General features: G+C 69.4%; 42 protein-coding genes and 2 pseudogenes. 23 read left to right on the top strand and 21 right to left on the bottom strand.

Annotated features, from left to right (window positions below):
- A pseudogene (locus A5655_RS26890) lies at positions 1-413 on the top strand (NAD-binding protein); the annotation flags it as partial.
- Positions 414-463: 50 nt separating this feature from the next.
- Here the strand turns inward: A5655_RS26890 and A5655_RS04610 are convergent.
- The 5 genes and pseudogenes from A5655_RS04610 to A5655_RS04630 form a co-directional block, all read right to left on the bottom strand.
- Positions 464-793: pseudogene (locus A5655_RS04610) on the bottom strand (NAD(P)-binding domain-containing protein); the annotation flags it as partial.
- 12 nt (positions 794-805) lie between these two features.
- Entirely contained in the window at positions 806-1966 is a 1161-nt protein-coding gene (locus A5655_RS04615) for an isobutyryl-CoA dehydrogenase (RefSeq protein WP_067006030.1), read from the bottom strand.
- A gap of 7 nt (positions 1967-1973) precedes the next feature.
- Entirely contained in the window at positions 1974-3494 is a 1521-nt protein-coding gene (locus tag A5655_RS04620) for a CoA-acylating methylmalonate-semialdehyde dehydrogenase (RefSeq protein ID WP_067006032.1), read from the bottom strand.
- A gap of 73 nt (positions 3495-3567) precedes the next feature.
- A complete protein-coding gene (locus A5655_RS04625; RefSeq protein ID WP_067006034.1) occupies positions 3568-4059 on the bottom strand; it encodes a pyridoxamine 5'-phosphate oxidase family protein in 492 nt (163 codons plus the stop codon).
- Positions 4060-4075: 16 nt separating this feature from the next.
- Positions 4076-4954, bottom strand: coding sequence for an SDR family oxidoreductase (locus A5655_RS04630; protein WP_067006036.1), 879 nt, complete (start codon positions 4952-4954; stop codon positions 4076-4078).
- Positions 4955-5037: 83 nt separating this feature from the next.
- Here A5655_RS04630 and A5655_RS04635 point away from each other — a divergent pair, with 83 nt between their 5' ends.
- The 7 genes from A5655_RS04635 (at position 5038) to A5655_RS04665 (ending at position 10081) form a co-directional block, all read left to right on the top strand.
- Positions 5038-5610, top strand: a complete 573-nt coding sequence (locus A5655_RS04635; protein WP_067006038.1) for a TetR/AcrR family transcriptional regulator — start codon at positions 5038-5040, stop codon at positions 5608-5610.
- Between the two features lie 32 nt (positions 5611-5642).
- The gene (locus A5655_RS04640) at positions 5643-7067 is read left to right on the top strand and encodes an NAD(P)-binding protein (protein WP_067006041.1); all 1425 of its coding nucleotides are present in this window, start codon (positions 5643-5645) and stop codon (positions 7065-7067) included.
- Positions 7068-7084: 17 nt separating this feature from the next.
- Positions 7085-7633 (top strand): RNA polymerase sigma factor, encoded by a 549-nt coding sequence (locus A5655_RS04645; protein WP_067006043.1) that lies wholly within the window; start codon positions 7085-7087, stop codon positions 7631-7633.
- Positions 7630-8319, top strand: a complete 690-nt coding sequence (locus A5655_RS04650) for a Rieske (2Fe-2S) protein (protein WP_067006045.1) — start codon at positions 7630-7632, stop codon at positions 8317-8319. Before A5655_RS04645 ends, A5655_RS04650 begins: the two co-directional genes overlap by 4 nt.
- Positions 8320-8475: 156 nt before the next feature.
- Positions 8476-8769, top strand: a complete 294-nt coding sequence (locus A5655_RS04655) for a cupredoxin family copper-binding protein (RefSeq protein ID WP_156764699.1) — start codon at positions 8476-8478, stop codon at positions 8767-8769.
- The gene (locus A5655_RS04660; protein ID WP_067006049.1) at positions 8766-9698 is read left to right on the top strand and encodes a metallophosphoesterase; all 933 of its coding nucleotides are present in this window, start codon (positions 8766-8768) and stop codon (positions 9696-9698) included. The genes A5655_RS04655 and A5655_RS04660 overlap by 4 nt, the downstream gene beginning before the upstream one ends.
- The gene (locus A5655_RS04665) at positions 9695-10081 is read left to right on the top strand and encodes a hypothetical protein (protein ID WP_067006051.1); all 387 of its coding nucleotides are present in this window, start codon (positions 9695-9697) and stop codon (positions 10079-10081) included. Before A5655_RS04660 ends, A5655_RS04665 begins: the two co-directional genes overlap by 4 nt.
- On the opposite strand, the gene A5655_RS29180 is transcribed toward A5655_RS04665, so the two are convergent.
- Entirely contained in the window at positions 10078-11952 is a 1875-nt protein-coding gene (locus A5655_RS29180; protein WP_082978475.1) for a PecA family PE domain-processing aspartic protease, read from the bottom strand. The two genes, A5655_RS04665 and A5655_RS29180, sit on opposite strands and share 4 nt — an antisense overlap.
- 116 nt (positions 11953-12068) lie before the next feature.
- A complete protein-coding gene (locus A5655_RS04675; protein ID WP_231999066.1) occupies positions 12069-13457 on the bottom strand; it encodes a PecA family PE domain-processing aspartic protease in 1389 nt (462 codons plus the stop codon).
- Between A5655_RS04675 and A5655_RS28520 the strand changes: the two genes are divergently transcribed.
- Positions 13357-13707, top strand: coding sequence for a hypothetical protein (locus A5655_RS28520; protein WP_231999068.1), 351 nt, complete (start codon positions 13357-13359; stop codon positions 13705-13707). The genes A5655_RS04675 and A5655_RS28520 overlap by 101 nt on opposite strands.
- Here the strand turns inward: A5655_RS28520 and A5655_RS04680 are convergent.
- The 8 genes from A5655_RS04680 to A5655_RS04715 form a co-directional block, all read right to left on the bottom strand.
- Complete coding sequence (locus tag A5655_RS04680) at positions 13704-15146, bottom strand: PecA family PE domain-processing aspartic protease (protein ID WP_067006057.1); 1443 nt, start codon at positions 15144-15146, stop codon at positions 13704-13706. The two genes, A5655_RS28520 and A5655_RS04680, sit on opposite strands and share 4 nt — an antisense overlap.
- Before the next feature lie 122 nt (positions 15147-15268).
- The gene (locus tag A5655_RS04685) at positions 15269-15964 is read right to left on the bottom strand and encodes an SDR family oxidoreductase (protein WP_067006059.1); all 696 of its coding nucleotides are present in this window, start codon (positions 15962-15964) and stop codon (positions 15269-15271) included.
- Entirely contained in the window at positions 15961-16581 is a 621-nt protein-coding gene (rfbC, locus tag A5655_RS04690) for a dTDP-4-dehydrorhamnose 3,5-epimerase (RefSeq protein ID WP_067006061.1), read from the bottom strand. Before rfbC ends, A5655_RS04685 begins: the two co-directional genes overlap by 4 nt.
- A gap of 1 nt (position 16582) precedes the next feature.
- Positions 16583-17578, bottom strand: a complete 996-nt coding sequence (gene rfbB, locus A5655_RS04695; RefSeq protein ID WP_067006098.1) for a dTDP-glucose 4,6-dehydratase — start codon at positions 17576-17578, stop codon at positions 16583-16585.
- Between the two features lie 28 nt (positions 17579-17606).
- On the bottom strand, positions 17607-18473 hold the full coding sequence (locus tag A5655_RS04700) for an LLM class F420-dependent oxidoreductase (RefSeq protein WP_067006062.1): 867 nt from the start codon (positions 18471-18473) through the stop codon (positions 17607-17609).
- A gap of 20 nt (positions 18474-18493) precedes the next feature.
- The gene (locus A5655_RS04705) at positions 18494-19324 is read right to left on the bottom strand and encodes an LLM class F420-dependent oxidoreductase (RefSeq protein ID WP_067006064.1); all 831 of its coding nucleotides are present in this window, start codon (positions 19322-19324) and stop codon (positions 18494-18496) included.
- Between the two features lie 29 nt (positions 19325-19353).
- The gene (locus A5655_RS04710) at positions 19354-20829 is read right to left on the bottom strand and encodes an ATP-binding protein (RefSeq protein ID WP_067006066.1); all 1476 of its coding nucleotides are present in this window, start codon (positions 20827-20829) and stop codon (positions 19354-19356) included.
- Positions 20826-22502 (bottom strand): FAD-dependent oxidoreductase, encoded by a 1677-nt coding sequence (locus A5655_RS04715; protein ID WP_067006067.1) that lies wholly within the window; start codon positions 22500-22502, stop codon positions 20826-20828. The genes A5655_RS04710 and A5655_RS04715 overlap by 4 nt, the downstream gene beginning before the upstream one ends.
- Before the next feature lie 252 nt (positions 22503-22754).
- On the opposite strand from A5655_RS04715, the gene infA reads away from it, so the two are divergent.
- The 8 genes from infA (at position 22755) to truA (ending at position 27354) form a co-directional block, all read left to right on the top strand.
- Positions 22755-22976, top strand: coding sequence for a translation initiation factor IF-1 (gene infA / locus A5655_RS04720; RefSeq protein WP_003418601.1), 222 nt, complete (start codon positions 22755-22757; stop codon positions 22974-22976).
- 33 nt (positions 22977-23009) lie between these two features.
- Positions 23010-23123 (top strand): 50S ribosomal protein L36, encoded by a 114-nt coding sequence (rpmJ, locus tag A5655_RS26895; protein ID WP_003879483.1) that lies wholly within the window; start codon positions 23010-23012, stop codon positions 23121-23123.
- A 160-nt stretch (positions 23124-23283) separates the two neighbouring features.
- Positions 23284-23658: a 30S ribosomal protein S13 gene (rpsM, locus tag A5655_RS04725; protein WP_066907568.1), complete on the top strand. Its 375-nt coding sequence runs from the start codon at positions 23284-23286 to the stop codon at positions 23656-23658.
- 3 nt (positions 23659-23661) lie between these two features.
- Entirely contained in the window at positions 23662-24078 is a 417-nt protein-coding gene (rpsK, locus tag A5655_RS04730) for a 30S ribosomal protein S11 (protein ID WP_067006069.1), read from the top strand.
- 23 nt (positions 24079-24101) lie between these two features.
- Entirely contained in the window at positions 24102-24707 is a 606-nt protein-coding gene (gene rpsD / locus A5655_RS04735; protein WP_066933864.1) for a 30S ribosomal protein S4, read from the top strand.
- Positions 24708-24785: 78 nt separating this feature from the next.
- Positions 24786-25829: a DNA-directed RNA polymerase subunit alpha gene (locus A5655_RS04740; protein WP_067006072.1), complete on the top strand. Its 1044-nt coding sequence runs from the start codon at positions 24786-24788 to the stop codon at positions 25827-25829.
- 60 nt (positions 25830-25889) lie between these two features.
- Entirely contained in the window at positions 25890-26513 is a 624-nt protein-coding gene (rplQ, locus tag A5655_RS04745; RefSeq protein WP_067006074.1) for a 50S ribosomal protein L17, read from the top strand.
- 25 nt (positions 26514-26538) lie between these two features.
- Positions 26539-27354, top strand: a complete 816-nt coding sequence (gene truA / locus A5655_RS04750; protein ID WP_231999067.1) for a tRNA pseudouridine(38-40) synthase TruA — start codon at positions 26539-26541, stop codon at positions 27352-27354.
- Here the strand turns inward: truA and A5655_RS04755 are convergent.
- Entirely contained in the window at positions 27351-27971 is a 621-nt protein-coding gene (locus A5655_RS04755) for a cutinase family protein (protein ID WP_082978473.1), read from the bottom strand. The genes truA and A5655_RS04755 overlap by 4 nt on opposite strands.
- Positions 27972-28027: 56 nt before the next feature.
- Entirely contained in the window at positions 28028-28774 is a 747-nt protein-coding gene (locus A5655_RS04760) for a cutinase family protein (RefSeq protein WP_369807171.1), read from the bottom strand.
- Positions 28775-28974: 200 nt separating this feature from the next.
- Between A5655_RS04760 and eccB the strand changes: the two genes are divergently transcribed.
- On the top strand, positions 28975-30357 hold the full coding sequence (gene eccB / locus A5655_RS04765) for a type VII secretion protein EccB (protein WP_067006082.1): 1383 nt from the start codon (positions 28975-28977) through the stop codon (positions 30355-30357).
- On the opposite strand, the gene mycP is transcribed toward eccB, so the two are convergent.
- Both mycP and eccD read right to left on the bottom strand, forming a co-directional pair.
- Positions 30322-31593, bottom strand: coding sequence for a type VII secretion-associated serine protease mycosin (gene mycP, locus A5655_RS04770; protein WP_067006084.1), 1272 nt, complete (start codon positions 31591-31593; stop codon positions 30322-30324). The two genes, eccB and mycP, sit on opposite strands and share 36 nt — an antisense overlap.
- Positions 31590-32921: a type VII secretion integral membrane protein EccD gene (gene eccD, locus A5655_RS04775; RefSeq protein WP_304441644.1), complete on the bottom strand. Its 1332-nt coding sequence runs from the start codon at positions 32919-32921 to the stop codon at positions 31590-31592. Before eccD ends, mycP begins: the two co-directional genes overlap by 4 nt.
- 161 nt (positions 32922-33082) lie before the next feature.
- On the opposite strand from eccD, the gene eccCb reads away from it, so the two are divergent.
- From eccCb to A5655_RS04795, 4 genes are read left to right on the top strand one after another with little or no spacing between them, the layout of a single operon-like run.
- Positions 33083-36652, top strand: a complete 3570-nt coding sequence (eccCb, locus tag A5655_RS04780) for a type VII secretion protein EccCb (protein WP_067006088.1) — start codon at positions 33083-33085, stop codon at positions 36650-36652.
- The gene (locus A5655_RS04785) at positions 36649-37878 is read left to right on the top strand and encodes a type VII secretion-associated protein (RefSeq protein ID WP_067006090.1); all 1230 of its coding nucleotides are present in this window, start codon (positions 36649-36651) and stop codon (positions 37876-37878) included. Before eccCb ends, A5655_RS04785 begins: the two co-directional genes overlap by 4 nt.
- 38 nt (positions 37879-37916) lie before the next feature.
- Positions 37917-38228: a WXG100 family type VII secretion target gene (locus tag A5655_RS04790; protein WP_156764696.1), complete on the top strand. Its 312-nt coding sequence runs from the start codon at positions 37917-37919 to the stop codon at positions 38226-38228.
- Positions 38229-38236: 8 nt separating this feature from the next.
- Positions 38237-38539, top strand: coding sequence for a WXG100 family type VII secretion target (locus A5655_RS04795; RefSeq protein ID WP_156764697.1), 303 nt, complete (start codon positions 38237-38239; stop codon positions 38537-38539).
- 56 nt (positions 38540-38595) lie between these two features.
- Here the strand turns inward: A5655_RS04795 and A5655_RS04800 are convergent, their stop codons facing one another.
- Positions 38596-39720, bottom strand: coding sequence for an oxygenase MpaB family protein (locus tag A5655_RS04800; protein WP_067006094.1), 1125 nt, complete (start codon positions 39718-39720; stop codon positions 38596-38598).
- 293 nt (positions 39721-40013) lie between these two features.
- Between A5655_RS04800 and A5655_RS04805 the strand changes: the two genes are divergently transcribed.
- Positions 40014-40961, top strand: a complete 948-nt coding sequence (locus tag A5655_RS04805; RefSeq protein WP_067006096.1) for a hypothetical protein — start codon at positions 40014-40016, stop codon at positions 40959-40961.
- Between the two features lie 306 nt (positions 40962-41267).
- On the opposite strand, the gene A5655_RS04810 is transcribed toward A5655_RS04805, so the two are convergent.
- The coding region (locus A5655_RS04810) for a transposase (RefSeq protein ID WP_067005360.1) at positions 41268-41887 on the bottom strand (620 nt) is incomplete at its 5' end.

Genomic DNA, 41887 nt, shown 5'->3' on the forward strand with positions numbered 1-41887 from the left:
TGCACGCGCTGGCCGAAGGACACGGCATCGCGCAGCTGGACGCGCCGGTCTCCGGCGGGGTGAAGGGCGCGGTCGCGGGCACGCTGGCGTTCATGGTGGGCGGCGACGAGTCCGCGGTGCAGCGCGCCCGGCCCGTCCTGGAACCCATGGCGGGCAAGGTCATTCACTGCGGCGCGGCCGGTGCGGGCCAGGCCGCCAAGGTGTGCAACAACATGGTGCTCGCGGTGCAGCAGATCGCGGTCGGCGAGGCGTTCGTGCTGGCCGAGAAGCTGGGGCTGTCCGCCCAATCGCTGTTCGACGTCATCACCGGCGCGACGGGCAATTGCTGGGCGGTGCACACCAATTGCCCGGTGCCGGGCCCGGTTCCGACCTCGCCGGCCAACAACGACTTCAAGCCCGGCTTCGCGACCGCGCCCTTCACCCCGCCGGAGACCGGCGCGTCCAGCTGCGCGATGCCGTGTCCTTCGGCCAGCGCGTGCACCTCGCGGGCGTCGCTGACGGAAATCGTGGAGCTGTCGATGAACAGCGCGCCGGCCCGCGCCGCGGGCAGGATCTCGGTGTAGCAGCGTTTGACGATGTCGCCGTTGGGCAGCATGGTGATGACCACGTCGGCGCCGGACACCGCGTCGGCGGCGCTGTCGAACCCGGTGACGCCGGCCTCGACCGCCGCGGACAAGGCCGCCGGAACGGGGTCGAATCCGCGCACCGCATGTTTGGCCGCAACGAGATTCGTCGCCATGGGCCCGCCCATGTGGCCCAGGCCCAGGAAGGCCACCGTCAGGTGCTCGGTCATCTGCGGACCTTTCTATGCGGTTGCGCGAACCCGTGCGGCCTCGGCCCGGCCGATGACCACCCGCATGATCTCGTTGGTGCCTTCCAGGATTCGGTGCACCCGCAGGTCGCGGACGATCTTCTCCAGACCGTACTCGCGCAGATAGCCGTAGCCGCCGTGCAGTTGCAGGGCCTTGTCGGCGACCTCGAAGCAGGTGTCGGTGACGTAGCGCTTTGCCATCGCGCACAGCTCGACCTTGTCGGGGTCGTCGGCGTCCAGCGCGCTTGCGGCCCGCCACAACATAAGTCGGGAGGTCTCCACCGCGGTGGCCATGTCGGCCAGGGTGAACCGGACGGTCGGCTCGTCGAGCAGGGCGGAGCCGAACGCCTGGCGCTCCCGGACGTACGCGCCGGCCTTGTCGAAGGCGGCCTGTGCGCCGCCCAGCGAGCACGCCGCGATGTTGAGCCGGCCGCCGTTGAGGCCGTTCATGGCGATGCCGAACCCGGCGCCCTCGCCGTCGGCGCCGCCCAGCATCGCGTCGGCGGGCACCCGCACCCCGTCGAGGATCACCTGCGCGGTGGGCTGGGCGTGCCAGCCCATCTTCTCCTCGAGGGCGCCGAAACTCAGCCCGGGAGCGCCCTTTTCGACGATGAATGCGGAGATGCCGCGCGGGCCGTCACCCCCGGTGCGGGCCATCACCACGTAGACGTCCGAGGCACCCGCACCGGAGATGAACTGCTTGACGCCGTCGAGCACGTAGTCGCCCCCGTGTGCGACGGCGCGGGTGCTCAGCGCGCCGGCGTCGGACCCGGCGCCCGGCTCCGTGAGGCAGTAGCTCGCGATGACGTCCATCGAGGCCAACCGCGGCACCCAGGCCTTGCGTTGTTCCTCGGTGCCGAAGGTGTCGACCATCCACGCGCACATGTTGTGGATGGACAGGAACGCGGCGGTGACCGGGTCGGCGATCGCCAGCTGCTCGAAGATGCGCACCCCGTCGAGCCGGCGCAACCCGCTGCCCCCGACGTCGTCGCGGCAGTAGATGGCCGCCATGCCGAGCTCGGCGGCCTCGCGCAGCACGTCGGTCGGAAAGTGTTTGCCGGCATCCCATTCCAGGGCGTGCGGGGCGATGCGCTTGTCGGCGAAGGCGGCCGCCGTCTCGGTGATGACCCGCTCGTCGTCGTTCATGGTGAACATGAGGCGTCTAATTCATTGTCGGGATGACGAATTCGGCGCCATCCTTGATACCGGACGGCCACCGCGACGTCACGGTCTTGGTCTTGGTGTAGAAGACGATCGACGAGGGACCGTGCTGGTTGAGGTCGCCGAAGCCGGAGCGCTTCCAGCCGCCGAAGGTGTGATAGGCCACCGGGACCGGGATCGGCACGTTGACGCCGACCATGCCCACCTGAACCCGGGACACGAAGTCGCGAGCGGTGTCGCCGTCGCGGGTGAACACCGCCACGCCGTTGCCGTATTCGTGCTCCGAGGGCAGCCGCAGGGCCTCCTCGTAGTCATGCGCACGAACGATGCACAGCACCGGCCCGAAGATCTCGTCGGTGTAGATCGACATGTCGGGGGTGACGTGGTCGAACAGCGTTGGGCCGATGAAGAATCCGCCCTCCAGGTTGGCGTCCCCGAACGTCAGGTCGTCGCTGGCCCGCTCGCGTCCGTCGATCACCAGCTCGGCGCCCGCGTCCACGCCCTGGCCGATGTAGTCGCGCACCCGGGCCAGCGCCGCCTCGGTGACCAGCGGCCCGTAGTCGGCCTTGGGGTCCAGGCTGTGACCCACGCGCAGGTTGTTGATCCGCTCGATCAGCCTGGCGCGCAACCGATCCGCGGTCTGTTCGCCGACGGGAACGGCGACGCTGATGGCCATGCAGCGTTCGCCGGCGCTGCCGTACCCGGCGCCGATCAGCGCGTCGACGGCCTGGTCGAGGTCGGCGTCGGGCATCACGATCATGTGGTTCTTGGCGCCGCCGAAGCACTGCGACCGCTTGCCGGTGGCCGCGGCCGTGGAATAGATGTACTGGGCGATGTCCGAGCTGCCGACGAAACCGACCGCCTGGATGTCGGGGTGGTGCAGGATCGCGTCGACGGCCTCCTTGTCGCCGTGCACGACCTGGAAGACGCCCGGGGGCAGGCCGGCCTCGAGGAACAACTCGGCCAGCCGCACCGGGACCGACGGGTCGCGCTCACTGGGCTTGAGTACGAACGCGTTTCCGCACGCCAGCGCCGGACCGGCCTTCCACAGCGGGATCATCGCCGGGAAGTTGAACGGAGTGATGCCCGCGACCACGCCCAGGGGCTGGCGCAGCGAGTAGACGTCGATGCCCGGGCCCGCGCCCTCGCTGTACTCGCCCTTGAGCAGGTGCGGGATCCCGATGCAGAACTCGATGACCTCGATGCCGCGCTGGATGTCGCCCCTGGAGTCGGCCACCGTCTTGCCGTGCTCGAGGGACAGCAGCTCGGCGAGCTCGTCGCTGTTGGAGTTGACCAGCTCGATGAAGCGCATCATCACCCGGGCGCGCCGCTGCGGATTCCATGCCGCCCAACCCTTTTGGGCCTCGACGGCCGACGCCACCGCGGCGTCGACGTCGGCCTTGCCGGCCATCGGAAGTTTCGCCTGCACCTCACCGGTGCTGGGGTTCAGGACGTCGGCGGTCCGGGTGGACTGGCCGGCGGTGCGCTTCCCGTCGATGAAGTGCGGGATCTGTGTGGTCATGGTGCCCTCGAGTCGTCGTTACCCAGCGAATACTTGCATATCCTAGTAACTCGTCCCGGGCGTGGCAAGGCGTTCAGTGCTTGCGCACGACGCGCTCGGCTTCGCCGCGCCTCCAGATCGTGATGTCCAGGTGGCCGTCGGTGACCTCGACCGCAGACCCACCGGTCAAGTCGGCGCGATAGAAGTGATCGAATTCCTGTCCTCGGATGTCCAGGCCGGTCTCGTCGTAGAGCGCGTCGGCGAACCGCAGTTGCAACGCCCCGTCCCGGACGTCCTCGACGACGCCGAACAACTTCGCGTCGCCGTCTTTGACCTCGGTGTCGACGGTGGCGGTGTGCAGGCAGAAGCGTGGATCCCGAGACAGGTCACGGAATTTCGTCGTACCCGGCATGCCGACGATCCAGAGCCGGTCCTCGAAGACCCTGGGTTCAACCGGGCTGATCCGGGGAAATCCGTCGGAGCGAAGCGTGCCCAGCATGCACAGGTTGCCGGTGGCGGCGTGGCGGCGGAGGAATATGGTCGCGATTCGCGGAGCGGCTTGGGTGAACTCTGTCCAGCTGATCATGGTCGCGACCGTAGCCTCACCCGGGGTAGTTTCCGGCCTCCAGGTCCTCCAGCAGGCTCGGATGGGTGGGCTGCCAGCCGAATCGCTCGCGGGTCAGTTGGCTGGTGGCCGGCTGGTCGAGGGCGAAGATGGGGCCGAGGGGCCCGAAATGCTCGGCGGGGACCGACGCGGCGGGGAGATCGAGCCGGCGCCCGATGGCCTCGGCGAGCGCGCGCATCGGGTCGCCCTCGTCGCCGACGGCGTGCGCCACCGTCCCGGGCTCGGCCTGCTCGAGGACCAGGCGGAAGAGCAGGGCGGCGTCGAGGACGTGCACGGCCGGCCAGCGCTGGGTGCCGTCGCCGACGTACCCGGACACGCCGGTCCGGCGGGCGGCCTCGACGAGCAGGGAGGCGAACCCGCAGGGGCCGCCCGCCCGGTGCACCGACCGGGGGAGGCGGACCACCGCCGACCGGACGTCGCTGCCGGCCAGCTCCAGGGCCGCGTGGGCGTTGCGGCCGCGCCCGCCGATCGGTCCGTCGGCCGGCGCCGAGTCGCGCTCGGTGGCGACGAGTCCGGCGACGGGCGGCGTGCCCGAGGCCATGACGAACGGCTTGCCGCTCCCGGCGAGGGCGGCGCCGAAGGTCTCGACCGCGGCCGCCTCCTGGGCGACCGCCCTCTCGAAGTCGTCGAAGTGCAGGAAGGCGAGGTGGACGACCCCGTCGGACTCCTTGGCGCCGACGCGCAGGCTCTCGGGGTCGTCGAGGTCGCCGCGCACCACGTCGGCCCCCATGGCGGCGGCGGCCCGGGCCGACGCGTCGGAGCGGGCCAGCGCCAGGACCTCGTGGCCCGCGCCGATGAGCTCGGGGACGACGGCCGAGCCGACCCCGCCGGTGGCACCCGTGACGAAAACTCGCATGACACACTCCTCAAGTGATGGGACTGATGTCTCATCACGCTACCACGGTGATGGGACAAAAGTCTCATCGCTACGATGGCGCCATGCCCCGCTGGGAACCCGATGCGCGTGCGCGCCTGGTCGAGGCGGCGCTGCACCTTTTCTCCGAGCAGGGCTACGACCGAACCACCGTGGCCGAGATCGCCGATCGCGCCGGTCTGACGAAGAGCACCTTCTTCCGGTATTTCCCCGACAAGCGGGAGGTGCTAGCGGCCGGGCAGGAGGCGTTGTCGCAACTGCTGACCGAGGGCATCGCCTCGGCGCCCGCGGACGCCACCCCGCTCGCCGCGGTCGCCGCCGGGCTGGAGCGCGCTTCCGGGGCGATGACCCCGCTCAATCGCGAGCTTGCCCCCCGGGTGAAGGCCGTCATCGCCACCAGCGCCGAACTGCAGGAGCGCGATGCGCTCAAACAGGTCGGCCTCGCCGCGGCGATGGCGAACGCGCTGCGGGCGCGCGGCATACCGGATCGCACGGCCGCCCTGGCCGCCGAGCTGGGTGGGCTCGCCTTCAAAGAGGCGTTCGCCGAATGGATTTCGGCCGACGGCGACCGGAGCCTGGGCGAATTGGCCCGAGCGGCCCTGGACGACCTGCGCACCGCGGCGGCCGAAATCCGCTGAACCGACCCCGCGCGGATTAGCCTTTAGTCCGTATGCGCACCATCGAGGCCGACTACCTGGTAGTCGGCGCGGGCGCCATGGGGATGGCGTTCATCGACACGCTGGTCACCGAAACCGAGGCACGCGTGGTGCTGGTGGACCGCCACCATCAGCCCGGCGGGCACTGGACCATGGCCTACCCGTTCGTGCGGCTGCATCAGCCCTCGGCGTTCTACGGCGTCAACTCGCTGCCCCTGGGCAGCGACACGATCGACCAAGTCGGCTGGAACCAAGGGCTTTACGAGCTGGCGACCGCGGGCGAGGTGTGCGCCTACTACGACCACGTCATGCGCCAGCGGTTCCTGCCAACCGGGCGGGTCTCCTACTTCCCGATGAGCGAATACTCCGGTGATGGCCGCTTCACGACGCTGGCCGGCACCGAATACACCGTCAGCGTGACGCGCCGCATCGTCGACGCCACCTACATGCGGGTCGTGGTGCCCTCGATGCGCCCGCCGCCGTACCGGGTGGCCCCCGGGGTCGACTGCGTCGCGCCCAACGAGCTGCCCCGGCTGGCCGCGCGCCGGCGCTACGTCGTCGTCGGGGCCGGCAAGACCGGCATCGACGCGTGCCTGTGGCTGCTGGGCCAGGGCATCGCGCCGGAACGGCTGACGTGGATCATGCCGCGGGACTCGTGGCTGCTGGATCGCGCGACGCTGCAGCCGGGACCGTTGTTCGCCGACGGGATCAAGGCCACCCTCACCGCCCAGGTGCAGGCGGTTCGGGACGCGGTGTCGGTCGACGATCTGTTCGTCCGCCTCGAGGAAGCCGGGGCGCTGCTGCGGATCGACCCGGCGGTCCGGCCGGCCATGTACCGTTGCGCGACCGTCACCCACGCCGAATTGGCGCAGCTGCGCCGCGTCACCGACGTGGTGCGCGCGGGCCACCTGCTGCGCGCCGACGCCGGCGAGGCCGTCCTCGAGGGCGGCGCCGTGCCCGTGGACACCTCGGCGCTGTACGTCGACTGCACCGCCGACGGCGCCGAGAAGCGGCCCGCCACACCGATTTTCGATGGCGCCGGCATCACGCTGCAGAGCGTGCGCGGCTGCCAGCAGGTGTTCAGCGCCGCGCTGGTCGCCCACGTCGAGGCCGCCTACCCGGACGACGCCGTGAAGAACGAGCTGTGTGACCCGTTGCCGCATCCCGACACCGACCTCGATTGGCTGCGCATCACGCGGGCCTACTACCGCAACCAGCTGCGCTGGCTCGACGACCCGGATTTGACCGCCTGGCTCTCCGCGGCGCGCCTGGACGTCTTCGGCCGGCTGGTGGGCGACTCCCTGGCGCCGGCGTCGGCGAAGCCCAGGGTGCGGGAGCGGCTGCTGGGCATGGCCAAATCGGCGCTGTCGGCCACCGCCGCGAAACTGGACGAGCTGATGGCCTCGGAAGCCCAGGCGTGTAACCCGGTCCGATATTGAATCGGTGAAGGAGGACCGTGGCGGCGCAAAACGAACCCGTCGGGCCGCGCCCGCTGCGCGCGGTGCCCGACAGTGGCTATGAAAGCTATCCCGACTGGGAAGCGGTGTACTCCGACAACGCGTCCTGGGTGTACCGCACGCTGTTCGCGCGGGTGGGCAACCGCGCCGACGCCGAGGACCTCACCGCCGAGGTCTTCCTGGCGGCCCTGCGGCCGCTGCGCCTGACCGCCAGCGTCGGCGAGGTGCGCGCCTACCTGCGGGCCACGGCGCGGACCGTGCTGGCCGCGCATTGGCGCGAGGCCATGGGCCGGGAGATAACCTCGATCGACGACGTCGAACAGCCACCCGAGAGCGAGGAGGCGATCAGTACCGCGCCTCAACGCGTCGCCCGGGTCCTCGACAGTCTGCCGGACCGGTATCGCCAGATACTGGAAATCCGTTTCTTGCAAGGAAATTCGATCAAGGAGTCGGCCGCCGAACTTGGGATCAGCGTCGCCAACGCCAAGGTGCTGCAGCACCGCGCCCTGCGGCTGGCGGCACAGGTCAACGAGGGAGGGCAACGATGAACGCGCGAGGGTTGCGGCGGTATGTCGATGACCTGCTGCGGGGTCGCCGCCCGAAGCCGTTTGCGCCCGACGACTTCGAGGCGGCGCAGATCCGCACGGCGATCGAGCTGCGGGCTGCGGGGCAGGCGGACGCCGAACCGCGCCCGGAGTTCCTCACCGACCTGCACCGGCGTCTGGCGGAGCAGATGGACGGCGCGCCGGCGCCGGCGGCGCCCAGGCAGAGTACGACGCGCCGACAGGTCATCGTGGGCACGTCGGCCGCCGCGGCCGCCGCGGCCGCCGCGGTTTCCATCGATCGCGCCCTGATCGGCGGTCCCGCCCAGGGTCCCGCCGTCGCGGGCGAACTGACACCGAACGACGGGAGCTGGCAGCGCGTCGCGTCGAGCTCGGACGTGCCCGACGGCGTCATGCATCCGTTCGACCTCGGCTCGGTCACCGGGTTCATCCACCGCGTCGACGGCAAGCCCCAGGCCATCTCCGGCGTCTGCACCCATCAGGGCTGCCGGCTCTGGTTCGACGCACAAGACGACGCGCTGCACTGCCCGTGCCACACGACGTCGTTCTCGCCCAGCGGGCAGGTGCGCACCCATCAGTTGCCGATCGCGCCAAAGCCATTGCCCGCGCTGATGGTTCGCGAGGTCGACGGCGTGATCGAGGTGTTCGCCCCGGCGCGTCGGGACGTGTAACCCGCCGCCATATCTCTTGGCATGAACATTGCCAAGCTTCGAAAACATGCGGTCGTGGCGTCGGCGGTCGGTGTGCTGCTGGCGGGCTGCTCGTCGTCGCCGCCCGCCGCGCAGCCGTCGGTCACCTTCGGGTCGAATGCCAGCGGGACCGCCGGGATGCCGGGTCCGTCGCCGGGCGCAGGGTCGCCCGCCGCCGTCGCCGGCGATCAGGTCACCATCGACAACTTCGCCTTCGCGCCGGCCACGTTGACCGTCAAGGCCGGCAGCACCGTCACCTGGACCAACAAAGACGAGGAACCGCACACGGTGGCCGCCGCCGACGGATCGTTCAAGTCGCCCGGAATGGGCACCGGCGCAACGTTTTCGCACACCTTTCCCACGGCGGGCAAGTTCGACTATGTCTGCTCGATTCACCCGATGATGCACGGCACCGTGGTGGTGACGGGATGAGTACAAACGACCCGAACACCATGACGCGCCGGCAATTGATTCGGCACTCGGCGTGGTTCGGCGCGGCTGTCGGCTTCGCCGTCGTCGGCGGGGAGGTGATCTCGCACGTCGCCGGGACGGCGTCGGCCTCGCACACCGGCGCCCGGCCCACGCTGCGCTTCGCCCAGGTGAGCGACAGCCACATCGGCTTTTCCGGCCCGCCCAACCCGGACGTCGCCGGCACCTTCGGCCACGCGATCGATCAGATCAACGGCCTCGGCTACACACCGGATTTCGTCATCCACACCGGCGACCTCACCCACCTGTCGACCCCCGAGCAGTTCGACCAGGTCAAGCAGATGCTCACCAAGGTGCAATCGCCGCATGTGTTCACGGTGCCCGGCGAGCACGATTCGGTCGACGACGCGGGGCAGAAGTACCGCAGCGTGTTCGGCGCGGGGACCCGCGGCGACGGGTGGTACAGCTTCGACGTCGCGGGCGTGCACGTGATCGCGTTGGTGAACACCCTGAACCTGAAGAAGCTCGGGCACTTGGGTGTCGACCAGTTGGAGTTCGTCGAGAAGGACGTCGCCGGGTTGTCCAGCGACACGCCCGTCATCGTGTTCAGCCACATCCCGCTGTTCGCGATGTACCCGGACTGGGGCTGGGGCACCGACGACGCCACCCAGGCGTTGAGCTACCTGCGCCGGTTCTCGTCGGTGACGTGCCTCAACGGCCATGTGCACCAGCTGTTTTCCAAGACGGAAGGCAACGTGACGTTCTACAGCGGGACGACGACCGCCTACCCGCTGCCCCATCCCGGCGACGGGCCGGCGCCCAAGCCGGTCACGCTTCCGGCGGGCAAGCTGCGCGACGCCCTGGGGATTCGCGAGGTCAACTACACCAAGGGCCAGGCCGCCCTCGCATTGAAAGAGACCAAGCTGCAATGAAACTCTTCCTCCGGCTCGCGCTGGCCGCCTCCCTGGCCGTCACCGCCTTCAGCCACGCCTACCTGTATGTCCATGGCTACCAGCACATCCCGATGATCGGCACCAGCTTCCTGATCCAGGCCAGCGTGTCGTTCGCGCTGGCCCTGCTGGTGGCCGCGGGCGGCCCGTGGTGGGTCGAATGGTCGGCCGCCGCGTTGGCCGGCGGCTCCCTGGTGGCCTTCGTGCTGTCGAGAACCGTTGGGCTGTTCGGCTTTACCGAGCGCGGGTGGGACCCGGCGCCCCACGCGGCACTGTCCGTGGCCTCCGAGGTGCTGTGCGTGCTGCTGTGGGCGGCCGCCGTCGTCAGGCTGCCTCGGGCGAGGCGCGTCGCCGCCGTGTCTTAGGGCTGATCGAAATAAATGGTCCCTTGACCGGTGGGGTCGTAGGAGAAGTAGATCGGCATCTGCTTGAAGATGTAGTTTCCGGTATTGAAGGAGCCCGGGTCGGTGGGGGCGGTCTGGGACACGGTGACCTGCATGGCGTTGGCGCCCAGTGTCTCCGTGTACAGCGGTTGGCTGATGCCTTGGATGTTGACCTGAATCTTCGTTCCCTGCGCCAGGTAGTCGCCGGGGTTGTAGCCGGGGACGAGGTTTTGAGGGATGTTGCCGCCGTTGCCGCCGGTGTCGACAATCGCATTGATGAGTGTCTGGGGCGCCCCACCATTGACCGATATTTGCAAGGCGTTGGTGTACGGCGCCCCGGTCACGGAGGCGAACGGGGTGCCCGGGTTTGGACCGAACTGCACATAAGGCCGCGCCGCGCCCTCGTTGAACAGCACACCCTGATCGAGGGTGCCCGGCAAATGCTGCGTTGGGCTAGTGACGAAATCCGGGTCGTGCGGCGTATTCGCCCCAACACCGAGCACGGCCTCGTTCGGAATCTGGGCCACTCCGTTGTGGACCTCCGCGGTGATCACGCCGACGGTCATCGGCGCGGTGACCATCCCGTTGCCGAAATTCACCTGGGCCTGATAGGTGGTGTAGTAGTCGACGGTTCGGTCTTCGGGCGTGCCAAAGGTGTAGACACCTTTTGTGCCGGCGGGGCCGAGGGACGCCTGATTGACCATGCTTTGCGGGAAGAGGGTGGCGGTGGAGCCGCTGTCGATCAACGCTTGCACGGTCGGCCCGTCGTCAACGGAGACCGAGATGGTTGGACGACCGGCGTCAACCCCGTTCAGCTGGACGATGGCGGCGCCGCCGTTGGCGCCGGCGGTGCCGGCGTGGCCCCACAATCCGATGCTGGAGCCGCTGGGACCGCCGAGACCGGACAAGATGCCGCCGGTTCCACCGTCGCCGCCGTCACCGATCAAGTGGCCCCCGGTTCCGCCGGCGCCGCCGTTGGCGAAGGCCCCACCCATTCCGCCGTGGCCGCCGTTGCCGAGCCACTGCGCGTTGCCGCCGGCGCCGCCCGTGGCGTAGGGCCCGCCGACGCCGCCGGCCCCGCCGCCGCCCCACAGCAGGCCGCCGGTGCCCCCGGTCCCGCCGCTGCCGCCGATGGTGGTGACGCCGTTGCTGAACGTATAGGTCCCGCCCTGACCGCCCACGCCCCCGTTTCCGACGAACAGCGCGTTGCCGCCGGTACCGCCGATTCCATGCTCCCCGCCGAGACCGCCAACGCCACCGTTGCCCCAGAGCAGGCCGCCGGTGCCCCCGGCACCGCCGGACGCCCCGAATCCGCCCATTCCGCCGGTGCCGCCGGTGCCGATCAAACCGGCCGGGCCACCGGCTCCACCGGCTACGCCGGCGGCCGTGCTGGCGCCGCCGTGACCGCCCTCGCCCCACAGGATTCCGCCGGCGCCACCCGCCGTTCCCACACCCTCGGCGTTGGTGGTGCCTTCGGCGCCGTCGCCGATCAGCGGACGCCCCAGCGCCATGTCGGTGGGCGTATTGATCACCGCCAGAACGCCTTCCTGGAAGGCTTGCAGCTGGGCCAGGCTGTGGGCCTCGACGTCCAGGTAGGCCTGGGTGCCCGCGTTGAGGGTTTGCAGCAGCTGGGTGTGGAACGCCGCGGCCTGACCGCTTAGCGCCTGATATGCCGCGCCGTGCTGAGCGAAGAACGCCGCGATGGTCGCCGACACCTCATCGCCGGCGGCCGCCGCGATCCCGGTCGTGGGCATCGCCGCGGCCGCGTGCGCCGCGTTGATTGTCGAGCCCAGGCTCTCCAAACTTGTTGCCGCGTCGGACATTACTGCGGGCACAGCGAAGACAAACGACATCAAACCCTCCACCAGGGATGCACGGCATGAAGTGGTCGCGGCCCGTGTGCGACATGCGGATAGTAGCGACAGGCGGTCGCGAAATTACTTATTTTCGAAGCGAATTCAGAGGGAGTTCAGGTGTCGAAAATGGTTGTCCCGGTGCCGCTCGGGCTGTAGGACAGGTAGATCGGATTTTGCAGGAACGGCGCGATCCCGGTGTTGAAGGTGCCGCCCAGGAAACTCGACACGACGGCCGTCTGTTGCGCCCCGACCGTCGTTGTATACAGCAACGTCCCGCCGGTGGTGTAGACCGAGATGGTCGTCCCCGCCGGCAGGTACCCGCCGACATTGGGCGGGTTGAGGGCGGTGGGGACGTCCCCGCCCAACCCCCCGGAATCGATATACGCAAAGTTGGTCGTTTGGAGGGCCCCGTTGTTGATCCGCACCGCCAGAGTGGTGACCGGGGCACCGGTCACCGAGGCGTGGGCGGGCAGCGGGTTGGGCCCGAATTCCATTACGCCCGCGGGCTCGTCGATGAGGACACCCTGACCGAAGGCGCCCGGCAACGCCGTCACGGGGCTGGTGCTCAGCGGGCCGCCGGGGTTGACCCCGACGCCCAGGATGGCGGGCAGCTGCGCAGTCGAATACGCGACGCCATTCAAGGTCGCGGAGGTGACGACGGCGACGGTGGTCGGCGTGGTGACGATCCCGTTGCCGAAATTCACTGTCGTCGAATAGGTTTTGAAGTTCTCGATCAGCTGGTTGCCGGGTTCGCCGTAGGTGACGCTGCCCTGCCCGGTTACCGCGCCGAGGCTCTGCGTGTTCACGTCTTGCGGCGGCAGGATGAGGCCCCTGGACCCGGTGTCCAGGATTGCGGACACCGTCGGCCCGCCGCCCACCGACACGCTCGCGTAGAGGTCTTGCCCCTGCAACTGGATTGGGACCGTGGCGGGTCCCGGCGCGCCCGCGGCCCCGGCGGCACCCCACAACAGGCCGCCGCGGCCGCCGGCGCCGCCGAGCGCGGCGGGGCCACCGGTCCCGCCGGTCCCGCCGTTTCCCAGGAGCAGGCCCGCGGGCCCACCGGCGCCGCCGGGCGCTCCCGTGGCGGTGCTGTTGCCGCCGTTGCCGCCGTTGCCGACCAAGATTCCGCCCGGGCCACCGGGCGTGCCCACCCCCTGGGCCGTCGTTATCCCGTTGGCGCCGTTGCCGATCAGCGGGCGCCCGAGCAGCGTGTCGGTCGGTGCGTTGATCACCGCCAGCAGGTCTTGTTGGAGCGTCTCCAGCGGCGTGGCGTTGGCCGCCTCGGTGGCCGCGTAGCCGCCCGCGCCCGCGTTGAGGGCCTGCACGAACTGCGCGTGAAACGCCCCGGCTTGGGCGCTCAGCGCCTGATACGCCGAGGCGTATTGCGAAAACATCGCCGCGATGGCCGTCGAGACCTCGTCGCCGGCCGCCGCGAGCACACCCGTTGTGGGGGCCGCCGCCGCGGCCTGGGCCGCGCTGACCGTCGACCCGATGCTCGCCAAAGTTGTTGTCGCATCAGACATTACCTCGGGAACCGCCAACAAAAGCGACATCCGACCCCTCCAACAACGGCACGTGAAGCGGTCGCGGCCCGACTACAGCGACAAGCGAATGATAACGATTTCAGGCGGCGGAAGCGCGCGTTTTCACCCGGATCATAAACGACATCCGGCGGACGTCACCCAGTTCCGTCGCGAATGCGTCGATTTCAAGGGCAATTCAGCAGCGGGAAACGAACCGTTTGCGGTTTAGGTATCGAAGGTCATTGTTCCGAAACCGGTTGGGCTGTAGGACAGGTAGATCGGATGCTGGAGGAACGGCGCGATCCCGGTGTTGAAGAAACCCCCCAGTAAACTCGACGCGACGCTCGTCTGTTGCGCCCCGACCGTCGTGGTGTACAGCAGCGTCGTCCCGTCGGGGGCGTAGACGGAGACGGTGGTTCCCGCCGGAAGGTATCCACCCGAGTTGGGCGGCCCCAGGTTGTCGGGCACGGAGCCGCCCAGACCGCCGGAATCGATGTACGCGCCGGTGGTTTGTTGCAGGGCGCCGTTATTGATCCGGATGTCGAGGGTGGTGATCGGGGCCCCCGTCACCGACGCGTACGACGGTAGCGGGTTGGGACCAAAGTTAACGGTCCCCGCGGGCTCGTCGATGAGCAGACCCTGACCGAAGGCGCCCGGCAACGCCGTCACCGGGCTGGTGTTGGTCGGACCGTAGCCGTTGGCGCCGACGCCCAAGATGGCGGGCGCCTGCGATGCCGGATAGGAGAAGATGAAGTTCTGGGTTACGGAGGTGACGACGGCGACGGTCGTCGGTGCGGTCACGATTCCGTTCCCGAAATTCACCGTCGTCGTGTAGGTGTCGTAATTCTCGGTCAGGTAGTTGCCGAATCCGCCGTACGTGATGCTGCCGTGTCCCGTGGCGGTGCCGAGGCTGGCGATGTTGACATCCTGGGGCGGCAGGATGAGGCCCCTGGATCCGGTGTCGAGGATCACCGGGACACTCGGCCCCCCGGCGACCGAGATATTCACATACAGGTCTTGGCCTTGCAGCTGGAGCGGGATGGTGGCCAGGCCGGGGGCCCCGGTGGCCCCGGCGGCACCCCCCAAAAGGCCACCCGGGCCGCCGGCACCGCCGAGCGCGGCGGGCCCGCCCGAGCCGCCGCTGCCGCCGTTGCCGATCAAGCCGGCCGGACCGCCGGGACCGCCGGGCGCTCCGGCGGCGGTGCTGTTGCCGCCGTTGCCGCCGTTGCCCCACAGCAGGCCGCCGGCGCCGCCCGGGGTCCCCACCCCTTGGGCCGTCGTTATCCCGTTGGCGCCGTTGCCGATTAGCGGGCGCCCCAGCAGCGTGTTGGTCGGCGCATTGATCAGCCCCAACAGGTCTTGTTGGAGCGTCTCCAGCGGCGTGGCGTTGGCCGCCTCGGTGGCCGCGTAGGCGCCCGCGCCCGTGGTGAGGGTCTGTACCAGCTGCGCGTGAAACGTCCCGGCTTGGGCGCTCAGCGCCTGATACGCCGAGGCGTATTGCGAAAACATCGCCGCGATGGCCGTCGAGACCTCGTCGCCGGCCGCCGCGAGCACACCCGTTGTGGGGGCCGCCGCCGCGGCCTGGGCCGCGCTGACCGTCGACCCGATGCTCGCCAAACTTGTTGTCGCATCAGACATTACCTCGGGAACCGCCAACAAGAACGACATCCGACCCCTCCAACAACGGCACGTGAAGCGGTCGCGGCCCGACTACAGCGACAGGCGGATATTAACCCTTCTATCTGGCGAAAGCGGTTGTTTTCGGCGGGGATTCGGCCACGCGGCGACGGTCAGCGGGTTGTGTGCTGCATTGCGCGCAAGCGTTTCAACGAGAGTCGCGCGGCCTGCGCCGAGATGGCCGGCGAGAGGCGCTCCAAGTACCACAACGCCTTCCACCACCCCGGCACGATGATGATCGCGGCGTTGCGCGACACGGCCCGAAGGACGCGCTCGGCGAACTTCTCGGGTGGCAACGGCCGCATCGGCTCCCAAAACTTCAGCAGCGCCTCGTCGCTGGCGCCGGTGTAGCTCACGGCGCCCGGGGAGGCGAGCAGGCCGGCCATCGAGGCCGTGTTCACGATGTGACCCGAGCGCTGCCGGATCATGATCGGGTACACCGCCTGGATGCCGTGCACCACGCCGTGCAGGTTGACGTCGAGGACGTCGTTCCAGTCGTCGAGCGTGTACGAGTCGACCTCTCCGCCCACCCCGATGCCGGCGTTGTTGAACAGGTAGTCGATCTGCCCGGATTGGCGCACCGCCTCGCCGGCCGCGCGCTCGAACGCCGGGTAGTCGCGCACATCGAGCTCGATCGCGTGCGCCTTGCCGGCGCCGGTGGCCAGGCGCTGTGCCAGCGCCCGAGCCGCGTCGATTTGGCGATCGGCGATCCAGACGTCGGCGCCGCCGTCGACCAGCTTGGTGGCCAGCGCGGCGCCGATGCCGGACGCGCCGCCGGTGACGAATGCGACCCTCCCGGCGAAGCTCACGCTTCGCTGAGCTCCCCGCGCAGGCCGGCGGCGAAGCTTTGCGTCTCCTCCCAGGTGGGCAGGAGGCCGGCGGCGCGCACTTCCTCGAAGCTGGGCGCCACGGCGTCGCGGGCGGACAGCGTGGGGGAGGCGCCGTCGACCAGCGGCCAGTCGATCGCCAGCGCCGGGTCCGTCGCGCAGATGGTGTGCTCGCGTTGCGGGTTGTACTCCGACGAGCACAGGTACATGATCGTCGAATTGTCTTCCAGCGCAAGGAACCCGTGCCCGAGGCCCTCGGAGATGTAGATGCTCCGGTGGTCCTGGCCGTCGAGCAGGACCGAGTCCCACTGCCCGAAAGTCGGTGAGCCGACCCGGGTGTCGACGACGACGTCGAAGACCGAACCGGACAGGCAGGTCACGTACTTCGCCTGGCTCGGTGGCAGCTGGGCGAAATGCACGCCGCGCAGCACGCCGGCCGACGACACCGAGCAGTTGGCCTGCCGGACGTTGAGGCGGTGGCCGGCGAATGCGGTGAAGTCGCGGTCGGTGAGCCATTCGAAGAAGTAGCCGCGCGAGTCGCCGTGAATCGTGGGGGTGATTTCCCAGGCGCCGGGGACTTTCAGCTCGCGAACCTTCATGTCACTGACCTCGTTCTTCGTAGCGGCCCTCGGTGGCTTCCTTGAGGGGCCGCCACCACGACTCGTTCGCACGGTACCAGTCGATGGTGGCGCGCAGGCCCTCCTCAAAGTTGGCATGCTTTGGCGTCCAACCCAATTCGTCGTACAGCGTCGTCGGGTCGATCGCGTACCGCAGGTCGTGGCCGACGCGGTCGGTGACGTGGTCGAAGTCGTCGGGATCGCGGTCCAGCGCCTGCAGGATCGCGCGCATGACCGTCAGGTTGTCGCGCTCGCCCTCGGCGGCGATGAGGTAGGTCCGGCCGTTCTCACCCTTTTCCAGGATTCGCCGGACCGCGCTGTTGTGGTCCTCGACGTGGATCCAGTCCCGGACGTTGGCGCCCGCGCCGTACAGCTTGGGGCGGCGCCCGGTGAGCACGTTGGTGATCTGGCGCGGGATGAACTTTTCGACGTGCTGATACGGACCGTAGTTGTTCGAGCAATTCGAGATCGTCGCGCGCACGCCGTAGGACCGCACCCAGGCCCGGACCAGCAGGTCGCTGGCGGCCTTGGTGGCCGAGTACGGGCTCGACGGGTTGTAGGGCGTCGACTCGGTGAACCGGCTGGGCTCGTCGAGCTCCAGATCGCCGTAGACCTCGTCGGTGGAGACGTGGTGCAGCCGGACGTCATGCCGCCGCACCGCCTGCAGGATCGCGAAGGTCCCGACCACGTTGGTCTGCAGGGTCGTCCACGGGTCTTCCAGGGAGTTGTCGACGTGGGTCTCGGCGGCGAAGTGCACGACCGCGTCGGACTCGGCGACCAGCGCGGCGACCAGCGCGGCGTCGGCGATGTCGCCCTTCACCACCGTGATGGAGTCCTCGACGTCGGCCAGCGACTCGCGCCGGCCGGCATAGGTAAAGGCGTCGAGTACCGTCACGGAATCCTCGGGGTGCTCCCGCACCGTGCTGTGCACGAAATTCGCGCCGATGAATCCGGCGCCCCCGGTGACCAGCAATCGCATGGTCACACACCCTAACCGAGCCGGATGATCAGTTTGGGGGAGTTACCCCCAATGGCCCGGCCAGCTCCCTCAGCGCCGACACCAGCGCCTCGTCGCCGGCCGTCCCCAGCACCTGGATCGCGACGTGGTCCGCCCCGGCGTCGCAGTGTTCACCGAGCCGCCGCGCGATGGCCTCCGGGGTGCCGTGGGCAACCACCGCGTCGATCAGCTTGTCGCTGCCGGGGCTGCGGACGTCGTCCTGCGTGAACCCCAGCCGCTGCCAGTTGTTCACGTAGTTGCTCAGCTTGAGGTAGTGGTCGACGGTCTGGCGGCCGATCGCGCGGGCCTCGTTCGGGTCGGTGCTGAGCACCACTTTGTGCTCCGGCGCCAAAAACACCGAACCCCCGAGCTGTTCGCGCGCCTTCGCCGTGTGTTCGGGCGTGGTCAGGTAGGGGTGGGCGCCGGCGGCACGCTCGGCCGCCAGCCGCAACACCCGCGGCCCGAGCGCCGCGAGCACCCGCCGGCTGGTGGGCACCATCGCCGCGTCCAGCGCGTCGAGGTAGCCGACCAGCGCGTCGTAGGGCTTGACGTACTCCTCGGTGTGCTCGCGGTGGCCCGCCCCGATGCCGAGCAGGAACCTGCCCGGGTGGGTGGCTTCGATGCGCGCGAACGAGTCCGCGACCGCCGGCGCGGCAGCCGACCAGATGTTGACGATCCCGGTCGCCAGCTGCAGCGAGCGCGTCCGCGCCAGGGCCGGGTCGACCCACGCCAGGTCGGCGTCCGGCGAGCCGCCGACCCAGACGGCGCCGTAGCCCAGCGCCTCGATCCCGGCGGCCAGCTCGGGCGAGATCGAGCGGGTGGCCAGCCACACGCCGAACCGCCCCAGGTCGGGTTTCAGTGCAACTGCCTCGCTCATCGGTGTCCCCCTCGCGTCCGTCAGCTCAGTCCGAGCGGCCCCGCCAATTCGGCCAGCGCCGAGACCAGGTTTTCATCCGTGGTCAGCACCTGCACGGGCACGTGGTCGGCGCCCGCGTCGAGGTGCTGCTTGAGCCGCGCGGCGATCTGCTCCGGCGTGCCGTAGGCCACCACGGCGTCGATCAGGCGGTCGCTGCCCGGGCGGACGACCTCGTCCTCGGCGAAGCCCAGCCGCTTCCAGCTGTTGCGGTAATTGGCCAGGTTGAAATAGATGTCGAGCGCCTTGCGGCCAACGGCGCGGGCCTGCTCGGCGTCGGTGGTCAGCACCACCTTGTGTTCGGGCGCCAGGAACGCCCGCGGGCCGATGAGCTCGCGGGCGTGCGCGGTGTGCTCGGGCGTGGTCAGGTAGGGGTGGGCGCCTGCGGTGCGTTCGGCCGACAGCTTCAGCACCCGGGGGCCCAGGGCCGCCACCACGCGCCGGTCGGCCGGCACGCCGTACTCGTCGAGCTGCTCCAGGTAACTCACCAGGGCGTCGTAGGGCTTTTGGTACTCGCTGATGGCCTCGCGGTGCCCGACGCCGATGCCCAGCAGGAAGCGGCCGGGGTGGGCCGCCTCGATGCGGTGGAACGACTCGGCCACCGGCCCGGCGGCCGCCGTCCAGATGTTGACGATGCCGGTGGCCACCTGCAGGGTGTTCGTCGCCTCGAGGATCGGCTCGACCCAGGCCAGCTCGGCGGGCGGGGAACCGCCCACCCAGACGGCCCCGTAGCCGAGAGACTCGATTTCTTTGGCTTGCTGGGGCGTCACGCCGCGTCCGAACGATCCGAACCGGCCGAGGTTGGGCTTGGTCATGGTTGTTCCCAACCGGGCGGGTGATGCGGCTATTCCGCGGGCTCCGTGGTCGGCGGCGTGTCGAGCGGCAGCAGCACGATGAACCGCGTGTCGCCCGGCACGGATTCCACTCGCAGGTCGCCGCGGTGGTTCTTGACGACGATGTTGAACGCTAGGTCCAGCCCCAGGCCGGTGCCTTCCCCGAACGGTTTGGTGGTGAAGAACGGCTCGAAGATGCGCTCGCGCACGTCGTCGGGAACCCCCGGCCCGGTGTCGCAGATCTCGATCCGGGCCATGTTGCCCTGCCGGCCGGTGCGGATGGTCAGGGTGCCGCCCCCATCGCGCATCGCGGCGAGCGCGTTGTCGATGATGTTGGTCCATACCTGATTGAGATCGCCTGGGTAGCAAGGGATTTGGGGGAGTGATTTGTCGAATTCCTTGACCACCTGGACTTTGGCGTCGCCGCTCGAATGCGGGCCCAGCCGGTCGGCGAACATCGTGAGCGTGCTGTGCAGCAGTTCGTGGACGTCGGCCACCTGGAAGGGGGCGCGGTCCATCTGCGAATACTGCTTGGCGTCGGCGACCAGCGCCGAGATCCGTTTGCTCGCCTCCAGGATCTGGTTCAGCAGCAGCTCGCCCTCGACGGTGTAGGTCAGCCAGCGGATGGCCTTCTCCAGCGAGGTCGACGCGCCGAGCTCTTCGGTCGCCGCGGCGATGCGCTCCAGCCAATCGGTGTCGATGCCGCCCTCGACGAACGTCGGGGCGATGTCCCAACCGTCCTCGACGCCATGGTCTTCCAGCCATTCGCCGACGGCGTCCTCCAGGTCGGCCGTCTCGATCGCGGTCATGCTCACCGAGGCCGACTTGGTCACCTGGGCCGCGACCTCTTCCTGCAGCCGCACCAGCGCCCGCAGCGCCTCCGGGGTGACGGTGCCGTCGGCGAGCATCGCGAGCTTCTGGCGCATGCCGGCGACCCGCTGGCGCAACTCGGAGGCCGCGCGGACGGTGGCGGCGGCCGGGTTGTTCAGCTGATGTGTCAGCCCGGCGGACAACTGGCCGAGCGCGAGCAGTTTCTCCCGATTGTCGATGATGCGGCGGGTGCGCTCGTGGCCGACCGCCATCCCGTCGAGCAGGTGCACCGCCATCGGAAACTGGTCCTGCATGAAGTCGGCGAACGCGGGCGCGTCGAGAACGAAGAACCGGGACGGCCTGGTGACGTACACGCTCGCGTCGTAGCTCTGATCCTGCAGGTTGCCGGTGAAGGCGCGCCACGCGCCGCAATAGACCCCGCGCTGGGAGGTCCGGTTCGTCTCGATCTCCTGGCCGCCGGAGAGCTTCGACATCGCCAGCTCGCCCTCGATCAGGACGTACAGGCAGGTGGCCGGTTCGCCCTCGACGCAGATCGGGCCGGGTTGGTAGGTCTCGATGTGCCCGCTGGCGCACAACGCCTCGAGCTGCTCATCGGAGAGGGATTCGAAGAGGAACAGGCTGCGCAGCTCGCCGGGCGCGCACGGTGTCTCGGTCATGATTCGGCGAGGTAGCGATGCACCAGCATCACCGCCATCGATCCCTCGCCGACGGCGGCGGCGACGCGCTTGGCGGACTCGGCCCGGACGTCGCCGGTGGCGAACACGCCGGGGACGCTGGTCTCCAGGTGGTGCGGCGGGCGGTCCAGCGTCCAGCCGCACACGTTGCGCAGGTCCGGTCCGGTGAGGATGAAGCCGTGGTCGTCGCGGGCGAGCACCCCGTCCAGCCATTCGGTGCGCGGGGCGGCGCCGATGAAGATGAACATCCGCGCGCAGGTGACGTCCTCGGTGTCCCCGGTCCGGTTGTCGACCAGGGTCAGCCGCTGCAGGTGGTCGTCCCCGATGGCGCGGCGCACCTCGGTGCAGGTGCGCACGGTGATGTTGGGCCGCTGCTCGATCTGCTGGATCAGGTAGTACGACATCGAGGCCTCGAGCGAGGGGCCGCGCACCACGATGGTCACCGACTTGGCCTCGCGCGACAGGTACATCGCGGCCTGCCCGGCGGAGTTGGCCCCGCCGACGACGTAGACCTCCTCGCCCGAGCACTCGGACGCGACGGAGACGGCCGCGCCGTAGTAGACGCCGCGGCCGGTCAGTTCGCCGCAGCCCTCGGCGGGCAGCTGCCGGTAGGCGACGCCGGTGGCGAGGATGACCGCGTGCGCGTCGATGGAGCCGCCGTCGGCGAACCGCACGGTGCGCTTGGAACCGTTCACCTCCAGCGCCGTCGCGGTGCGGGCGGTGATGAGTTCCGCGCCGAATTTCTCGGCCTGCCGGCGCGCGCGCTCGGCCAGCTGGCCCCCCGACACGCCGTCGGGAAAGCCGAGGTAGTTCTCGATGCGGGAGCTCTGGCCGGCCTGGCCGCCCGTTGCGGTGCGTTCGATCAGGACCGTGCGCAGCCCCTCCGACGCGCCGTAGACGGCGGCGGCCAGGCCCGCGGGCCCGCCGCCGATGACGATCAGGTCGTAGAACTCCTGCGACGGCGTCGTGGTCAGCCCCAGGGTGTCGGCCAGCTGCGCGTCGGTCGGTTCGACGAGGGTGTCGCCGCGCTCGGTGACGACGACCGGAAGCCGCAGGCAGTCCGCGCCGGCGGCCTTGAGCAGCCGCTCCCCGTCGGGGTCGTCGGCCATGAACCACGAGTAGTGCAGCCCGTTGCGGGCCAAAAAGTCGCGCACCTGCCAGGACCGTTCCGACCAGCGGTGCCCGATCACCTTGGTGTGTGGGATGGCGTGTTCCGGGGCCGCCCGCCAGGCGTCCAGCAGCCCGTCGACGACGGGGTAGAACTTCTCCTGCGGCGGGTCCCACGGCTTGAGCAGGTAGTGGTCGAGGTCGACGACGTTGATCGCGTCGATGGCGGCGTGGGTGTCGGCGTAGGCGGTCAGCAGCACCCGCCGCGCCGCCGGGTACAGGTCCATCGCCTGCTCGAGGAATTCGATGCCGCTCATCTGCGGCATCCGGTAGTCGGCGATGAGCACCGCGACCGTCTCGCCCCGCAGCTTGAGCTCCTTGAGCGTCTCCAGGGCGTCCGGGCCCGATTCGGCCCGCACGATGCGGTGCCGGTCGCCGTAGTGGCGACGCAAATCGCGGGCGACCGCGCGGGAGACCGAGGGATCGTCGTCGACGGTCAGCAGGACGGGTTTGCGGGGCTGCGCGGCGGTATCTGTGGGACTGCTCATCGGCGTCAAGTATGCCCTCGTCAGGCCCGGTTCGGCAGGTCGTGCGGGCGGGCCGGATTTCTCTGGCAGCGATTTTGGGTCGGGGCCATTACCAGGTATCGTTGATCAACGGTGCGGTTTCCGCGCCGACTTTTTGTGTGCCCAGTTCCTAGGAATTTCCTGTCACCGGCTCACGTTCGAAGTCGGTGTATATCTCGCGCCGACGCGGGCGCTAACGCGAACGAAAACGAATGACGAGGATTTCTGACAAGTATGGCCAAGAAGGACGGCGCCATCGAGGTCGAGGGCCGCGTGGTCGAGCCCCTGCCCAATGCGATGTTCCGCATTGAGCTGGAGAACGGTCACAAGGTGCTCGCCCACATCAGCGGCAAGATGCGGCAGCACTACATCCGCATCCTGCCCGAGGACCGGGTGGTGGTGGAGTTGTCTCCCTACGACCTGTCCCGGGGCCGCATCGTGTACCGGTACAAGTAACCAACGAACAGACGAGAACAGGATCGAAAAGCCGTGAAGGTCAACCCCAGCGTGAAGCCGATTTGCGACAAGTGCAGGGTGATCCGTCGGCATGGGCGGGTCATGGTGATCTGCTCGGATCCGCGCCACAAGCAGCGCCAGGGTTAGTCCCGACGCAGCCCCACACAACTGAATGCAGACCTCCCAGCACCACTGAGCGAATACGTCGCTCATCCACGCCCGGACGGAGGCCGGGCCCCGCCTCAAGCTTTGATGCGGGAACGGGCTGGGATCAGACCTCCGCCTAGAAAAAGAGGAAACGCCACCTATGGCTCGACTAGTAGGCGTCGATCTCCCGCGCGACAAGCGGATGGAGATCGCGCTGACGTACATCTTCGGCGTCGGCCGCACCCGCGCCAACGAAATCCTGGCCGCCACCGGCATCGACAAGGACCTGCGCACGCGGGACCTCACCGATGACCAGGTGACCCACCTGCGTGACTACATCGAGGCCAATCTCAAGGTGGAGGGCGACCTGCGCCGCGAGGTGCAGGCGGACATCCGCCGCAAGATCGAGATCGGCTGCTACCAGGGCCTGCGGCACCGCCGCGGCCTGCCGGTGCGCGGCCAGCGCACCAAGACCAATGCGCGGACCCGCAAGGGCCCCAAGCGCACCATCGCGGGCAAGAAGAAGGCCAGGTAACCCATGCCACCGAAGAAGGCAAGCGGCTCGGCCCCCAAGAAGGGGCAGAAGACCCGTCGCCGGGAAAAGAAGAACATCCCGCACGGCGCCGCGCACATCAAGAGCACGTTCAACAACACGATCGTGACGATCACCGACCCGCAGGGCAACGTCATCGCCTGGGCGTCGTCGGGTCACGTCGGCTTCAAGGGCTCGCGCAAGTCGACCCCGTTCGCGGCTCAGCTGGCCGCCGAGAACGCGGCGCGCAAGGCGCAGGAGCACGGCGTGCGCAAGGTCGACGTGTTCGTGAAGGGCCCGGGCTCGGGCCGCGAGACCGCGATCCGGTCGCTGCAGGCCGCCGGCCTGGAGGTCGGCGCGATCTCCGACGTCACGCCGCAGCCGCACAACGGATGCCGTCCGCCGAAGCGACGTCGGGTCTAGCAGGGTCTAGGAGGAGAATATTCATGGCTCGTTACACCGGACCCATCACCCGCAAGTCGCGCCGGCTGCGCACCGACCTCGTCGGTGGCGACCAGGCCTTCGAGAAGCGTCCCTACCCGCCCGGCCAGCACGGCCGCGCGCGGATCAAGGAGAGCGAGTACCTGCTGCAGCTGCAGGAGAAGCAGAAGGCCCGCTTCACCTACGGCGTGATGGAAAAGCAGTTCCGCCGCTACTACGAAGAGGCCGTGCGCCAACCCGGCAAGACCGGTGAGGAACTGCTGCGCATCCTCGAGAGCCGGCTGGACAACGTCGTCTACCGCGCCGGGCTGGCGCGCACCCGACGGATGGCCCGCCAGCTCGTCAGCCACGGCCACTTCTCGGTGAACGGCGTGAAGGTCGACGTTCCCAGCTACCGGGTGTCGCAGTACGACATCATCGAGGTGCGGGACGGCTCGCTGAACACGGTGCCGTTCCAGATCGCGCGGGAGACGGCGGGCGACCGCCCGATCCCGAGCTGGCTGCAGGTCGTGGGGGAGCGCCAGCGCATCCTCATCCACCAGCTGCCCGAGCGCGCGCAGATCGACGTGCCGCTGACCGAGCAGCTGATCGTCGAGTACTACTCGAAGTAACGGACTTTCGGGCCGGCCGGCCCGAAAACCTTAGGCGGCATCAAATAGCGGGTGCCGAGAAGGAGAAGAAGAAACACCATGCTGATCTCACAGCGACCCACCCTGTCCGAGGAAGTCGTCACTGACACCCGGTCCCAGTTCGTCATCGAGCCGCTGGAGCCCGGATTCGGTTACACCCTGGGCAATTCGCTGCGGCGCACGCTGCTGTCGTCGATTCCCGGCGCGGCCGTCACCAGCATTCGCATCGACGGCGTGCTGCACGAGTTCACCACCGTGCCGGGCGTCAAGGAAGACGTCACCGACATCATCCTGAACCTCAAGGGCCTGGTCGTGTCCTCCGAGGAGGACGAGCCGGTCACCATGTACCTGCGCAAGCAGGGCCCGGGCGAGGTCACCGCGGGTGACATCGTCCCGCCCGCCGGCGTGACCGTGCACAACCCGGCCATGCACATCGCGACGCTGAACGACAAGGGCAAGCTCGAGGTCGAGCTCGTCGTCGAGCGCGGCCGCGGCTACGTGCCGGCCGTGCAGAACCGCGCGTCGGGCGCCGAAATCGGCCGCATCCCGGTCGATTCCATCTACTCGCCGGTGCTCAAGGTCACCTACAAGGTGGATGCGACCCGTGTCGAGCAGCGCACCGACTTCGACAAGCTGATCCTGGACGTGGAGACCAAGAGCTCGATCACGCCCCGCGACGCGCTGGCGTCGGCCGGCAAGACGCTGGTCGAATTGTTCGGACTGGCACGCGAACTCAACGTCGAGGCCGAGGGCATCGAGATCGGGCCGTCGCCGGCCGAGGCCGACCACATCGCGTCGTTCGCGCTGCCGATCGACGACCTGGACCTGACCGTGCGGTCCTACAACTGCCTTAAGCGCGAGGGTGTGCACACCGTCGGCGAGCTGGTCAGCCGCACCGAGTCCGACCTGCTCGACATCCGCAACTTCGGGCAGAAGTCCATCGACGAGGTGAAGGTCAAGCTGCACCAGCTGGGCCTGTCGCTCAAGGACAGCCCGGCCACCTTCGACCCCTCGGAGGTCGCGGGCTACGACGTCGCCACCGGCACCTGGTCCACCGAGGCCGCCTACGACGACCAGGACTACGCGGAAACCGAACAGCTCTAACCAGAAGTCCGTCCCGGCCCTACCTGATACGGGGGTCGGCCCCACTTAGGAGATAGTGCAATGCCCAAGCCCACCAAGGGCCCTCGCCTCGGCGGGTCGTCTTCGCACCAGAAGGCCCTGTTGGCCAACCTGGCCACGTCGCTGTTCGAGCACGGCCGGATCAAGACGACCGAGCCCAAGGCGCGCGCGCTGCGGCCGTACGCGGAGAAGCTGATCACGCACGCGAAGAAGGGCACGCTGCACAACCGTCGTGAGGTGATGAAGAAGATCCGCGACAAGGACGTGGTGCACGCCCTGTTCGCGGAGATCGGCCCCTTCTTCGCCGATCGCAATGGCGGCTACACCCGCATCATCAAGGTCGAGGCGCGCAAGGGCGACAACGCCCCGATGGCCGTGATCGAGCTGGTGCAGGAAAAGACCGTCACCTCTGAGGCCGACCGCGCGCGCCGGGTGAAGTCTTCGAAGAAGGCGGCACCCGTGGCCGCGGCGGCGGCGCCGCAGGCCGCCGTCGAGCCCGAGGCGGCGGAGGGCCCGACGGCCGACGATGTCGTCGAGCCGACCGAGTCCGAGGCCGGCGAGGCCACGGAGGCCGAGGCCAAGGCCGAGGAGAAGCACGACGAAGCCGTGGCCGCGCGGGCCGAGGCCGAGGCCGCCGAGGCGAACGACGAGGCTGACGAGAGTTAGCACGGACGTCCGTCTGCGGCTTGACATCGCCTACGACGGAACGGAATTCGCCGGCTGGGCCACCCAGGCCGGGCAGCGGACCGTCGCCGGCGTCCTCGACGAGGCGCTGACGACGGTCTTCCGCACTCCAGTGCGGCTGCGCGCCGCCGGGCGCACCGACACGGGGGTCCATGCCACCGGGCAGGTCGCGCACGTCGACGTGCCCGCCGACGCGTTGCCCAACGCCTACCCACGCTCGCCGCGCCCCGGTGAACCCGAGTTCCTGCCGCTGCTGCGCCGGCTCGGCCGGTTCCTGCCCACCGACGTCCGGGTGCTCGAAATCGCCCGAGCGCCGGAGGGTTTCGACGCCCGGTTCTCGGCGCTGCGCCGCCACTATGAGTACCGGCTGTCGACCGCGCCCTACGGGGTGGAGCCGCAGCTGGCGCGCTATGTCACCGCCTGGCCGCGCGACCTGGACGTCGACGCGATGGCCGTGGCATCCCGAGACCTGTTGGGGCTGCACGACTTTGCCGCGTTCTGTCGGCAACGCGAGGGGGCGACCACCATCCGCGACCTGCAGCGGCTCGACTGGTCGCGCGACGGCGACCGGATCACCGCGCACGTCAGCGCCGACGCGTTCTGCTGGTCGATGGTGCGCTCGCTGATCGGGGCGCTGCTGGCCGTCGGCGAGCACCGCCGCCCGACCTCCTGGTGCCGCGAACTGCTGTCGGCCACCGACCGGTCCAGCGACTTCGCCGCCGCGCCGGCGCACGGGTTGACGCTGATCGGCGTCGACTACCCGCCGGACGACCAACTGGCCGCGCGGATTCTGATCACGCGGGACTTGCGCACGCCCGGCTAAACGCGGCCGGCGACGAAACTTGCGGCCTGGTTGGTCAATCCGGGCACGTAGCTCAGGTGCGCGCTCCACTTGTTGCCGTTGGAACAGATCGGGTCGCCGGTGTTGCACAGGTCGATGGTCTTGGCGTCGAAATTCGGCGTCAGCGCGCTCATCAGCCCGCCCGCCCGTGCCGACGGATTCCCGAACAAGGCGACGGCGGCGACGTGATTGGCGGCGTTGGCGGGCAACGGCTCACGGAAGCCGAAGCCGGCAAGCGGTGCGGCGGTGACGATGTCGATGACGGCCGCGCCCTGCGAGTACCCGCCCAGCACGATCTTGGTGTTGGGGCAGTTGTTGGCCATCTGCTGGATGTGGTTGCTGGCGTCGTTGGCGCCGTCCGCGGCGGCCAGGAAGTCCTTGTTGGCCGGGTAGTTAACCGCATACGAGCCAACGCTTTTGCGGGTGTTCTGGCGCAGCGAGGACACGAAGGCCTGGCCCACCTTCCCGACGCCCGGCGGCTCGTCGGTGCCGCGGGCGAACACCACCTCGACGTCCGGGCACGCCGCCGAGGCCAGCGGCAACAGCTTAGGGACGACGAAAACCGCGACCGCCGCAAGGAATACGACGGTCAGCCCCAAGCGGATAAGCCTCACACGACGAGGCTACGGGCCCAAAATCAAGCCCCGATAACGATTTAGACAAGCGGCGCTTGAGGATTCGGCGTGTCCGGGGTGTTAGGCGTAACGGGCGCGTTCGGCGACGGCACGGTTCCGGGCACCGCCGGGCTCGGCGGCACGTAACCAGGGGTCTGCGGCCCGTAACCCGGCGTCTGCGGGTAGGACCCGGCCATCAGCTTTGACGCGACGAAAGAGGCGGCCTGTGTGGTGTACAGGGGGACGTAGCCCTCGGTGTGACCGCTCCACTCGTTGCCCTGGCCGGCGTGGCAGATCGGGTCCTGCGGGTTGCACAGGTCGATCGCCTTGGACCCGAGCATCGCGCTCTGGGCCGGCAGGGTTCCGCCGGCGCGGTCGGCCACGTCGCCGAAGGTGGCGACGGCCGCGATGTTCTTGGCGTACTCCGGCGGCAGCGAGTTGCCCCAGTTGATGCCCCCGATCGGGACGCCGGCGACGATGTCCATCACCGACGCGCCCTGCGAGTAGCCGCCCAGCACGATCTGGACGTTCGGGCACTTCGCCACGGCCGCCTTGACGCGGTTGATCGTGTCGTTGGCGCCGTCGCCCCCGTGCAGCTGCAGCTTGCTGGCCGCGTAGTTCACCCCGTAGGTGTCGTACGTCAGGCCGGGGGTGTCCTGTTTCAGCGAGTCGACGAACGCGTCGCCGACGCGGCCCAGGCCGGGTGGCTCGTTGGTGCCGCGGGCGAAGATGACCTCGACGTTCGGGCAGTCATTGGCCGACGCGACCGGAATAGCGGGTGGGGACATGAGCAGGCCGGCGGTGGTGAGCACTGCGGAAACCCCCGGGCCTACCCAGCGAATTAACCGGTGGGAAGACACGCCGAAATATTACCCGCAACCAGCGAACGCCGAAAATTCGCCAGCCTGTGGATAACCGGCGGCACCGCCGCCTACCTGCGGCTTAACTGGAGCGGGGAGACGGATTCCACAAATTTGCCGAGGGTATTTTGGACCGTTCACAACGGCGCCAGCCGACAACTTGGCTGCAAATCAACGCTCACCGATTTCTGCTGCGCCGCCTCGAGTCGGCATTGCTGGGCCGCGATATACACACCGCGAACGGCCCGGCGCGGACGGCGTCGCTGGCGGCCGGGTGCGCGGTGGCGGCCGGCGGGCTGCTGGGCTGCGCGTTGCCGGGCTTGCTCGGGCCGCACGCCGATCTCGATCGGGCGCACATCGTGATGGGCCAACGTTCCGGGGCGCTGTATGTGCGGGTGGGCGATACCTGGCACCCGGTGCTGAACCTGGCCTCCGCGCGGTTGATCGCGGCGACGCCCGAAAACCCGCAGCCGGTGCGCGAATCCGATCTGGCCCGCACCAAACGCGGCCCGCTGCTTGGCATTCCGGGTGCACCGCAACTGCTCGGTGAGCCGCTGTCGGCGGACGAATCGGCCTGGACGATCTGCGACGCGGAGGAGACGGGCGCGTCGACGGTCGTCGTCGGGCCCACCGGCCCCACGGTCCGCCCCCTGGCCCCCGGGCATGCGCTCCTGGTGGCGCCCCCCGCGGGCTCGCCGGCCTACCTGCTCTACGACGGGCGGCGAGCCGTGGTCGACCTCGGCGACACCGCGGTCGTGCGCGCGCTGCGGCTGGAGGGCCGCGCGCCCAGGCTTGTGTCGCAAACGGTGTTGAACGCCGTGCCTGAGGCGCCGCCGATCAGCGCACCACGGGTTCGCGATGCCGGACGGGCCGCGGCCGGGATGCCCGGCATTCCGGTCGGCAGTGTGCTGCGCATCGCGCGCGGCGACGGCGACGAGTACTACGTCGTGTTGCCCGGCGGGGTCCAGCGCATCGGCCGGGTGGCCGCCGATCTCCTGCGTTTCAGCGATTCGCGCGGCACCGCCAACGCCATCCCGGTGGCCCCCGACGCGATCCGCGCCGCGGGAATCGTGAACACGCTGCCGCTGGCCGGCTTCCCGGACCTGGCGCCGGCGTTGGCCGGTGGCAGCACCGTGTGCGCCACGTCGAGGCGCGAGCCATCCGGGGGCTACGACGTCGTTTTCCTGGCGGGGAGCGGCCAGCCGCTGCCCGCCGGTCGGGCTCCCGTGCCCTTGTCCCAAGCCGACGGCCGCGGCCCCGCGCTGGACGCGGCCTATCTCCCACCCGGACGAAGCGCCCACGTCCGGGGCGACAACCGAAGCGGCACGCGATATCTCGTCACCGACACCGGGGTGCGGTTCGCGATCCACGACGACGACGCGGCACACGATCTCGGTCTGCCGGCACCCATTCCGGCGCCGTGGCCGATGCTGTCGGCCCTACCGTCCGGGCCCGAATTGAGCAGGCGGAACGCCTCAGTCGCACGGGACACGGTTGCGGGAAGCCCATAGCCGGGCGGCGGCGAGGGTTCCCCCCAGCGCGACAAGGCAAATGGCCGCTCCGCGCAGCGCGGTATCTCGGGCGTGCGCATCCGGCCGCCGCGGTGGTGGCGGCGGTGGGGCGAGGGGCACGGGCGCCGGTGTCGGCTTGGAGGTCGTGGTCGGCGGACCGGCGTCGGTGCTTACCGCGGCCGGCGCGTCGACGGTGCCGTTTCCGACGAGCGGATCCCATCCGGCGGGCGGGTGATGCGCGGTCGACTTGATCCGCCCCATCACCTCCTGTGCGGTCAATGCGGGGAACCGGGCGCGGATCAGCGCCGCCAGCCCACTGACCACAGGCGCGGCGTAACTGGTGCCCGAAACCGGTTCCGAACCGAGCGCGGCCACGTCCTCACCGGTCGCCGCGACGTCCAGCCAGGGCCCCGCGAGCGTGAACGGCGACGGCGTCCCCTTGGCGTCGACCGAACCAACGGCGAGCACGTATTCGTCGTACCAGGCTGGACTGGCGATGACCGTGGCCGTCTGCCACGTTGCGTCGGGTGGCTGCGGCGGGCACGGGCCCGCGCCGCCGGTGTTGCCCGCCGCGGCGACCACGACCGCGTTCTTGACGTCGACCGCGTACGCGAGGGCCGCGCCCACCGCTCGGTCGTCGGGTGGCGAGGCGACCGGAACGCATGCGACGGAGGAAATGTTGATCACCGATGCGCCCAGATCCGCCGCCGTCCGGATGGCTTTCGCCATGGTGTCGACGTCGCCCACCCCGCCGCGGGAATGGTCACCGCTGGGAGCGAACTTCGCGCTGGACTGGCGAATGCCGATCAGCGTCGCCTCCGGCGCCACCCGGCTGAGGATTCCGGCAACCAGGGTGCCGTGCGCGTCGCAATCCTGGGTGCCGTCACCGGTGAACACGTAATCGCCGCCGGGCACCACATCGGGCAGCCGCGGATGCCGCGAGACGCCGGTGTCGATGACCGCGACCCGTTGTCCCGCGCCGCGGGTGAGCTGCCAGACCCTGGGCAGGTCGATGACATCCGGTAGCGGGTCGGCGCGTGATGTCGAATCGGGTGTCATCGCCGCGCAGACCTCGCGTTGGACGGTCGGCGAGGGCGGCGCGGGCAGTGCCGGCTTGGGCAGCCACTTGTCGTCGACTTCAGGCGGCGAAACCGCTTGTGCCGACGGCACTCCGAGCTGGTACACGGACGCAAGCGCCGATACGGCCAGGAGGCGCGCGACGCGTGAAGCACTCACCGCAGGTTCAATCCGCGAACGGCGGTGAAAAGCCCACACACCCAGGAGGTGATGGGCACCAGCACGACCAGCGCCAGGCACTCCAGCCCCTCGACGCCGCGGCGCAACAAGGGGGACAGCGATATCGTGGGAGCGACGAAGCCCAGGTAGATCGCTGCCGCGGCCAACGTCGCCGTCATCGCGGCCACCCATGAACCGCTCCTCAGCATGCTCAGCGCCACCACGGCGAAAGTCGCTGCCACGACGGCGATTCCGCAAGTGAGAAACACAAGCGTCCTCCTCCCGTCATCCGAACGTGCGCGCAACATCAGCAATGCGCCGGTGAGCGCGCCGAAGGCGATGCAGCACAACCGCGGGGCGCCGGTGAGCACCGTGACGATGGCGCCCACGGCGGCCGCGGTCAGCAAGGCGGCGAGCAAGCCGGCCAACCAGTCGTCCGCGCGGACCGCCCTGATGTCCACGTCCGGTGCGGGTGGTCGCTGGGGCGACAGGCCGGCCAGCGTGAGCGACACCCGCGGCGCCACGCCCAGCAGGCCCAGGGAGGCCAGCGCGGATGCCGAGCCAACCGCGCGCAGCGGTGCGCCGGTGATCACGCCCGCCAGGGCGGCCAGGGCGACGATCGTCGCGACGCAGGAGACCGCGGTCAATGGGACGGCACCGCAACCGGATACGCGCAACGCCAGCACCGAGGTCGCCGCCGTCGCCGTGGCGGCCAGCACGACGTTCGGCAGGCCGGGGCCCCCCGGCACCGCCAGAAAGCCGGCGACCGCGGCGAATACGGCGGCGATCACGTTCAGCGCGAGCCCGGCGAGCGCGTCCCCGTACGCGCGGTGCGCGACCGCCGCGACGAGCAGGGCCAGCAGGCCGGTCAACGCCGGCACGCCGACGGTGGCGCCGCTGACGTTGGGGCTGAACGCGTTTCGGACGAGCGCCAGCGCGCCGATGCCGGCCAAACAGGCCGCCGCGACGGCGCCGGCGAGCCGCGCCGCCTTCCGGCGCCGGACCGGGGACCCCGTCCGGTCCGCGGCGTCCAGGGTCGCCGACACGGCCTCCGCCACGTCTTGGTAGTGGGGAGGCGGCGCCGGGGTGGACGATTCGGTCAGAACCAGGACCGCGCCGTCTCGGATCCCGTTCTGGGCCAACGTCGCCGACGTGATCAAAGGCGCCGCACCAGGACACGACAGCTGGTAGCGCCGCGCCTCCGGCTCGCCGTAGGCGTCGACGCCGTGCCCGTCCAGGATGTCGACGATCGAGGGAATCAGGACGGCGACGGGCACCCCAGCGGGCAGGGACAGGTCCGTCGCGGCGGTGCCGGCATGTATTGACACGCGGCGCAGTCCCGGGTCGGATCCAGGCAAAGGTGCCCCCCTCTCAGTCGGATACCGGCACCGTAGCCAGCATTCGATCCGTCGATATGCGGCTATCCACAGGTTTGACTTGCAGCGGATTTCGGTGCTGCTTACCGTCGCAAGCCGGTAGGAGGGCCGAGATGACACAGTGCTTCGTGCCCGCGGTTCGCCGGCCGGCGCCCGCGGTCGCGGCTGCGGACATCGCCGTTGACGCGCCGCCGGGCCTGCCTCCCGCGGGATCACCCAGGTTGCTCCCGGTCATGCTGTCGCTCGCGACGCTCGGGGTCATGGCCGCGGTGTTCCTCTCGGGATCGGCGGCCGCGTGCAATCCGATGTTTGTCGCGTTCCCCGCGATGACGCTGCTGTCGCTGGCGGTGACGGCGACCGCCGGGCGCGGGCAGCGGCGGGGCCGGCGCCTCGACGCCGACCGGGTCAACTACCTCGCGTACCTGAGCGGGTTGCGCGCGACGGTAACCGAAATAGCGACGGCGCAGCGGGTTTCGCTCACCTGGAGCCAGCCGGACCCCGATACGCTGTGGACGCTGATCGGCGGGCCACGGATGTGGGAGCGCCGGGCGTCCGACCCCGACTTCTGCCTCGTCCGCGTCGGAGTCGGCACCCGGCCGCTTGCGGCACGCCTGGTGGCGCCGGAGTCGTCGCCCCGCGAGCCGACCGATCCCGTGACGGCGGCGGCCTTGCGCCGCTTCCTGAGCGCGCATTCCCTCGTCGGGGACGTGCCCATCGCGGTCGACCTGGGCGCCGCCGGTGCGGTGATGATAGGCGGCGACCCGGACGCGGTGCGCGGGCTGCTGCGCGCGATGATCTGTCAACTGGCCGTGCTGCACGGTCCGGACCAGTTGCTGGTCGCCGCGGTGGCCGGCGATGGCAACCTTGCCCACTGGGATTGGCTGAAATGGCTGCCGCACAACCAACATCCGAGCGCCGCCGACGCGGCGGGGTCCGCGCGCTTGGTGTACCAAAGCATGGCGGAGGCTCGGCAAGCACTCACCGGTGCGGCGGGGCCGCACGTGATCGTGGTCGCCGACCCGGGGGAGCCCGCCACGGCCGGCGCGCCCAGCGGCGCCACCATCCTGGAGGTCGGTGCCTGCACGGAAGGCGCGCCGGTGACGATTGGGGGGCCGGACGCGCCTGAACCGTTGGCGTGCCACGACCGAATGGATTTGGTGGACGCGCTGACATGTGTGCGCCGGCTGGCGATGTACCGGGCGGGGCCGGCCGGCGCCGACCCGATCATGTTGTCGCGCAGCCAGGACCGTCGCGATCGGTTGCGCGTGCAGATCGGGGCCGCGGTCGACGGCGCGCCGCTCCAACTGGACATCAAAGAGGCCGCGGAAGGCGGCGTCGGCCCGCACGGGCTGTGCGTGGGCGCCACCGGGTCGGGCAAGTCGGAGTTGCTGCGCACCATCGCGCTGGGGATGGTGGCGCAAAACTCTCCTGAGGTGCTGAATCTGCTGCTCATCGACTTCAAAGGGGGCGCAACGTTTCTCGACTTCGCGCGGGCGCCCCACGTGGCCGCCGTCGTCACCAACCTCGCCGACGAGGCGCCGCTGGTCGCGCGCATGCGCGACGCACTGGCCGGCGAGATGGACCGTCGGCAACGGCTGCTGCGAACGGCGCGCTGTGCCGGCGTCGCGGCCTACGAGCACGCGCGCCAAGCGGGCGGGCAATTGGTTCCCCTGCCGACGCTGGTGATCATCGTCGACGAGTTCTCCGAAATGCTCAGCCGGCATCCCGAGTTCGCCGACATGTTCGTCGCGATCGGGCGGCTCGGGCGGTCGCTGGGCATGCACCTGTTGCTCGCCAGTCAGCGGCTCGAGGAGGGCCGGCTGCGAGGACTGGAAGCCCACTTGTCCTACCGGATCTGCCTGAAGACCCTGTCCGCCGCGGAATCGCGGGCGGCTCTGGGCACGATCGACGCGTACGAACTGCCGAACACCCCCGGCGCGGGCTACCTCCGCGCCGGCAGTGGCGAGCCGATCCGCTTTCAGGCCGGATTCGTCTCGGGACCGCTGCGGGCGGACCCGCCGGCCGGGCAGCCGGCTGCGGCCGTGCGGATCTTCAGCGCACGTCCGGCCGAACCGATTGGCGCTGAGGGCGCCTCGCCGACCCGGACCGTCCTGCAAGCGGTCCTCGACGGGCTCGCCGGACAGGGACCGCCCGCGCACCAAGTCTGGCTGCCTCCGCTGGAAGCGGCGCCTCCTCTGGACACGTTGCTCCGCGACGCGGTGCCGGCGCCGGGAGCGCTGGGCGTGCCCATCGGCATCGTCGACCGCCCATTCGAGCAACGCCGCGCGCCGCTGATGGTCGAATTGTCGGGATCGGCCGGAAATGTGGCGGTCGTCGGCGCGCCCCGATCGGGCAAATCGACCGCGCTGCGCACCCTCGTCACGGCCCTGGCGGCGGCCTACGAACCGGCGCGGGCACGGTTCTACTGCCTGGATTTCGGCGGTGGAGCGCTCGGGGCGCTGCGCGCCTTGCCGCATGTGGGTGCCGTCGCCGGCCGGACCGAGCCGGATCTGGTGCGGCGCATGATCGCCGAGATGGAGTCCACGGTCCGGTCCCGGGAGGAGCAGCGCGCCGGTTCATTCGGGGACGTGTTCCTCGTTATCGACGGGTGGGCGAGCCTGCGCCACGAGTTCGAGGAACTCGAGGCATCGGTCACCGCACTGGCGGCGCAAGGACTTTCGTTCGGCGTGCACGTGGTGTTGTCGGCGTCGCGCTGGGCCGAGATCAGGCCGGCGCTCAAGGACCAGATCGGGACCCGCATCGAGTTGCGGCTCGGCGACCCCGCGGATTCCGAGATCGACCGCAAACGGGCGCACGAGGTGCCGCACGACCGGCCGGGTCGCGGCCTTTCCCGCGACGGGCTGCACATGCTCGTCGCGCTGCCCACCGACCGCGTCCGTCAGGGCGAATCGGTCGCACCGCCGATACCGTTGCTTCCGGCGCACGTCGACCACGGGGCCGTCGTGAACCGGGCGGATGCTCGGCTGGGGGCGCGGGTTCTGCTCGGCCTGGGGGAGCGCCGACTGCAGCCGGTCCCAATCGATTTCGGGCGGCACCCGCACCTGCTGGTCCTCGGGGACAACGAGTGTGGCAAGACCGCCACGCTGCGGACCCTGTGCCGCGAGATCATTCGTACGCATTCCGCCGCCGAAGCCCAGCTGCTGATCGTGGACTTTCGGCGCTCGCTGTTGGGCGTCGTCGAGTCGGAACACCTAGGCGGCTACGCCGTCTCGGCGTCCGCGCTGGGCGGGTTGCTGCCCGATCTGCTCGACGCCGTGGCCAGGCGGATGCCGTCCTGCGACGTGAGCCAGGCGCAGCTGCGGGCCCGGTCGTGGTGGTCCGGGCCGGACGTCTACGTCGTGGTCGACGATTACGACCTGGTCGCCAACGCGGGCGGTAACCCACTCGATGCGGTCGTCGAATACTTGCCGTACGCAATGGATCTGGGGCTGCACCTGGTCGTGGCCCGGCGCAGCGGCGGCGCCGAGCGCGCGCTGTTCGAGCCGCTGCTGGCGGGCCTGCGTGACTTCGGGTGCATGACATTGATGATGAGCAGGCGCCCGGACGAGGGCGCGCCGTGGGGTTCCGGCCGCCCGGTGCGCTTGCCCCCCGGCCGTGGCGTCCTGATCACCCGTCCAGGTGACGAACAGCTCGTTCAGGTGGCCTGGAGCCCGCCCCCGTGAATCGGCACCGGGCGCTCATCGAGACCGGGCCCGGCACGATTCGCCGGTTATGTTGTGGCACAAGCGGAGCCACCGACGACGGCATGTCCGAGATCATCAGCGAAGCGCTGGGCGCCATCGACGATCGGGTGGCGCTGGTCGGCGGGCGGCCCGTCACAGTCGATTCGCTCTGGCGGGCGGCGCTGCGGTCGGTCAAGTGTGAGAACTCCGACGGCCTGGTCCTTCTGCATCCGTCCTGGTGGGCGTCGACGCGTGTCGCCGTGGTGACGGCGGCCGCCGGCACCCTGGCCGACGACGTGCTGACGCGCCGCCGGTCATCGCTGTTGGCAGGGGCGTCCGACCGCGAGTCGGTGGTGGTCGAGATCGCCGAGCGGCTGGTGGTGATCACCGGTCCCGAGGTCGTCGCGATACCCCGTGGGGCGGAACCGCATTCCGTCGCCGAGGAGGCCGCGTCCGTCATCGCGGCGATGACGGAACCGGTCGTCCTGATCGACGCGCCCGGCGCGGTTACCGGCGCGCCCGCCCTCGCGGAGTTGATCGCGGGCGCGGTGCGCCGGCGCGGTCGGGCTGCCGTTGAAATCGGTGATGCCAGGCTGCTCGGGCTGGCCCGGTCGACGGAGCGCGACCCCGTCGGGCGGGGTGTCACGGCCAAGGGCCGTCGGCCCCGACCCCGGGCGCGGCTGATAGGTGCGCTGGCCGGGGCCACCGTCGCGCTGGCGGCGTTGCCGCTGGCGATCACGGCCACGGCCCCCGCGGCCCGCCGGGGCGTGTCCCCTCCGATCGCGGTGCCGACGGCGCCGACAACATTCTTGGTCGAGGGCCGCGTGGCGCTGACGGTGCCGGCGAACTGGTCCGCGCAGCGGGTGGTCACCGGGCCCGGGTCCGCGCGGGTGCAGGTGACCTCGCCGTCGGATCCGGAAGTGGCGCTGCACGTCACGCAGTCACCGGTGGTGGGCGAGACGCTGAGTGGCGCCGCCGAGCGGTTGAAACGCGCGATCGACGCGGAGCCGGCCGGGGTCTTCGTCGACTTCAATCCTGGCGGGACAAGCGGCGGCCGGCCCGCGGTGACCTACCGTGAAGTGCGCCCGGCCCACCACGTGCGGTGGGCGGTCCTGCTGGACGGGCCGGTCCGGATCAGCGTCGGCTGCCAGAGCCGCCCCGGCGGCGAGGAGGCGGTGCGCGAGGCCTGCGAGCAGGCGGTGCGATCCGCCCACGCGATCGAATGAGACGGAACCAAACCGACGCCGCCGCGGTCCTATTTGATATGGCGAACACACTGAGCACCGACTTCGATCTCATGCGCTCGGCCGCGGCGGCGACGGACGCCCGCAACGAGGAGATCCGGGCGATGCTGCAGGCGTTCATCGGGCGCATGGGCAGCGTGCCGCCCGCGGTGTGGGGCGGGCCCGCGGCCGTGCGATTCAAAGACGTGCTGGATCGCTGGAACGCCGAGTCGACCCGGCTCTACCACGCCTTGCGCACGATCGCCGACACCATTCGGCACAACGAGGCCGCGCTGCGGGAGGCCGGGGAGATTCACGCCCATCACATCGCCGCCGCCGGCGGATACCTGTGAGCGCGGGAGTGCCCGTGGACCCCGTGCTGTCCTACAACTTCGGTGAGATCGAATACGCGGTGCGCCAAGAGATCCACACCACGGCGGCCCGTTTCAATGCGGCGCTCGACGAGCTGAGATCGCAGATCGCCCCGCTGCAGGAACTGTGGACCCGCGAAGCGGCGGCCGCGTACCGGGTCGAGCAACTGAAGTGGCACCAGGCCGCCACCGCACTCAACGAGATACTGGTCGGCCTGGGAAACGCGGTGCGCGACGGCGCGATTGAGGTGGCCGATGCCGACCGCCGGGCCGCGGGCGTGTGGACGCGGTAGCTCGAATGGCCCCTGTGTGGTCCCGGCGGAGGAGAGCCGCCGGGACCACACAGTGTTTAGGGGCGCGAAGGCTTCGAAATCTTCCAGCTGCGGGCGAGGTGATCGGGCATGTCGAACGACGCACGCACACCACCCCGCTCTAACTCGAACGCACTCTCCAACAGTTCGCGCCCGAAATCCGCAGCTATATCCGAGACGAAGCGGTAGCGCGGCGTGGCGCGGCCGATCAGAGTCAGGACGTTGGTGGAGAACCAGTCGGCGATGCGCGCGAGCTGTTCGAGTTCACGGCGGTGATGCAAAGGCGGTACGAGCAGCAGGTCGGCGGTCTTGTCGCCGATCAGGTGGCGGATCAGTGGCGGGATCGTCTTATCGAACGTCTGGGTGGGCGTGAGTTGGTCGAGTAGCGCGAGGAGCGCGCGGGTCATGTGCTGGCCCTCGGTTGACGCCGCGAAGCGCCGTCGCTTGATGGCGTCGAGCAGCGCGTTGGCGTCGGTGACGTTGTGCGGACGCATCTCGTCGAGCACGCCCATCAGGTGGCCGATGACGTTCCAGAGATGGAGGTACGCGTCGATCTCGTCGCTTTTCAGGTTCACACCGAGACCACGCATCGGGTCTTTGACGACATACCAGAACGAGAGGATGGTCGCGGCCATGTCCTCCTGATTGATCGGTACGCCCCAACTGCTGTAATTCCACATGCCGGGGTGCTTACGGGCGCGGTCCTTGATCAGGTGACGCACCGCGGCGTGCATCAGGCGGACGTGCTGGATGGCGCGCAGCCCCTTGCCGTTTGGATCGAGGCCGCCGCTGGTGCACACGTCGATCAGGAACTGGCCGGTCTCCATCACCCGCCGCCGTGCATCCGTGTCGAGCTGGGCGGTCAGGTACAGCACCTTCACGGCGTCGCTGTCCGCGTATGCCGACGGCAGCGACGCGCAGAACAGGCACAGCGTGATGAGCAGGCCGTTCTTCTCGAACACCTGCTGCCCCAATTGGATCTTGCCCATGTCGGCCCACTTGGGCAGGGATAGCGAAGTGGTCAGGTAGCCCCGGAGCTCTTTGGGCAGATCCTTCGGCACCGGCTGGTCGTTGCGGACGAGCGTGCGCATCAATCGATTGACCTCGTTGACGTCCCGATTGAACACTTTCTCGACCACGTCGTCGGCCCGCTTATCACCCACATGTCGCATGCGATCGAGGTGCCCGTTTGTCCATCTCGCGCTTCCATTTGCGGCCGCCATTTGCACAGCATCGCAGATTTCGCGCCGTTGGCGAAGGGTCAATCTGCGCTCAAGAATTGTTAGAGAAGCGATACGATGCGGGCCAAAGGCGGTGCGCCGCACCAAGACGTTACTGGCCAGCGCCGTGACTGTAACGCAGTGATGTGCATAGTTTTCACGTAGTCTTTCTAGATTCTTGTCGCCACCAAATTTTTGTCCCGAGTCATTTGCTCCGAGTTGTGAGGACGCACGCGATGGTCGACGTCGATGACGAATTCCTGCACGAGCCCGGGCCGCACCCGGATTGGCAGGAAAGCTTCTTTTTCAGTTGGTTCGACGCGGAGTCGGACGCGGTCGGATTGGCCCGGATCGGATACCGGCCCAGCAACCACACCGCCGACGCGATCCTGTACACGATGCGCGACGGCCGTGTGGAGGGCGGCTACGCCAGGCTGCACGCCCGCTACACCGGCACCCCGGACCCCGGCCACCTGAAGGTGGGGGCCCTGGAGTTTCAGATGATCGAACCGATGTCGAAGTGGCGGCTATCGCTGGAGGGCCGCCAGGAGGTGGACCTGACGTGGACGGCGCTGCACGCGCCGTTCGACTATCACGCCGAGGCGCCGCCCGGGGCGTACCTGCCGTCGGGCATCGCCGATACCCACATGGAGCAGTCCGGCTGGGTCACGGGCCGGGTGACGATCAACGGGGCCTCCTACCCGATCGACGGCCTCGGTCAGCGCGACAAGTCCTGGGGCATCCGCCGGTGGGGCCGCATCGAGCGCTGGGACTGGAACACGGTGCTGCTGAGCCCCGACTTCACCATGAACTGCACCCATCTGTTCGAGGGCGGGCGGGCCTATCCGACCGGCTACGTCTTCCACGACGGCGCATGCCACGCGGTGGAGCAGTTGACCGTGGACCACCAGTGGGCCGGTCACCAGGTTCCCAGCGCCTCGCGGATGGTGGTCAGCGACGTCAGCGGTTTGCGGCTGGAGATCCACGGCCGCGTCATCGCCCAATCCTGTTTGTGGAAAAGGGGTTTGGTGATTCAGGAGTCGGCGACACGATTCGAAACGATCGTCGATGGCCGGACTTTCACCGGTCTTGGGATCACCGAGCACGCCTGGCATGCCGGGCTGGTGGGCTCGCTGCGGGTGCTGCCGCGGATGGGGCCGGCGGCGCGGATGATCATGCCCTGAGCTGATATGTAAGCGGTTCTGTCAAGTGGGCAGGGAAAAGCGGCGGTCGCGGTGTGTTGCGGCCGCCGCTTTTCGTTGGCCGGATGAGGTCGTTGTCGAGGTCGAGCGTGTCTTTCGACGCGTGTCAGTCTGATATGCGCGGGTTGGTTACCGCAGGACGGGAGTTTCGAGTTGGAGCGGCTTGCTGTGTCTAGGAGCGAGCGTAATCGCCTGTGTTGCAAGCAGATTGCTCATAGCTCAGTCGCGGGTCACTCCAAGGCGCTTGCCGGCCTGTTCATCGACCTCATCCGGGGCCTGTGGGGCGATCTATCCGTCGAGTACGGCCAGTGACCAGCACCATCCGGCCAGCTCGCGGGCGATCGCGGTGTTGGCGACCACGGCGCGTTTCTTGCGTGCATCGAACGAGCGCCACCGAGTATGCAGGCGTTGGTTGGCCAGCTGGGCGCGCGCACGGGCCGCGGGATCAGCAGCAGCCCAGCGCCGCTGCAGCTTGGCGCTCACACGGTAGCGGGGCCGGTGATGCCAGGCTGCTTCGATCAGCAGTCGTCGGGCATGACTGTTGCCGGTCTTGGTGACCCCGCCCTGAATCCGGCTGGGCCCCGAGGAATACTCGCTGGGCACCAGCCCGAGATAGGCGCCGATCGCGCGGCCGGTCAGCCGATGCCAGTCGCCGATCTCGACGGCCAACCCGAACGCGGTCAACGTCGCGATTCCGCGCAGGCAGCACAGCCTGCTCACCACCGGGGTGAACTCAGAATCAGCAGCCATCTGTTCGATAGCGCGATCGAGGCGCTCGCGGCGATTGAGGGTGACCAGCATCGCCTCAAAGCTACTGTCGTAGGCCAACTGCAGGGCGGGATTGTCGAACCGCTGAGCGCGCAGCCACAGCTCATGTTTGCCGGTCCAGGCTCTGCCACCGCTGTAGA

Source organism: Mycobacterium sp. 1081908.1, assembly GCF_001673535.1.
In the GTDB taxonomy this organism is placed as follows: domain Bacteria; phylum Actinomycetota; class Actinomycetes; order Mycobacteriales; family Mycobacteriaceae; genus Mycobacterium.

Excerpts from the sequence above, each read along its gene's own strand:
- A5655_RS04615 (WP_067006030.1), bottom strand. The coding sequence starts at position 1,966 with ATGTTCACCATGAACGACGACGAGCGGGTCATCACCGAGACGGCGGCC.
- A5655_RS04620 (WP_067006032.1), bottom strand. The coding sequence starts at position 3,494 with ATGACCACACAGATCCCGCACTTCATCGACGGGAAGCGCACCGCCGGC.
- A5655_RS04625 (WP_067006034.1), bottom strand. The coding sequence starts at position 4,059 with ATGATCAGCTGGACAGAGTTCACCCAAGCCGCTCCGCGAATCGCGACC.
- A5655_RS04630 (WP_067006036.1), bottom strand. The coding sequence starts at position 4,954 with ATGCGAGTTTTCGTCACGGGTGCCACCGGCGGGGTCGGCTCGGCCGTC.
- A5655_RS04635 (WP_067006038.1), top strand. The coding sequence starts at position 5,038 with ATGCCCCGCTGGGAACCCGATGCGCGTGCGCGCCTGGTCGAGGCGGCG.
- A5655_RS04640 (WP_067006041.1), top strand. The coding sequence starts at position 5,643 with ATGCGCACCATCGAGGCCGACTACCTGGTAGTCGGCGCGGGCGCCATG.
- A5655_RS04650 (WP_067006045.1), top strand. The coding sequence starts at position 7,630 with ATGAACGCGCGAGGGTTGCGGCGGTATGTCGATGACCTGCTGCGGGGT.
- A5655_RS04655 (WP_156764699.1), top strand. The coding sequence starts at position 8,476 with ATGCCGGGTCCGTCGCCGGGCGCAGGGTCGCCCGCCGCCGTCGCCGGC.
- A5655_RS04660 (WP_067006049.1), top strand. The coding sequence starts at position 8,766 with ATGAGTACAAACGACCCGAACACCATGACGCGCCGGCAATTGATTCGG.
- A5655_RS04665 (WP_067006051.1), top strand. The coding sequence starts at position 9,695 with ATGAAACTCTTCCTCCGGCTCGCGCTGGCCGCCTCCCTGGCCGTCACC.
- A5655_RS29180 (WP_082978475.1), bottom strand. The coding sequence starts at position 11,952 with ATGTCGTTTGTCTTCGCTGTGCCCGCAGTAATGTCCGACGCGGCAACA.
- A5655_RS28520 (WP_231999068.1), top strand. The coding sequence starts at position 13,357 with ATGGCCGTCGAGACCTCGTCGCCGGCCGCCGCGAGCACACCCGTTGTG.
- A5655_RS04680 (WP_067006057.1), bottom strand. The coding sequence starts at position 15,146 with ATGTCGTTCTTGTTGGCGGTTCCCGAGGTAATGTCTGATGCGACAACA.
- rfbC (WP_067006061.1), bottom strand. The coding sequence starts at position 16,581 with ATGAAGGTTCGCGAGCTGAAAGTCCCCGGCGCCTGGGAAATCACCCCC.
- rfbB (WP_067006098.1), bottom strand. The coding sequence starts at position 17,578 with ATGCGATTGCTGGTCACCGGGGGCGCCGGATTCATCGGCGCGAATTTC.
- A5655_RS04700 (WP_067006062.1), bottom strand. The coding sequence starts at position 18,473 with ATGAGCGAGGCAGTTGCACTGAAACCCGACCTGGGGCGGTTCGGCGTG.
- A5655_RS04705 (WP_067006064.1), bottom strand. The coding sequence starts at position 19,324 with ATGACCAAGCCCAACCTCGGCCGGTTCGGATCGTTCGGACGCGGCGTG.
- A5655_RS04710 (WP_067006066.1), bottom strand. The coding sequence starts at position 20,829 with ATGACCGAGACACCGTGCGCGCCCGGCGAGCTGCGCAGCCTGTTCCTC.
- A5655_RS04715 (WP_067006067.1), bottom strand. The coding sequence starts at position 22,502 with ATGAGCAGTCCCACAGATACCGCCGCGCAGCCCCGCAAACCCGTCCTG.
- infA (WP_003418601.1), top strand. The coding sequence starts at position 22,755 with ATGGCCAAGAAGGACGGCGCCATCGAGGTCGAGGGCCGCGTGGTCGAG.
- rpsM (WP_066907568.1), top strand. The coding sequence starts at position 23,284 with ATGGCTCGACTAGTAGGCGTCGATCTCCCGCGCGACAAGCGGATGGAG.
- rpsK (WP_067006069.1), top strand. The coding sequence starts at position 23,662 with ATGCCACCGAAGAAGGCAAGCGGCTCGGCCCCCAAGAAGGGGCAGAAG.
- rpsD (WP_066933864.1), top strand. The coding sequence starts at position 24,102 with ATGGCTCGTTACACCGGACCCATCACCCGCAAGTCGCGCCGGCTGCGC.
- A5655_RS04740 (WP_067006072.1), top strand. The coding sequence starts at position 24,786 with ATGCTGATCTCACAGCGACCCACCCTGTCCGAGGAAGTCGTCACTGAC.
- rplQ (WP_067006074.1), top strand. The coding sequence starts at position 25,890 with ATGCCCAAGCCCACCAAGGGCCCTCGCCTCGGCGGGTCGTCTTCGCAC.
- A5655_RS04760 (WP_369807171.1), bottom strand. The coding sequence starts at position 28,774 with ATGTCCCCACCCGCTATTCCGGTCGCGTCGGCCAATGACTGCCCGAAC.
- eccCb (WP_067006088.1), top strand. The coding sequence starts at position 33,083 with ATGACACAGTGCTTCGTGCCCGCGGTTCGCCGGCCGGCGCCCGCGGTC.
- A5655_RS04790 (WP_156764696.1), top strand. The coding sequence starts at position 37,917 with ATGGCGAACACACTGAGCACCGACTTCGATCTCATGCGCTCGGCCGCG.
- A5655_RS04805 (WP_067006096.1), top strand. The coding sequence starts at position 40,014 with ATGGTCGACGTCGATGACGAATTCCTGCACGAGCCCGGGCCGCACCCG.